Genomic DNA, 56,672 nt, shown 5'->3' with positions numbered 1-56,672 from the left:
TGTCCGCAATTCCCGGCCAAGGAAAAGCCTGAGATTGGCAGGAACTTTTCCGGCCTAAGTCCTATATTAGGACTATGGAAACGCACACGGATATCGATCAATTCCCGCCGGAAGTCAGAGAGATGATGGCGGACGACTATACAATCCCACAGGGTTGGGACCGTTACACCGACGAAGAGCACCGCACTTGGGACACGCTCTATGAGCGCCAGGTGAAGCTGCTGCCCGGCAAGGCCGAGCAGTCTTTTATCGATGGGCTCAAGGCGCTGGATCTCGGGCGCGGTGGCATCCCCAATTTCGAGACCATGTCGGATGAGCTGGAAAGCCTGACCGGCTGGCGTGTCGTTGCCGTGCCGGGGCTGGTGCCGGACGAAGTGTTTTTCGATCACCTCGCCAACCGCCGCTTCCCCGCCGGTAATTTTATCCGCCGCGCCGACCAGCTCGACTACCTTCAGGAACCGGATGTCTTTCATGACGTGTTCGGCCATGTGCCGATGCTGACCAATCCGGTCTTCGCCGACTATATGCAGGCTTATGGCAAGGGCGGTTTGCGCTCCCTCGATTCCGGCTGCCTGAAGAACCTTGCCGCGCTTTATTGGTATACGGTCGAATTCGGCCTGATCCAGACTGACGACGGCTTGCGCATCTATGGTGCAGGCATTGTTTCATCAGCCTCGGAAAGCGTCTTCTCCCTGAAGGACCCATCACCGCACCGGCTGCACTTCGACCTCGAACGGGTCATGCGCACAGACTATCGCATCGACGACTTCCAGCAGACCTATTTCGTCATCGACAGTTATGAGGACCTGTTCCACGCCACGGTCGATACGGATTTCGGCCCGATCTATGAGCGGCTGCAGGGCGTCGACGAAAAATACCCTGTCGATACGATCCTGAATGAGGAAGAAGTCATCCATCGCGGGACGCAGGACTATGCCAACAAGGGTGGCAGGCTGGCGCAAGCCGAAAGCCGCAATTGACACTCGTTAGCATCTGGAACTTTCAGTCCTTTCCTTCCTTAGCTTGTTGAAACGACACGGAGGAAAACCCGATGGATATTTATACCCGTCTGAAAAAAGACCACGACACCCAGCGAGATCTGGGCGAGCAAATCGCCAATACAGAAGGCGACAGCAATGAACGCCGCGTTCTCTGGCAGCGCTACAAGATCGAGCTAGAGGCCCATGCCTCTGCCGAGGAACAAACGTTCTATGCTGAGCTTATGAGCCATCCGGAAGCCTCAGACCAGACCCGGCACTCTGTTGCCGAGCACAAGGATGCCGCTGACCTCGTCGAGGAAATCGATGACATGGACATGTCCTCCCCCGGCTGGTTGACGAAATTCAAGCAGCTCAGGCACGACATCGAACATCACGTGGATGAAGAGGAAGAGGATGTCTTCCCACTCGCCAAAAAGAACATTGATGATGGCAGGGCAAAGGAGCTAGCCAGCGAGTTCAACGATCGCAAACCAGCAGAAGAAGAAAAGGAAGCAGCCGAATAGGCTGCTTTTTTCTTAGTCGGCAATCATTTCCACATCACAGCCACGGAAGATCAGCAATGGCCCTTCTTCCGCCTCCGGAACAGTCAGGGCGGCGATGCCTGCACAGCCTTCGATCGAAATAGACAGGTCCGCCGGATAAGACTGGATATCATGGCGCAACTGCCAACGCACGCCGGCAGGTTCCAGAGGACGCTGGCCACTATAGATCTCCCGACCATTAACCCGCATCACCAACATCTTGCCGGCATAATCCCCGACAATTTCGAACTCGTTTTTCTGCGGCGGCGGCTGCATGGGCGGCGGAATGATATCGCTGCTGGCGGCCCTGTTCTGTGGCACATCGCCACCGGCGGTAATCGTATCGGTTAAGTCAGCAGCGCTGCTGCACGCAGACAGCAAGCCTGCAGCAAGAAAACCTGATGCGCATTTCAGGAAAGTAGTCATGAAATCATTCCCCTTTTACTCACAAGACTGCCAATATCAGAATGATCCGGCAAGGCCTTGAGAGCATTGAATGCCTCCACGCGTTACAGGCCGGAAAGTCCTTTCAGCAGCTCATCGTGAAAACGTTCCGGCTCCTGAATATGAGGGCTATGACCCAAGTCCGGGAATGTCACCAACTTACTGTCAATAATAGCGCTCGCAGTTTCTTCCGCGAGAATATCGTACTTTCCAAGGCTCTCGCGCACCTCGCCAGACACGCGTCCTTTGCCTATGGCAGTGTTGTCCAGTTCGCCAATCAGGATCAGCGTCGGTGCCTTGATGCGTCCAAGCTCATGCACGACCGGCTGGTTGAATACCATGTCCGCCGTCAGTGCCTGATGCCAAGCGGTGATCTCACCGCCCTCGCCCTGATACATCGACCACAGCATATCGACCCATTTGTTATAGTCCGGGCGCCACTCCCCGGCATAATAAGTGTTCTGCTGATAAGCCTTGATGCCATCGCGCGTTGTCTGCAGCTGGCTTTCATACAGGGCATCGACAGTGACGACCGGAACGCCTTTTGCGCGCCAGTCTTCCAGGCCTATCGGATTGACGAGGACGAGACCGGATAATTCATCTTCGTACTGGACGGCATACCGCATCGCGAGCATGCCACCCATGGAATGTCCCATTATGATCGGGTCTTCCACGCCGATAGCGGTCAGAAGGTCGTGTGTATTCGCTGCAAGCGTATGCAGCCCATACTGATAGCTGTCAGGTTTGGATGATTTGCAAAAGCCGATCTGGTCAGGCGCGACAACCCGATACCCTTCATCGAGCAGTACCTGCATGGTCTCACCCCATGTCGCCCCACAGAAATTCTTGCCATGGAGAAGGACAACCGTTCTACCGTTTGGACTTTCGGGAGTCACATCCATATAGGCCATTTCCAAGGCCTTTTGCTGGGAGACAAGCGCGTGGCGTTTCACCACCCAAGGATAGTCGAAATTCTCCAGCATGGGCCCCGCCAAAGCAAGACCCGGCAGGACAAGGGCGGAAACGGCAGCGACGAGGCTTCTGACAAGTGTTCTCATCACACCGATATGGTCGCCATTACCCTGAAGTCGACAGATTAATCCTCAAAAAACCCCGCTGCGGGCAGCGCAGCGGGGTCAAGACGAACCCATGCAAGCACAGGTCCATAGGAAGCTCTTTCAAGATCAGGCATCCAGTTCGGCGGAAACGGTCTCGATCTTGTTCTTCTTGAATGTGCAGGTAACGACATATTTCTCGCCGCCCGCATTGGGGATCGCCTCCAGTGTCAGGATACGGTTGGAATTGCCCTTTTTCTTCTCGAAGCTGAGGCGGTATTCGTCCATGTTCAGCGTGCCTTGTTCTGCCAGCGCTGCACGGCAATCTTCGATATCATCCTGTGTGCTCGCATGCGCGGGAACAGCAAAGCCCATCAGGCTGAGTACACTCAGGGCACCTAAAACTTTCATATTCATGGGAAATCTCCAGTTCGACCTTTCGGTTTCCCTTGAGACCTAAGCCCTCACATTCTATGCTTCAAATACATAATACTCATTTAGGTTATACGTGAATCGTATGAATGATCGCCCCCTCGAATCGCTCGACCTGAACCTTCTGATGGCTCTGCACTGGCTGCTGACAGAGCGCAGCGTCACTGATGCTGCCCGGCGGCTCAACCTTTCACAACCGGCAACCAGCCGCGCCCTTGCCCGCCTGCGCGAGTTGTTCGGCGATCCGTTACTGGTCAAGTCCGGCCGGGCGATGTTGCCGACGCCTAAAGCGGAACGGCTACAGCCGGCTGTCGCCCGGATGATCGAGAGCCTGCGCGATGTCATGCGGGCCAATGAGGAGTTCGATCCGGCGACCCAGAAAGGCCGGGTCCGCATCGCCAGCTTCGACTATATCGGCGTGATCATTTCTCATGCCTGGATACAGGCGATCAAACCCCTGGCCCCGGCGCTGGAACTGGACATTGTCGATCTCAGCTATGCCTCGGCGCGCGAGCTAATCTCAGGCCAGATCGATCTGGTCATCATGCCGGATATGCGGCTAGCCCGGAACAAGCCACGCGTCGACTTCGACCAGTTCGTACAGAAACCGATCTTCAACGACCGTTTCATGTCCTGCGTCAGGAAAGAACATCCGCTCGCATCCCGGAAAGTCACGCTGGAGCTCTATCTCGACTACGAGCATGCCCTCATCAATCCGGAAGGCAAGGAAAGAGGCGTTGTCGACGAGGTTCTGGCGGAAAACGGGGATACGAGAAACATCGCCTATCGCACGGCCGGTTTTTTGATGGCGCTGGCGACCGTGATGCACACCGATGCCATTCTCACGGCGCCCGCCGCCCTGTTCAGCGTCCTGCCCGACAAGTTTCACTGTTTCGAGCCGCCTGTGCCCCTGCCCCCCATCGCGATGAACGGGGCCTGGCATCCGAACTGGACCCATGACCCGCGCCATAAATGGTTGCGCGAGCAGCTTTTCAGCGAGCTGGCCAAGCGCAACCGCTAGGCCGGCCCTGATCTATGCGAGCCTGGCTTCCAGCTTGCTGAAGAAAGTCTCGATGCGGTTGGCATTGGCGCCGACATCGGAGCCGCCAATACGCGACTTGGACCGCATGTCGATCGTCAGCGGTGTATCCTCGCGATTGAAGCGGATGACGACATCATCCTTGAAGCCCCACCAGCGGCTGGTATGGGTCGCCTCGATGCGCCCGGCGGCTTCATCAGCCTCCACGATCACCAGCCCCATCTCCTGCAAGACCTGCAGGGAGAGATCGAAGACCGTGCCATAATCGGCATCCACCGTAACCGTGTCGATGTCCGGATAGGCTTCCAGCTGCCGTGCGGTCTGCTCGCGGTCATATTCCGGCGGATTGGTCGCGCCGGTTTCCGCACGCAGCGGGACCACGGCGACGAATTGCGGCGGTGTTTGCGTATCCGTCGTTATGTCATGGATGGGCGGCACCCTGGAGGCATTGTGGCGAATGCCCAGCGGACCGGCAGCACAGCCAAGCAGGATCAGCGCAGACAGGATGGCAAACAGGCCAGAGCCCGCCTGCCTGGCGAAAAGGCCGATCAGGCCCAGCACAGCGGCAATTCCGGCGATAAACAACATCGGCATGAGCATCTGGAAGGAGAAGCTGAAAGCCGCTCCGAATTCTCGCATATCCATTCGATAAGCCAGCGTGTTGCCGACATAGACGAGCACGGTTGCCAGCGCGACGAAGGCGGACAGTCTGATAATCAGTCCCATGAGGATCTCCTACTCAGTCTCAGTATCTTGCAACAGGTCCAGAGCCGCAGCGGTCATCGCCTCGACACCTGTCAGAATGGTCGGGCGCGGCTGCGGTGCAAAGAAAGGTGAATGCAGCGACGGCAAGGGTTCACCGCCAGCCTGTGCCGCAGCAACCTTCTCAGCCGACACGGCACCGATCCAGAAGATCATTGTCGGTATCTTCGGCTCCAGCCGGCCATACCAGGCGAAATCCTCACCGCCCATCACGGGGTCAGCCTGAATCACATTGTCAGCCCCGAACCTGGCAACGAAACGGTTGGCCAAGCGATCGGCCAGTTCCGGATCATTATAGGTCGAGGGCGTATAATCCTGCTCGATCTCTATGCGCGGATAAAGCTCCTCCGGCAGTCCGACCGAGGCGGCCTGTGCCCGCGCGATACGCTGGATACCATCCAGCAGTTTGGCACGAACTTCATCCGTGTAGGACCGAACGGTCAGCTGCAGGTGTGCCTCATCGGAAATGATGTTGTGCTTGGCCCCGGCATTGAAGGCGCCGACAGTGACGACTGCAGGCTCCAGCGGCGAGACTTCACGCGACACCAGTGTCTGCAGGGCCGTGACGATGCTGGCACCGACAACGACCGGATCTTTCGTCGTCTGCGGATACGCCCCGTGACCGCCGACACCCTTCACATAGATATCGACAGAATCCACATTGGCGAGCGCCCAGCCCGGCGTGTAAGCAACCTTGCCCGCCGGCAGGCTGGCGGAGTCGTGCAGTGCGACCACATAATCAGGACGCGGAAAACGTTCATAGAGGCCATCATCCAGCATGGCGCGGGCCCCGAGGCCGATTTCCTCCGCCGGCTGCGCGATCAGGATCAGCGTACCTGACCATTCACCCTTGCGCTCGACAAGCTGGCGCGCCGCACCGATCAGCGATGTCATGTGGATATCGTGCCCGCAGGCATGCATGATCGGCTGGACCTCGCCGAAGCGGTTCTCGCCTGTCGCGGTCGAGGCATAGGCAAGGCCGGTCTGTTCTGTGACCGGCAAGCCATCCATATCGGCGCGCAAGGTTACCACCGGCCCCTCGCCATTCCGCATCACGCCGACGACGCCGGTCTTGCCGACCCCTTCGGTGACGTCGAAACCGAGCTTGCGGAATTCAGCCGCCATGCGCCTGGCAGTCTCTACCTCCATAAAGGACAGTTCCGGATTGGCATGAAGGGTCTTGTACAGCCCATCCAGATAGCCGTAATCCGCCGCGATATCGCTTTTCAGGTCGGCTGCGTGTGCCGCACCGGCAAAGAACCCGATTGCCGCGATGGCAGCGCTGGTCAGCATGTGTCGCATAAGATGTCCCTTAACCATATTTTCCGACGCCCATAAACTGCCCGATCCCCTGCCCCAGCGCAAGCAAGCGCTTACAGCCAGGCCGGGGTAGGCAATCCGCCAGCAACGGCGCGAAGGTCGCCGCCATGGCTTTCGGCACTAGGTAAATGACGGAGCAACAGACCGGGGAACGATGATTGGATTTCTGAACGATTTTCTGTGGGGCAGCGTGCTGATCTATGTGCTGATCCCGATTGGCCTTTGGTTCACCATCCAGTCGCGTTTCGTGCAGGTACGCCACTTCATCCACATGTTCTCCATCTTCAAGGAGGCCTTCGGCAAGGGCGAAGACGGCAAGCCGACTTCCTTTCAGGCTCTCGCCCTGTCCGTGGCGGGACGTGTGGGCGCCGGCAATATCGCCGGGGTAGCCGTGGCGATCTCCCTTGGCGGACCCGGTGCCATTTTCTGGATGTGGATTGTCGGCCTGGTCGGCATGGCGACCAGCTTTTTCGAATGTACGCTGGCGCAGGCCTACAAACGGCTGGAGCCTGACACCGGCACCTATCGCGGCGGGCCTGCCTATTACATAAAGCACGGGCTGTCGAAGCGTCTCGGCAAGGGAGCGATCTGGCTTGCGGGGTTCTATTCGATCCTGTTGCTGGTCACGTTCGGCTTCGCTTTCAGCGTGTTGCAGAGCTATGCGATTTCGACCTCCATGGCCGATGCCTTCAGCGTTCCGCCTGTCGCAACGGGGCTGGTGCTTGCTGCCGTCATCGCCCTTGTCATTTTTGGCGGCATCAACCGCATCACGGCGGTAACGGAATATGTCGTGCCGATCATGGCGATCATCTACATCGTCATGGTGGTCTTTGTGATTGCCATGAATGCCAGCGAATTACCGTCCGTATTCAGCCGTATCTTCTCCGGCGCCTTCGGGCTCGATGCCGCCATTGGCGGCGGTATCGGCGCCGCGGTAACCAACGGCGTGCGGCGCGGTCTTTTCTCCAACGAGGCAGGCCTCGGCTCAGCCCCGAATGTCGCCGCTGTCGCCCATGTGCGCCACCCGGCGCGTCAGGGTGTCGTTCAGGCCCTTTCTGTCTTCATCGACACGATGCTGATCTGCACCTGCACGGCATCGATCATCCTGCTGTCGGACATCCAGCCGATGACAACCGATCTCGACGGGGTCGTCCTGACACAGAATGCCCTTGCCGATCACATCGGTGGCTGGGCGCAGGGCTTCATTGCTTTCGCGCTGCTGCTCTTCGTCTTCTCGTCGATCATGTACAATTATTTTCTTGGCGAGAACGCCCTGAGCTTCTTCAGCCGGGACCACAAGCTGGCCTATCGACTGTTTCGCTTCGCGACGCTGGGCTTCATCATCATCGGGGCGACCATCGACTTCGGTCCGGCTTTCGCCTTTGCCGACCTGACCATGGGTGTGCTGGCGCTGACGAACCTTTTCGCGTTGATCCTTCTCTTCCCCATCGGGTTACGCCTGATGCGCGACTTCGATGGAAAGGCCAGCGGCGGGAAAGAGCCCGAGTTCGAGGCTAGTGAATTTGCCGATCTTGACCTGGATGCGACCGCCTGGCCCGCCCATCACTCCAGCAGGAATGAATAGCGAAGCTCGTCGCTTCCCGGAGCACGCGCCTCATAACCGCCGTCTTCCCGCTCGATTATCTGGACGCAGTCTTCCTTCAGGCCGAGAGGATTGAACGACCGGCAAAGCGTTGAGCCGGAGACGGTGTAATAGCCGGTTCTGACCAGTGAGTGAGATATGTAGTCGAACGTGCCATCCTGCCAGTACCGGATTTCATATAGCGTACCAAGGGGCGCAAGATTGGCCTCGTCCTCTGTCATAACGACACCTGTCTCGGTATGGGCAATCAGCAGATCGGAGAGATTTTCAGGACCGGGGTCACGGTTTAACAGAAACCATACCGCGCCCACAGCAAATAGCACGGCAACTGACCCCAGGGCGATGAACAACAGACGCATAACTCACTCGGCACTGTTCCTCCCCCGGATCGCTTTCTAGCGCCAGGAGGTGAACGTCACCGAAAAGAATTAAGTCAAATTGTACTGATCTTGAGCTTGTTACAGGAGATCGGAATATGCCTGCGGCATGAACGGAATATCCGTGTCGTCCGGCTTGGCGCCGGCCGCAGTCAACATACCATGAACCTGCCCGCGATGGTGGGTGCCATGGTTGAACATATGGGTGATCAGCACCCAGCGCGGCTTGGAGACTTCACGTTTGGCAGCACCGGAATACCAGCTGAGATCACCTTCGATATCTGCGTCGGTGACAGAGAGGGACCAGTCAATCATCTGCTGATCGAAATCTAAGCGGGCTGCCTTGAGTGCTTCCCAGGCGTCTATCTGGCTGGCAGACGCCGGAATGGTCGGGACTTTCGGGGCATCCGTTCCCGCAAGCCTGCTCATCCATATCTGGTCCGCCCACAGAATATGGTTCAGCGTTTCATGAATCGACCGGAAAAACGCACCACGGTCCAGCCGCCGGGCCTCATCGCTCAGGCTATCGGCTGCCCCGTAGAGAGAGTCATTCTGCCACCTGTTATAAACCGCCATCAAGCGAATATGGTCCGGGCTGATCATGGGTTCTCCTCCACGGATCTGTTATCGAGAAAGGTGAGCGCCTCAGCGAAGTCTTCCGCATCGGGATTACGATGGTCCATTCCCGAGATTTCCATAAACGTGCTGTTCTCCAGCCCTGCATCTAAATAGGCCTGATAGGCATCGCGCATACGGAAGCGGGCAAAATCCTGCGTACCGGTCAAGAAAACAAATCGGCGCTGTGCCATTTTCGCGAGAGCCGCCTCATCGCTCACTTCAAGCTTTTCCGCACCACAGACGAACAGTGCGCCATCGAACACGTCAGGGAAATATTCCACGAGCAGGCTGGTGATCTGCCCGCCCCGCGACAGGCCCGACGCATAGGAGCGGCCAGGCGCCGTTACGTAGTCCTTCCTGACAAGCGCCAGCGCGGCGATTGCCTCGCTCATGCGGCGCACGTCGGGCGTGCCATTGCCGGATTTCTCGGCGCTGATCCAGATCAGGTTTGCCTCGTCCAGCACGCCCTCCCAGCCATCGGGCACCGCGCCATGACGCATCGGGCTGGTATAGACGAAGACGCCTGGCGGGTTCGCAGGATCGTAGGTCGATGGCACGTAAAGCTGGAACTGTATCGGCTTGTCAGGCGGCAGGGCCCGGCCGACATCGGGCGCCTCAGCGGCCCCGAAAATTTGCTCGAGGCTGGCGCTTGCCTCAAAGCTACCGGTGCGCGGCGCTTCCTGTGCACTGGCACTGGTAACAAAAATAATCGCGGCAAATAGCAAGGGGATACATTTCATCGCTCCATCCCTCCCCGGACACCATGCCGCGCTGAAGAGACGAACGCAAATGAAAGGCGGGTTGATCAAGGCGCCTTGAAGCGCTCTTTCCATTCCTCGATCTGCGATTCCTCGACCTTGGTCACCAGAACCTCAGGCAGCTCGAACGCTGTGCCCGGTTTGACCATCGAGAGAATGTCCACCGCTTTGCCTTCGGGCCATGCTGGATAGGGCTCGTCCTCGCCGAAGATCGCCATGATCCTGGCAGACATGAACGGAATGACCGGCTGGGACAGCACGCCGAAAAGGCGGATCAGGTTCAGGCCCGTGCGCACGCCGACGGCGGCCTGTTCAGGGTCGGTCTTGAACGCCGTCCATGGCGCAGCGACCTGCAGATATTCATTGCCGGATACCCACATGGCACGCAGCTCGGCGAAGGCCTTGCGGAACTCCATCTGCGCCAGATACTCCGTATAGGCCGGAAGGCGCTTGTCGATCTCGGCATAGAGCGCCTGTTCCGCCGCGCCCGGCGTCCCGCCCTCAGGCACTTCAAGCCCGAACTTGGAATTGCAGAAGCGCGTGATGCGGTTGACGAAATTGCCTAGCACATCGGCGAGGTCCTTGTTCACCGATCCGGCGAAGCTTTCCAGCGTGAAAGAAGTATCGTCGCTCTCCGGCGCATTGGCCATCAGGTACCAGCGCCACGTATCGGCAGGCAACAATTCCAGCGCCTGGTCCATGAAGATGCCCCGGCCCTGCGAGGTCGAGAATTTGCCGCCATACCAGGTCAGCCAGTTGAGGCTCTTCAGCGTGTCGACCGTCTTCCACGGCTCTTCGGAGCCGAGCAACGTGCACGGGAAAGAGACGGTGTGGAAGGCGACATTGTCCTTGCCCATGAACTGGACATAGTTGACCTCGTCGGCACCCATGTCGGTGCGCCACCAGCTCTCCCAGTCCTTGCCGGTCTTCCTGGCCCATTCTTCGGTTGCGGCGATATACTCGATCGGCGCATCGAACCAGACATAGAAGACCTTGTTTTCGAAGCCCGGGCGCGGCGTGCCCTCATAAGCGACGGGTACACCCCATTTCAGGTCACGGGTGATCGACCGGTCGCGCAGGCCTTCGTCGAGCCACTTCTTGGCGATGGATTTCGTCAGGTAGGGCCAGCTTTTCTGGCCATCGACCCAGGTCTCAATCTTGTCCTGCAGCTTCGACTGCAACAGGTAGAGATGCTTCGTCTCGCGCACCTCGATGTCGCGCGAACCGGAGATCGCGGAATAGGGTTCGATCAGGTCGACCGGGTCCAGAAGGTTCCCGCAATTGTCGCACTGGTCGCCACGGGCCTTTTCGAACCCGCAATGGGGGCATGTGCCCTCGACATAGCGGTCCGGCAGGAAGCGTTCATCGGCAATGGAATAGACCTGCTCGTCGGCGCGCTCCTCGATCAGGCCGTTCTGTTCGAGGACATGGGCGAAATGCTGGGTCAGCTTGTGGTTGGATGCATCCGAGGAACGACCGAAATGGTCATAGGACAGCCCGAAGGCGTCCCCTGCCTTCTTCTGGATTTCGTGCTGCTCGGCGCAATAGTCTTCTACCGACTGGTCGGCGGCGCGGGCGGCAAGTTCTGCCGGCGTACCGTGCTCGTCGGTCGCGCAGATATACAGCACGTCATTGCCCCGCGCCCGCTCGAAACGTGCATAGACATCAGCCGGGAGCATCGAGCCGACGAGATTGCCGAGATGCTTGATGCCGTTGATATATGGCAGGGCGGAGGTGATCAGGATGCGCTTGGTCATGGAGTCTCACAGGCAGTTTTGGTCGCGGGATACAAACGCCCGCTGGAGTGCCCTGTGCTAGCGTTGTTTTAGCATCAGGACAATGCGCAGGGCCCCGGCGGCGAGGATTATACCCAGAAGAACCCAGTTCATCGATGTTGCCTCACCCGATCCGACGATGTGGATGATGTGCGCGCCTGAAAACAGCATCCAGATATACCAGGTAATATAGACCGGAACGGCGAGCCCGCGCCCCCGGCCCCAGCGGCTGATGACGGTGACGATCACCCAGGAATAGCTGACGAGCGCCCAGCCATAGACCGGCCACAGATACCATGGACCCGGCAGCCGCCATGCGACGATAAAATAGACGAACAGTAGTACGAGATGCAGGCCCTCTGCGATGATGAAGGGCCACCACGACCGGCGCTTGTTCGCGATGTTCAGCGGCAGCGCTTCTGTCACGAAGGCTGCGCAGAACAGGACCAGCGAGACGCGGGCCGCTCCCCTCGTCAGCTCGGCAATCGTGTCGAAATCAAATTCCATCGCAACGCTGTGCGCGAGATCAGCCGGTCAAGTCAAGTCCGGCATTGCGCGCCTGTGTCCGCTCCCAGTCTTTCGGCAGCCGCGTACCTGTCCAGATGAAGGCAATGATGCCGATAGCATAAGGCACGGCCAGCGATGTCATCGACAGGCGCAGGGCCTGCTCGGCGCCGTGGGCCTCCGTCAGCAGTGTCGATACCCATCCGACATAGGTCGGTCCACCGCCAAGCGCGACAAGGTTCAGGATGAAGAAGAACAGAGCTGTCGACATCGCCCGCACACGGATCGGTGCCAGCGTCTGCGCGATGGAGAAGGACGGCCCAAGATAGAAGCCAGACAGGAACAGGTAGATCGCAGTCAACGTCATCGCCATGGCAAAGCTCTGCACCCAGAACGCCAGGATCAGGGCCGGGGCGCCAATCAGCAAGGCAACCGCAGGTGCCCAGGCATAGCCCGCCTTGGTCTTGCGCCCCCACCAGTCCGCGACAATGCCGCCAATAAACGTGCCGCCGGCATAAGCGATGCCATTGAGAATGCCGAAGATGACAAGCACGCGGGGCAGCGGCACCTCGGGGAATGTCCGGCCCAGATAGATGATCACGAAGGCACCCAGCGCATAGGCCCCGAAGGACGAGAATGAGATGCCGAAGCACATCCCCCACCATGACGGCACGGAGAGAAGTTGGCCGATGGACTTGCCAAGTGATGCCTGCGGGACCGCCTTGTCAGTCACATCCATCGCCCCGCGCTTGGGCTCGCGCACTGTCAGGCGCAGGACCACCGCCAGCACGACACCGGGGATACCGACGGCGATGAAGACTGTCCGCCAGTCAAGATTGGGCTGGCCGAGCAGCGCGGCGGACGCGAAATAGGCCGCCATGATGCCGAGCGGAATACCGAGGGAATAGATGCCGAGCGCCGTGCCCCGTTCCTCCTTGCTGAACAGGTCGGAGATCATCGAGTGCGAGGGCGGCGAGCCACCGGCCTCGCCGATGCCGACACCGGCACGGGCAAGCGCCAGCTGCAGATAGTTGGTAGCCATGCCCGACACGGCGGTGAACCCGCTCCAGACAGCCAGGGAGACGGCGACGATGTTTACGCGGTTGAACCGGTCGGCCAGCAACGCGATGGGAATACCGACGATCGTATAGAAGAGCGCGAAGAAGAAACCGGCGAGCAGGCCGATCTGGCCGTCATCGAGGCCAAGGTCGGCCTGGATATAGGGCGCGAGGATACCGAGAATCTGCCGGTCGATGAAGTTGAAAGCATAGACCAGCGTCAGCAGCAACAGCACGTAATAGCGATAGCCCTTGCTGCGTCTTTTCAAGTTTTCTTCCACTGCCACCGAACTGCCTCCCACTGCATCGTATTGTTTTTATTCCGGCTGAGCCTGCTAACAATTGCCCCAAACCGCAAGGAGGAAACGCACATGAAAGCCCTGATCAGCGACAAACCCGGTGGCCCGGAAACCCTTGAACTGCGCGAGATGGAGACGCCTGCCCCCGGCAAGGGCGAGGTGCTGATCGCCGTCAAGGCGGCTAGCGCGAACTTTCCCGATACGCTGGTCATCCGCGATCTCTACCAGTTTAAGCCGCCGCGTCCCTTCGCACCCGGCAGCGAGGTTGCAGGCGTGGTCGAAGCCGTCGGAGACGGCGTGACCCGGTTCAAGGAAGGCGACCGCGTCTTCGCGCTGCTGACCCAGCAGGGTGGCTATGCGACCCATGCCGTTGCCCATGAGACCGGGCTCGTTCCCCTGCCGGGCGGCATGCCGTTCGAGGAGGCCGCCGCCTTCATGATGACCTATGGCACGTCCTATTACGCCCTGAAGGACCGCGCGAAGCTGCAGGCGGGCGAGAGCCTGTTCATCTCGGGCGCGTCCGGCGGTGTCGGGTCCGCCGCCATCGAGCTGGGCAAGGCGATGGGCGCACGCGTCATCGCCGGTGTGTCCTCCCATTCGAAAGCCGAGTTCTGCAAGGAGATCGGCGCGGACGAGACCATCGTCTACGACACCGAGCTGAATAAAGACAACTCCAAGGACCTGTCGCGCCAGATCAAGACCATGGCTGGCGGCGAAGGCGTCGATGTTGTCTATGACGCGGTCGGTGGCGCCTATGCCGAACCTGCCCTGCGGGCGCTTGCCTGGGAAGGCCGGTTTCTGGTCGTCGGCTTCCCGGCAGGCATTCCGTCGATACCGCTGAACCTGACGCTTCTGAAAAGCTGCCAAATCGTCGGCGTGTTCTGGGGCGCGGGCGTGATGCGCGATCCGAAATCCCATGCAAAGAATGTCGAGGAACTGTTCGCTCTGTACAAGGACGGCAAGATCAAGCCGCGCATTACCGAACGTTTTGCGCTGAAAGATGCGGCGAAGGCTCTGGAGATGCTGGAGAACCGTCAGGCGACCGGGAAGATCATTATCACCATGGATGAATAACCGGAAGGCCTAGTCCCGCGAAACACCATAGCGCCACTGGTCGAGGACGTCCTGCAGGGCATCCTTGTCGGCGCTGCGGTTCAGCGGCGCCAGCCCGTCGCTGCTCACACGGCGGCTGCGGCTTTCAGACGGCAGGCTTGCGTCAGGCAGCCGGCGGAAACGGAAACGCATCGGCACTGGCGCGCCCTGCCCGACAGCGGCGGCCTCGCCATTGCCAAGTACGCCGACCGAAGACAGCGTGTCCGTCGCGCTTTCGGGCGTCACCTCATGCAGGTAATCCTTGTCGCTGGCGCTCGCCATACGCATGGCAAAGACAGTATTGCAATACTCCCACGCCTTCATGCTCAGCGAACGCGGCTGGGACGTGATCATCCCGATGCTGACATTATTCTTGCCGCTCTTCTCGATGATCTTGCCCAGCGTCCGGCTCGACAGGCTGGCATCGCCGGGATCGGCCGGCAGGAAACGGTGCGCCTCTTCCAGCAGCAGGAGGAAGGGCGTTGACTGTTCCGTCGCGCTGGCAACAAGCTGCATGTAACGGGTAACGGCGGAAACGACGACTTCGGCCACATCCTGCGACTGGTCGGCGAGCTGGAGCACAGTCACTGGCTTGCCCTCGACCGGAATGCGGAACAGTTTCGACAGGAAAGCAGCAAGGGAATCCTGCGCCCCGGCGCTCGACAGGAAGGTCTTGAAATGCGGGTCCTTTGCGACCGTGACGAGCCGCGTGCGCAGGCGGCGGAACGTCTCGCCGTCATAGCGCTGGTCCGTATGCGCACTGCGGTCGAGATAACCGACGACATCGCTGAACCGGTATGGCAGCGGCATGTCGACATTTACGGTAGAAAGCTCCGTCCCCTCGCGCACATAGTTGCTCGGGTTCGCCTGCAGGTATCGGCGGCGGGCAGCGCAGACGGCCTCGCCCAACAGCTCCAGTTCGGCTTCGCTGAGACGACCGGCGCTGGCCATGATCATATGGACAAGCTCGCGGAAAGTCAGCATCCAGTGCGACAGCGAGCCTGAACCAAGCCGCATGACATTGGCGACCTTTCCGAAGCAGTTGGTATATTCATTGTTGAGGTCGATCACGACCGTCCGGCACGGGTGGCGGTTCTGGATCAGTGTACGCACGATGGACGCGGCAGCGCAGGTCTTGCCAGCCCCGCTCATGCCGATGATGGCAAAATTGCTGTCCAGCAACGCCTTGGCATCGATCACCGCCGGCAGGGCCGAGCCGTCGCTCATCTCCCCGACGCGATAGTAATTTTCGTTATTGGTGCCGTAGAGAACTGACTTGTCCTCCAGGGTCAGCGACGCACCAATATCGCCAAGGGAAGGATACGCCGTGATGCCGCGCCGGAATAGCCGCGTACCGTCTTCGCCAACACGGAATTCCCCGATAATGCCAAGTTCGGCGATCAGGATATTGCCTTCTTCTTCGCCGATACCGGCAGCGGGGGCGCTAAGGCCCGAAACGCTGGTGACGATGTCCGCCCTGCCCGTTTCGATACAGATGGCATCGCCGATTCGCGGCATATGCTCTGCCTCATGGTCCTCGGGCAGGTCGATCATCATAAGGACGCGCGAGCCGCTGACGGAGACGACCTTCCCGATGCGCATGCGCAGCTGCTCGTCCGCAATGCGGCGGAAACTGGTTACAGTCTCCTCCCGTGAACGCTCCGTGCCCGGTGCGGATCTTGCCTGCGCCTGTTCGCTCATCTAACCCGCCATCCTGGTCAGCATTTCGCTGTCGACAGGGTCAGTCATCGCTGACTGCTCCCCAGCCGGCAGTGCCATGCGCACCGTCGTGCCGGATCCCTTCATGCTCTTCACGCTGAAACGTCCCCCGTTCAGTTCGATGAATGATTTGGCGATCGGCAGGCCGATGCCGACGCCCTCATATTTGCGGTCAAGGCCCTGATGCACCTGTTCGAAGATGCGCAAGGCACGGTCCAGTTCCTGCGGCGTCATGCCGATGCCATTGTCCTGTACCGCCAGATAGACCCAGTTGCGGTTATCCTGTTTGCGGCCTATGCGGGCGATGACTTTTGTTTCGCCGCCGGCATCGCAATAGGTGATCGCATTCTCGACCAGGTGCGAGATAGCGGTGATAACTTTATCCGGGTCGATATAGATATCCGGCAGGTCCTCATCGACGCTCAGCGACAGGGTGACATCGGCCCCCTCCGCCATCGGGCGGGCACGACTTACAACTTCCTCGAGGATTTCCAGCACAGGCGTTGCGCGCTGGTTCAGCTTGGCCCCGCCGCTTTCGGCAGCGGCCAGTTCCAGTAGCGTGTTGATGTGACCGAGCAGCAGGTCGGCGGATTGCAGGATATAGTCGAGATATTCGCTCGTCTGTTCCTCACTGAGGCCGTATTGCTTGGCGTCCTTCATCATGGTCGCGAAGCCGACAATGGCGTTCAGCGGCGTGCGCAGCTCGTGGTTCATGTTGGCGAGGAAGTCACCGCGGGACCGGTAGGCGAGTTCAGCCTCGATCTTTGCCGCCCTGAGGGTAATGTTTGCCCGCCGCCGCGCCAGCGCATCGCTGTAGCGGTCGATATAGTCATCCAGCAGGGAGCCGCCGGACCGGGCAAGACGACTATTGGGCAGCATTGCGTTCACCTTCGTTCAAGGGCTATCACCGCAACACTTACCGCGAGGTTAATATTTTCTTAGCGTGCCAGATGGGGCGTGCCAGACAGGACCTGCCAGACAGGAAACTGCTGACCTTGCGTCAGGCTGACTCCGTGCCCCCCTCGGGATCTGGCAGGTGATCAAGCGCTTCTTCTTTCTTGCGCTCGATCTCTTCCTCGGCCTGCGATCGCCCCTCTTCCCCCTTTTTCGCTTCGGCACGCGCCTTGAGCGCTTCCGGCGGAACATAGGAAAGCATGGTGTCGCCCGTCTCCGGCTTGAGCGGCTTGTCACCGGACGCGATAAACATCTGCTCCTTGCGGATCATCATCAGCATCTCGCCCTCCCCGATATCCTTCAGATACCGTTCAGGCGGATACTCCTCCGACAGGCGTGTCACCTGGAAAACCCAGCCGGCATAATGACGGCGCAACAACTCATCGAGACCGGTGCGGTTCGCAAACAGGGTCCGGCCTTGCAAGGCATAGGACAGGGAGCGGCGTTCATTATCATCCCGCGCACGCGTCGAAACCTGGAAGATGGTTGCGCGGCCCATTTCCGGGGCAAGGTCGGTACAGACCAGCGAATTATGCGCCTCGTTGCCCCCGACAGCCAGAAGGAAGCCGAACTGGTTCAGGTCCAGATGATGCTCCGTCACCTCCGACAGGATCTCGCCGTAATAGGTCGGCACCCCAGCCTGTCTTGCCGGTCTCAGCGCGCGCCAGCTGTCGTCGGCAATCACGACCTGCTTCCCAAGATCCATCAGTTTCTTTGCCAGCGCCACGGACCACGGGCTGGAGCCGACAATCAGGAAACCCGGCTTGGCGGATGATGCCAGGCCAAGGATCCTCGCCAGGGGCGAGATGGTGAAGCCGTGAATGACGACAGTTGCGAAAACCATGGCAAAGGCAAGCGGGATCATTTGCTCCCCGTCGGGCATGCCCAGGTCAACGAGGACACCGGCGAAGAAGCCGGAGACAGCGACCGCCACGATCCCCCTCGGGGCGATCCATGCCACCAGCAGGCGCTCAGACCATTTCAGGTCTGTACCGAACAGCGATAGCAGAATGGTGACCGGCCGCACGACAAAGATCATCGCCGCCACAAAAGCCAGCGTCTGCCAGGTCAGCGCCGCGGAAATCGTTTCCCAGGTCAGGTTCGCCGTCAGGATGACGAAAACCCCGGAAACGAACAGGACAGCGATGTTCTCCTTGAAGTGCCGGATCTGGTTGATCGATGGCAGCTTGGAGTTGGCGATGGTCACGCCCATGGCGGTAACCGCGAGAAGGCCCGCCTCTTCCTGCAACAGGTTGGCGACCTCGAACCCGACCAGCACGGTGGTCAGCAGCACGGGTGGCTTGAGATATTCCGGTACCCACCCGCGCATGAAGCCTGCGACGATCATCCGGCCGAGAATGATGCCCCAGACCACGGCTAGGATAGTACCGAGGATGACGCTGCCGACAGCTTCTGCGCCCGAATAGCCATTCTGTTGCAGGCTGATATATTCATAGACGCCAACAGCAAGCACCGCGCCGATCGGGTCGTTAATGATCCCTTCCCATTTCAGCAGCGCTGCCGGTTTCTGCGCCAGACGCGCCTGCCTCAACAAAGGCATGATCACCGTCGGCCCCGTGACGACCATGATGCCGGCAAACAGGATCGAGACCGTCCAGGAAAGCCCGGCGAGATAGTGTGCCGCAAGCGAACCCAGCGCCCATGCGATGAACACGCCAGGCACGACAAGCCGCAATACGGCACTGCCGACCGAGCCCTTGATCTCCTCGAATTTCAGCGACAGGCCGCCCTCGAACAGGATCACCGCAACGGCAACCGCGATGATCGGGCTGTAGAACTCGCCGAAGTCATCCTCGGGGCTAATCAGGCCCAGAACCGGACCGACCAGAAGGCCGGCAAGCGACATCAGCACAATCGCCGGCAGGTTTAGCCGCCAGGCGAACCATTGCGCACCGATCCCGATCACGCCGATCAGGGCAAAGCTCATGATAAGGTTTTCCATTCAACCCCTTGATATAACTGGCAGTCCCGTCGGGACAATGACACGGACGCTGAGAGTGCCCGGTTACGCGTTCTTGAAGCCCGGCTTGCGCTTCTCGATGAAGGCCGCCATGCCCTCTTTCTGGTCTTCGGTGGCAAAAACCGAATGAAACGTCCGGCGCTCGAACAGCATGCCTTCGGCGAGGCTGGTCTCATACGCTCGATTGACCGCTTCCTTGCACATCATGACGGAAGGGGCGGAGAAGCCGGCGATCTTGCGCGCGGTTTCAAGGGCGTCCTCCATCAGGTCTGCAACCGGCACGATGCGCGAAACGAGGCCGCAACGTTCAGCCTCCTCAGCCCCCATCATGCGTCCGGTCAGGCACATTTCCATCGCCTTCGACTTGCCGATGAAGCGGGTCAGCCGCTGGGTGCCGCCGGCACCGGGGATGGCCCCGATGCTGATCTCCGGCTGCCCGAACTTGGCGTTGTCACCGGCGATGATGAAATCGCACATCATGGCCAGCTCGCAGCCGCCGCCGAGGGCATAGCCAGCCACAGCCGCGATGACCGGCTTGCGGCATTTGGCGGCCTGTTCCCAGTTCGCGCTGATGAAGTCGTTCTTGTAGGCGTCCATATAGGTCTTGTCCGCCATCTCCTTGATATCAGCACCCGCCGCAAACGCCTTTTCTGACCCGGTGATGATCATGGCACCGATCTGCGGGTCCTTGTCGCCCTTCTTCAGGGCGTCCGTCAGTTCGTCCATCAATTGCAGGTTCAAGGCGTTCAGTGCCTTGGGCCGGTTCAGCGTGATGATGAGAACGCGATCATCGGTCCGGGTTTCGATGCATGTATAAGCCATGTGTGCCCCCTCGGGTCAGCCTTGTAATTGGTTGCGCTTATCCTACCCCGCCCCATCTACGCAAGTATGGGAGCTGTTGGCAGGATGCGCACTTATTTGTGGTGCTGGAAGTGTATATGGTGCGATGCAATAGGAAAACCGCCCCAATTTATGGGTGACGCAGCAAACGGGGCAGCCTATATACGGCGCTTACATTCCGATCTTCTGGAGATAACACATGGCTCTCATTGTCGTTCTCATCGCCCTGACAATCGCGTTCTTCGTGCTCAACATCGCCCCGCTGGTGGTTATCAGCCTTTTCATCCTGTCCTTTGCCGTGCTGAACAAGCTGGAAAAGAACGCCGTCGACTGATCGTCGACCGGTTATTTACCGGAGAAAACGGCAGACTGAACATCACGCGGGAGATTTAGCCAGGCATGCTCATCCAGATCGGTTTTATCGTCGTCGGCCTACTATTCCTGCTTGTCGCAGGCGACCTTCTGGTGCGCGGCGCCGTCAATCTGGCGACCCAGCTGAAAATCCCGACACTGCTGATCTCGCTGACTATTGTCGCATTCGGCACCTCGGCGCCCGAATTCGTCGTCTCCCTGCAGGATGTCCTCAATGGTGACGATAACGGCATCGCCATGGGCAACATCATCGGATCGAACATTGCCAATATCCTGCTGGTGCTAGGCATACCGGCGGTCATCACGCCGATGGCCCTGCACCTGAAAGGGCTGAGACGGCACGCCACGGTGATGGTCATCGCCACCGCTGCATTCATTTTCATGGCCTTCTATTCCGGTATTCTGGGCCTCGTCTGGGGTCTGGTGCTGATGGGCATGATCCTCGCCTACATCACCTATGTCGGCGTCCATGCCATGAAGGGCGGCGGCGAGGAAGAGGCCCTGCTCGACGATATCGAGGAATACAGCGAAACCAGCGGCAGCGCATGGAAAACGCCCCTGTTCCTGATCCTCGGGCTCCTCGGCTTGCCGCTCGGCGCCCATATCCTTATCGAGAATGGCTCCGGTCTCGCGAGCACCCTGGGCGTGCGGGACGAGCTGATCGGCCTGACCATCGTCGCCTTTGGCACTTCGCTGCCGGAACTGGCGACCGTGCTGGCCGCCGCGGTGAAGAAACATGCCGATGTCGCCGTTGGCAACATCGTCGGCTCGAACATCTTCAACATCCTGTTTGTCGGCGGGGCCGCTGGCATTGCATCTATCGCTCCGGGGGCGACGCCATCCTTCTTCCCATTCGAGATGCGGTTTATCGACATGCCGGTCATGGCCGTCGCGACACTGGTACTGGCGATCCTGATCTATGCCCGCGGTACGATTACCCGGCTTCTGGGCGCGGTGATGGGTGCGGCCTATGTCGGGTATATCGTCTTTCTCGGTCTCAATGCCGGCATCATCTGATCTTGCGGGGCGCCAATGAGCGACGCCACTACAAACCAAAGCACTCAACACGGTTCATCTGAAAGAGGCGTCGCCCTGGTAACGGGTGGCGGTGTGCGTGTCGGCCGGGCGCTGTGCGTGGCGCTGGCCAAGGCGGGTTTTGACGTCGCCGTCCATTATAACTCATCCGAAGGTCCGGCTGCCGAGACAGCATCTCTCATCGAACAGGCTGGCGGCAAGGCACAAACCTTTCAGGCGGACCTGACCGATACTGACGAAACGTCTGCCCTGGTGCCGGCCGTGCGCGAGGCGATGGGCCCGATCACCCTGCTGGTGAACAACGCTTCCCTGTTCGAAAACGACGCCCTTGCCGACTTCACCGTCGATGGGTGGCACGCGCACATGAACGCCAATTTGCTGGCACCGATGCTGCTTGCCAAGTCCTTTGCGGCGCAGGCGGAGCTTGGCCGCAATACCATGATCGCCAACATTATCGACCAGAGGGTCTGGGCCCTGACGCCACGCTTTTTCTCTTATACACTGTCGAAATCCGCCCTGTGGACAGCGACGCAGACACTGGCACAGGACCTCGGTCCGAAGGGCATCCGCGTCAACGGCATCGGTCCCGGGCCGACGCTGAAGAATGCACGCCAGTCGGATGAAGACTGGCAGGCCCAGAACGATGCACTGATCCTGCGCAAGGGGCCGGACCCGGACGATATCGCCGCCGCCCTTCTTTATCTGGTCGACGCCCGCCCGGTTACCGGCCAGATGATCGCCGTTGATGGAGGCCAGCACCTGGCGTGGGAAACGCCGGACGTAACCGTAAACGAATAGGAACAGCCGCTTGAAACAGACAACACAGACCGACACGCTGCGCACCCTCCGCCCCCACCAGGGTGAAGGTACCCCGCATCGCACGATCTTCGTTCGCGGGCTGAAACTGGACGCCAATATCGGCGCCTATGAAAGCGAGATGGGCCGCACCCAGCCGGTTGTCATCAGCCTTGAGGTCGAAGTGCAGGAACCGGCCGATCCTGTCTCTGACAGCCTCGAAGACGTGGTTTGCTATAACCGGCTGGTCCAGACCATCCGGGAAATCCTGACCGAAGGCCATATCAAGCTGGTCGAGACGCTGGCTGAACGGATTGCAGCGGAATGCCTTGCCCACCCCATGAGCCTGTCTGTTAAAGTGCGAGTAGAAAAACCCGAGGCGATCGAGGAAGCCGACGCCGCCGGGGTCGAGATTACCAGAACCAAGCGACTTGATCAGGGAGCCTGAGACATGACCATGAGATTCTTTTCCAAGACAGGTGCGATAGCCGCCATTTCCGCGCTGGCACTTGCCGCCTGTAGCGACGACACACCGCCTGCGGACAATAGTGATGTCCCGGCTGAGACCGAGCAGGAAGCGCCTGTCTCTGACGCAGACATGCCGGTGACCGAGGACGAAGGGAGTGGATCGCAAACGACAGCATCCTTTGACATTCCGGAAATCCCGTCCCTGCCCGGCATCGATACAGAGGCGCTGAGAAGCGGCATCGAGACTCTGGCCTCTGACGAATTCGAAGGCCGCGCCCCGGCAACGCCGGGCGGTGAAAAGACGGTCGCCTGGCTGGAGCAGCAGTTCAGCGACATCGGGCTGGAGCCAGCGCTCGGCGACAGCTATCGCCAGCAAGTGCCGCTGGTCGAAATCACCGCCGATCCGCGCGACTCCTATCTCACGATCAACGACGCTGATGGCGGCTCACGCACACTCGCCTATGGCGGCGAGACTGTCTTCTGGACCAAGAACGTCGTTGAAGATGTCACTTTTGACGACAGCGACATGGTGTTCGTCGGCTTCGGTATCGTGGCACCGGAATATGGCTGGAACGACTATGAAGGCATCGACGCCAAGGGCAAGACCGTGGTCATGCTGATCAATGATCCTGGCTATTACCTCGAAGATGAAGAGATGTTCAACGGCAAGGCGATGACCTATTACGGCCGCTGGACCTACAAGTTCGAGGAAGCAGCCCGCCAGGGCGCCGACGCGGCAATCATCGTGCACCAGACGGCACCTGCTTCCTATGGCTGGGGCGTGGTCGAGGGCTCGTGGAGCGGTCCGCAGATCGACCTGCAACGCCCCGAAACCGGTGGGCGCGCCGACCTGGAAGCCTGGATCACGGAAGAAGTTGCCACCGAGCTGTTCGCCAGCGCCGGGCTGGATTTCGCCGAACAGTCCGCCGCTGCCCTGACGGCGGACTTTGCGCCTGTGCCGATGCAGGGCCTGTCCGCCAGCGGCAAGATCGCCAACAGCATTTCGCGGAGCAATTCAGCCAATGTCGCTGCCATCCTGCCGGGCAGTGCAGCACCGGCAGAATACATCCTCTACATGGCGCATTGGGACCATATCGGCGTCAATGCCGATGCCGAGCCCGGCCAAGATGCGATCTATAATGGTGCCGTCGACAATGCCACCGGCACAGTGGGGATCGTCGAGATTGCCCGCAGCTTTGCCGCCGCCGAAACCGCGCCTGACCGCTCTCTGCTCTTCGTCGCCGTGACGGCCGAAGAGTCCGGCCTGCTCGGCTCCGCCTATATGGCTGAAGACCCGATCGTTCCCCTCGCCTCCATCGTCGGCGGCATCAACATCGATGCACTGCTGCCGACACCGCCAGCGAAAGACCTTGTCGTGATCGGCTATGGCGCGTCGGAACTGGAAGCGCTGCTGGAGGCTGCCGCCGGACCGCGCGACATGTATCTGCGCCCCGATGCCAATCCGCAGGCCGGATATTTCTATCGCTCGGATCACATCTCGCTGGCCAAGAAAGGCGTGCCGATGCTCTATGCAGACAGCGGCATTGATCTGGTCGACGGCGGCGAGGAAGCTGGCAGCGTCTATGGCGATGCCTATACCGAGAACGACTATCACGCGCCGTCTGACGAATATTCCCCCGACTGGGACTTGAGCGGCATCACCGGCACGCTGGAAATACTGCGCGATACCGGTGCCTATATGGCGTATTCGGACATTCGGCCGAACTGGTATGAGGGCAATGAATTCCGCGCCCTGCGTGACGAGATGATGGCCGACTGATCTGGTAGCAGGCGGTTAGCCACCGTAGTGATGCAGCGCTGCGGCAGCCTCTGCCTGTTGCAGCTCTTCGCTGCCAAGACCGTGCATCAGGAAAGCGACGAGGATATCGCGGTAGCTGCCATCATCCACCATGGCCGGAAATGTGTGCCCATCATCGGCGATGAAAATTGCCGATGATGGATAGCTGGCTGCCAGCGCGATCGATCCGCGGTAATCGACGACATGATCATGCGCACCGGCAAGAATATAGACCTGCGTCTCTTTCAGCTCATGAAGCGGTGTTAGAGAGAATTCCGCTACCGGAACATCTCCTAAAAAGGCGTCATGGACCGGCGCGGAAGAGAGAAGTATATTTTCGATATCCGGATTAAGCTTGTCATCTTCCACCCGCCATTTTTCCACATGCGGCAATCGGAACTCCATCAGCCGCACACGGGAAGGGATCGATATCGGCGCGGCATCGAACGCCGCCATCTGGGGAACCTGATAGGCAGTCAGCATTTCCGCCAGCATTTCCGCATCGCGTTTTTCATACGTCGTCAGCAGGCGAAGCCTCTCTGCATCGCGCTCATCCGGCGTGACAAAGAAATTCTGGCGCTGAAACGCCACGGCCAGTTCGTGCCGATCGATATCAGGATCATTCATCAGGGTGCGGAACCGTTCATGCGCATCCGGGGCGATATCTTCAACTTCCGCCCAGAAACGATCAAAGGGTAACCTCGTGTAATTCGCCATGGATGAGAGGGCCGGTGCCGCCGTGAAGGCGCGGGAAACATATTCGCCATATTTAGCGGCATATTCATGGACCAGTGCACCGCCACCGGAGCGGCCAAACAAAATGACCTTGCCTTGCGCCCCCATAAGGCTGCGCCGCACGGTCTCGATATCCTCGATCCATTGCGCCGACCTGTACAGGGTCCAGGCCATTTCCCAGTCAGCAGTTGCAATATCGTCCCCGACCATGGCCGCAAGATCGGGATAGGCATCAGGCACGCCTCGCCCGACGATGCCGACCACATTCATGTCGTCGGAAAACAGGCGATCGCGATGCCGCGCCATGCTACCCTGACGAATGAAGAATTGCTGACCGTCTGCAAGAAAGAAAACTGTCGGCTTGTTTGGATCGAAGGGTTCGGCAAACTCCACATACAGATCGAACGTGCCGGACTGGTCGTCGAAATGATCTACAGGTACCTCGATCAGACGGTGCGGCAGCTCAGTGTCATCAGCCCATGCGGCAAGCCCTGCCAGCAGGCAGAAACTCATGGCCATAATTGTGCACAATAGTCTCATCATCGATATCACCCTCTCGAGCTGGCCTATCACCGACACGGCCAAGCATCTACTAAATAAATAGTCAGGAATGACGACTCCGCCGCTTGCAGTGCACTGCGGGCGCATTATGTTCAAGGACCCATGACCGACACATCCCCGACACAGCTAAAAGGCGCCGCCCTTATCGCCGACCAGGTCAAGCGCCTGCCGGAGAAGCCGGGCGTTTATCGCATGATGGGCGATGGCGGGGATATCCTCTATGTCGGCAAGGCGCGGAACCTGAAGCGGCGCGTGTCGAACTATGCCAAGGGCACAGGACACTCCAACCGCATCATGCGAATGATCGCCGAGACGCGCTCAATGGAATTCGTCGTCACCGAGACGGAGACCGAAAGCCTCCTGCTTGAGGCGAATCTGATCAAGCAGCTGAAGCCGAAATTCAACGTACTGCTGCGCGACGACAAGTCGTTCCCCTACATCCTGATCGCAACCGACCATCAGGCCCCGCAGATCGTCAAGCATCGCGGGGCGCAAAAGCGCAAGGGCCACTACTTTGGCCCGTTTGCCTCCGCCGGCGCTGTGAACCGTACGATCAACACCCTGCAGAAGGCGTTCCTCCTGCGCACCTGTACCGACAGCGTCTATGAAGGCCGCACCCGCCCCTGCCTGTTGCACCAGATCAAGCGCTGCGCCGCACCCTGCGTCGATCTTGTCGACAGGGAGGGGTATGATGCGCTGGTTAGCGATGCAGTCGATTTCCTCAACGGCAGGAACCGGCAGATCCAGGGTGAGCTTTCTGCCGAGATGGAACGCGCATCCGAGGACCTCGACTTCGAACGGGCCGCCGCCCTGCGCGACCGCATCCGGGCGCTGACCTATGTGCAGGAGAGCCAGGACATCAATCCGGGCACAGTGACCAATGCCGATGTCTTCGCCCTGCATCACGAGGGCGGGCAGGCCTGCATCCAGACCTTCTTCTTCCGCGCCGGGCAGAACTGGGGCAATCACTCCTTCTTTCCGCGCCATGACAAGGAAGATACGAGTGCGGAGATTCTGCAGTCCTTCCTCGCCCAGTTCTATGACGGGCGCGAGGCACCGCGGCAGATCCTGATCAGCGAGGAGATCGAGGAAGCGCCCCTGCTGATGGAGGCGCTCGCGATCAAGGCTGGGCACAAGGTAGAAATTCTCTGTCCCCAGCGCGGGGAAAAGCGCGACCTCGTCAACCACGCTGTGATGAATGCCCGCGAGGCGCTGGGCCGGCGCCTGTCGGAAAGCGCCAGCCAGAAGAAACTGATGGCGCAGCTGTGCGAGACGCTGGGCATGGACCAGCCCCCTGCCCGTATCGAGGTCTATGACAACTCCCACATCTCCGGCACCAATGCGCTGGGCGGGATGATCGTCGCGGGCGAAGAAGGCTTTCGCAAGAACGCCTATCGCAAGTTCAACATCAAGTCAGACGAGATCACGCCAGGCGACGATTTCGGCATGATGCGCGAGGTTCTGGCGCGGCGGTTCTCCCGCCTCGTCAAGGAAGAGACGCCGGGGTCGGATAACTGGCCGGGATTGGTCGTTATCGACGGTGGCGCAGGCCAGCTCTCCGCCGCGCGGGCCGTGATGGAGGATGCCGGCCTGACCATCGGTCCGCAGACGGAGCAAGGCGAGATCATGCTCGTCTCCATCGCCAAGGGTCGGCGAGAGGACGAGCGTGGGCGCAAGCGCACCGACCGAACGGCCTCGGCGACCGGCGAGCAGTTCTTCATACCCGGCAAGCCGCCCTTCACGCTGGAGGCGCGCAGCCCGGTTTTGTATTACCTGCAGCGCCTGCGCGACGAGGCGCACCGCTTTGCCATCGGCTCGCACCGCGCGCGGCGCAAGAAGCAGATGACGTCAAACCCGCTCGATGCGATCGAGGGGATCGGCGGCAAGCGCAAGAAGGCGCTCTTGCATCATTTCGGCTCGGCCAAGGCGGTTGCGCGCGCCAAGGCAGAAGACCTTGCCGCCGTCGAGGGTATCTCCGAGGCAATCGCGACGCGGATCTACGACCATTTCCACGGCGAGAAATAAACAGGAAGCGGCCCGGCATCGCTGCCGGACCGCAGGCAGATGGAAAGGCGGGTAGCAGCCCTTCCGGGGGAGATCAGTCAGCGCTGCCTGTTTCAGCCTCTCTCTTCGCCCTGCGTTCCTGCCAGTGCTCTTTCATTTTCTCACGCATGGCGTCCTTCGCTGCTTCGGACTCGGCACGGGTAATGTTTCCATCGCCATCGGTGTCGACCTTGTCCATATGGCGCGGCTCACCGTCTAGGAATTCGGCCTGGGAGATGGCACCATCACCATCCGTATCGAGACGGTCTATCGCATTACCGCGTTCGCCATCACGCTTGCTGCCATCACGTTTGCCGCCCCAGCGGCGCTTGCGGGCCTCGTCACCGGACTCGGCGCGGCGTTCGGCCATCTTTTCGGCCATGCGCTCCTTCATCTCGGCGCGGCGGGCTTCATGGGCTGCCTTCATTTCTTCCTCGGTCACGAAGCCATTGCCGTCAGCGTCCAGAGTGGTGAACATTTCCAGCTTGGCAGCATCGCGCTCGGCGGGGGTAAGAACGCCGTCGCCATTGGTGTCGACGCGATCGAACATATCGTCACGCTCGCCCCCTCTGTCACCTTGCGCCATGGCAGCACCGGCGCAGAGCGAGAGGGCAGCAAGGCTGCCGGCGGTTATCAACACGAGTTTCCTGGTCATGAATGTTTCCTTTCGGGGTTTTGTTTCTCCCTGACCCCCCTTTAACGAGCCATTATGGCGTACCCGTCGGTGCTGACGGGATGGTAATAATTCGCCTTAAACTGGCGTAGACTGGGTGGTGCAGGGATTTCCCGGATGGAAACCGACAAAAATCCGCAGCCCGGTTGAACCATTCACCCCTCCCCGGCGACTACACTAGCGAACAAGGATTGGATGCAGGCGGTGACGCAGACGCAAACAGACAGGGTCTATGACGAGCTGCTCGTCACGCTGGTGCAGACGGGCGATGCCCGCGCGGCGGAACGGCTGGCCGCACGCTGGCAGCCACGGCTCGTCCGGGTCGCACGGCGCCTGCTGCGCGACGAGGACCAGGCCCGCGAGGCGGTGCAGGAAGCGTGGACCGGCATCTGCCGCGGCTGGCACGGCCTTTCCGACCCGGCGAAGTTTCCCGGCTGGGCGTTCGGCATCCTCCACCGCAAATGCGCCGACCGTATCCGCCATCAACAGAAAGTCCGTGCCCGGCACGATGGTGGCACGGACGCGGCTGAGCTGCCCCAAATGGCGGGGGCGGAAGACCATGCGGCGATTAACCAGGCGCTCGAGCACCTGAGCCCGGAGCACCGGACCGCCGCCATCCTCTATTTCGGCGAAGGGCTGACCCTTACCGAGATTGCGACCGCGACCGGCGTGCCTACCGGCACCGCCAAGTCGCGCATATTCCACGCGCGTCAACGACTGAAAGCGCTTCTGAAAGGAGAATGAGATGTCGGATTTTGACGATAAACTGCGAGAAGGCCTGAGCGGTCCGCTGAGTGCCGATGACAGGGCATTCCTTGAAAAGCTCGACAGCGAGAAAGGCATGTTCGAAAGCATCGGCTTTTCTTTCCAGGGCAAGCTGAAGGTGTGGGCGATGCTGGCAACGGCACTGACCTTCGTGATGTCCGCCCTCGGCCTTTGGGCCGTGTGGCAGATGTTCCAGGCCGACACGACGCGCGGACTGATCCTGTGGGCCGCCGCCGGCTGGGCCGCCTGGACCATGCAGATCGGCTTGAAGCAATGGCTTTGGGACCGCATCCGCATGCTGAACATATTGCGTGAGCTGAAGAAGATCGAACTGCGCCTCGCCCGGCTGGAAGAACGGGGATAACCCTGCCCTCCCCCGTTCTTTGACCGGCAGCGGCCTCTCCCATGGGAGGGGCCGCGCGGGTTTGGGGCCTCGACAGTATGCGCGATGGGTGTTTCACAGCCGAGAGTTAGTCAAGGCCGCGGCTTTGCCGCGCCGCGAAGCGGTTACAGCCTTGACAAACTCACGGCTGTAAAACGATTGGCAGCCATGCCTTTTAAGGCAGACTCTGCCTTACAGGCATTGGCGAGACTAAACTGCACAAACATCGCCGTCAGCCTGAAAGCTGCGAGCGCATACATACTGAGGGGGCCCGTGCATGGCGGCCATCGCCTCAAAATAATAAAATTGACTGGCATAGCTCTCGCCATGCACGGCGGCGATCGATGCGGGGCCAAATTGCATAGCTCTCCCGCCCGGGGGCTACCCCGGGTCGCCGTTCCTCCGGACGATGCAAAGCTGTACACACCCTCAACTGCCGACGGAAACCTGATGGGATGGCGTAAGGCGCAGGTCACGCCCTCTGCCATCCCCTCGGCCACGGTCCTCACCATGGCCTGCGGGGAGAATAGCCGTGTGGGGATGGAGGGGGATAAGTTTGGGGGAGTCTTTAGTTGGGAGTTTGTAGTGCCCCCTCCGCCCCTTCGGGGCACCTCCCCCGTTTTGACGGGGGAGGAATGGCATCGCAATTAATACAGGGTGCTGCCTTTCTTCCCCCGCTCGCGGGGGAAGTGTCAGCGCAGCTGACGATGGGGGCTACTCCGGCAACTGGAACAGCGCCTCGACACTCGTGCCCAGTGCTGCGGCCAGTTTCAGTGACAGGATGGTGGACGGCACGAAAACGCCGTTCTCCACCGTGTTGATGGTCTTGCGGCTGACGGAGACCATGTCGGCGAGCTGGGCTTGCGTCAGCCCGGCCTCGCTGCGGATTTCCTTCAGCCTGCTGATCAGCCTTTCGCTCACCTCAGCCGCGCTCCAGTAAGGCGAAGGCATAGAGCGGAATGGCGACGCCGAGAACGAGGATGATATGGGCCGCGTCCATGCCGCCTACCCCTTCGAAGTGTGAGAGCGCGAACAGCCCGGCGGCGGCGACCAGCATCACCACATAGCCGGCGATGAAGGCCTTGGCCCGATTGGCGCGGGTCAGTTCGTCATTCAGCGCCGCTTCGACTTTCGCGTCGCGCTTGAACGGCCGCCATGGCCCGACCAGCATCAGCAGCGTGACGATCCACACCGCGAACCCGGCCAGCGAAATGATCGTCTTCATCATGTCATCGTCCGCCGCCAGTTCCTCACTGAAATCCATCATCGGCACCTGCCAGACCAGAAAGGCCGAGGCGCACAGCATCAGCCCGAACCGCCGTCGCATCGCAATCCGCTCGATATTGGCCATGGGAAATCTCCTTCTTTCGTGTAACCCTGAGGTTACAGATAGGAGATTGTGGGAGTAACGTCAAGGTTACATCCTGATTTTCAATGAAACACAGTCTGACACGAACGATTTGATCTGTGCCTGTAGATAATCAATTTCCTGAAGACCAGACTTAGAACCTATTCTATTGGACCAAATTTGTCCATTAACTCTTGAGTCCATTTGTCATCTAACCATTCCTGTAGAGCGGACTCCCTAATCCTCAAGATACCAGCGTCATCAATCGTAGCAGCCTCATAATAAGGGCTGGCAGAGCGTTCAGTATCTTTGATAAAAGCTTTGACGACGCGCGCACACCAGTCTTCATACTGCGTCTTTGTTGCCTCGTACCTAGGATCGTGAACGTTTTTGCCGTGTACCGCTTCCAAAAACATCTCTGATTGAGAAATCGGACGCTTGTTCCGATCTCTTCGATAGATTGCCCATTTGCAGTTCATTGTTACTGAAACTGCAGTCTCAAAATCGATTAAATGAGGTGACCCAGTCGCTTTTTCCATTGTCTTAATCCATGATCTCCGCGCTATTCTTCTTATCAATTTTGCGAGCATTTCGGCCCAGATTATTATACGCGCGAGCCAAAATGGAACTTTGCGAATAATCGGCCATAGTGCAGAAGAGATACCCACCATCAGTACCCCTCGCAAAATCCAACTCCAAGGAGGATCAACCAAACCTGAAGGACAGGTTTCCTTGCCACTTATCTCTATATAACCACGACATAGGTTGAAAGCAGCTTCATCGAGATCATTCTCAATCAGAAACCAAGTCAGGCTAGCAAAAATCGCTATCGCTATTCGAAAGTAGATCATTCCCATGCCCAATGATTCGGAAAATAGCATAGCACAGAGAAATTAGTTTGAATGTACGGCGGCGAAATCGCTTATCCCTTTCAAGGGTGTAGGTTGTCCTCAAGGTTATGTTTAGTTTTGCCTATCGCACGAGTGTGCCTGTATTCCCCTTCCCCATCACACCGGATCACCGTACACATTCCGCCCATGGCCAATGCCCTGACACTGCTGCGCATCTTCCTGATCGTGCCGTTCACCGCGGCGATGTTCGCGCCGGGCGATCCGGCGCAGTGGACGGCGCTGCTGCTGTTTCTCGCCGCCGGAGCGACCGACTTTCTCGACGGGCGTATCGCCCGGGCGCGCAACGAGACGTCGCGGCTCGGCGCCATGCTCGACCCCATTGCCGACAAGCTGCTGACGACGGCGGCGCTGTTCCTGCTGGTCATGACCGGGGAGCTGTATGGCATCCACATCCTTGCCGGGCTGGCGATCCTGTTGCGCGAGATCTGGGTTGCGGGCCTGCGCGAGGCGCTGGCGGGGCGCAGCGTGCTCGCCGTCTCGCAACTGGCAAAGGTGAAGACCACCGCCCAGTTCGTGGCCATCGCCGTCTTGCTGATCCCCTGGGGCGGGACGGTGTTCGCACTGGGGCTGATCCTGCTGTGGATCGCTACCGTGCTGACGCTCGTCACCGGCTGGCAGTACACCCGCGCCGCACTGCCGGTGCTGCAGGAAAAGTCTTGAGTAAGGCCCGGTTCTTGCTGGATAAAATGCGTGCTAGAATGTCGGCACCAAGTTCGAAGTCGAAACAGAGGAACAGCCTGCCCCGTGAGCAAGAGTGCCATCGCCCCGGATGAGGATGCCCCGCATATCCTGATCGTCGATGACGATTCGCGCATCTGCGAGCTGTTGAAGCGCTTCCTGAAGGATAATGGCTATCACGCGACGACGGCGAGCGATGCGGCCCATGCGCGCAAGCTGATGGCGGGGCTGGCCTTCGACCTGCTCATACTCGATGTGATGATGCCGGGAGAAACAGGCTTCGAGCTGACCCAGTCGCTGCGCGAGACATCCGCCGTGCCCATCATCCTGTTGACCGCGCGGGGCCAGTCCGACGACCGGATCGAGGGGCTGGAGCGCGGCGCGGATGATTATATGGCGAAGCCCTTCGAGCCGCGCGAGTTGCTCCTGCGAATCCGCAATTTGTTGAAGCGGCGCGAGGGCGATGGCACGCGCAAGGCGGAATATTCCTTCGGCGATTGCGTGTTCCACCCGGCCCGCGGCGAACTGAAACGCGCCGGCGAAGTGGTGAAACTGACGAGCGGCGAGCTGGATCTGCTGCGCACGCTGGTGCAGAAGCCGGGCGCGCCGATCTCCCGCGCGGCGCTGGCCGAGAAGACCTCCGCCGCCATGGACCGGTCGATCGACGTGCAGGTCACCCGCCTGCGCAAGAAGATCGAGGACGACCCGCGCAACCCGATGATACTGCAGACCGTACGCGGCGTCGGCTATGCGCTGATGGTGGACTGACGTGAGCCTGTTACGCCGCATCGCCCCCAAGAGCCTGTTCGCAAGGACGCTGCTGATCGTTGCCCTGCCCCTGTTCGTGACCCAGTCTGTCGTCACTTATATTTTCTTCAATCGCCACTGGGAGGAAGTGACCGGGAACCTGTCAGCCAATGTGGCGGGCAATATCGCGCTGGTCACCGAACTTTATCTGCAGGCGGAGGATGACGCCGCCCGCGAGGAAGTACTGCGCCTGTCGCGAGAGGATCTCGACATGGCGGTGCGTTTCCAGGAGCTGGGCGTGATACCCGAAAGCGACAAGGTCTCGCTGTTCTCCGTCCTCGACTCGACGCTGGAACGACAGCTGGAGGGGTCGCTGCGCCATCCGTTCTGGTACAACACCGCCGGCTACTGGGCCTATGTGGAAGTCCGTGTACAGCTCGATGACGGCTATCTGGTCTTCCTGCCCCTGCGCGAGCGGGTGTTCGTGACCAACGGCCAGTTCTTCATCCTGTGGCTCATCGCGACGACGATGCTGCTCGGCTATGTCACCATCGTGTTCATGCGCAACCAGGTGCGTTCCATCACCCGGCTGGCAGCGGCGGCGGAGGCGTTCGGCCTGGGTCGCGATATGCCGGAATTCAAGCCGTCCGGTGCGCGCGAGGTGCGGGCCGCGGGCAACGCCTTCATAGCCATGCGCCAGCGGATCAAGCGGCACCTGAACCAGCGCACGACGATGCTCGCCGGGGTCAGCCACGATTTGCGCACACCGCTCACCCGGCTGAAGCTGGCGCTCGCCATGCAGCCGGAAACGGATGATGTGCGCGACATGAAGAACGATGTCGACGAGATGGAGACGATGCTGGAGGGCTATCTCTCTTTCGCGCGCAACCAGAACGCCGAGGAGCCAGTGCTGTTCGACCTGACCGAGCTGGTCAACGAGGTGGTCGACGACAATGCCCGCACCGGCAAGCGGCTGCAGACCGACCTGCAGAAAGGCCTGCAGATCGATGCGCGCCGCAACTCCATGAAGCGGGCGATCTCCAACCTCGTCAGCAATGCGTTCAAGCATGGTCGCACCGTGTGCCTGACGACGCGGCGCGAGGGCGCGAATATCGAGATTATCATCGATGATGACGGGCCCGGCATCGACCCGGCTGAATATGCCGAGGCGTTCAAACCCTTCTCCCGCCTCGACAATGCGAGGAACCAGAACACGCCCGGCATCGGCCTGGGGCTAACAGTGGTGCGCGATGTCGCGCGCGGCCATGGCGGGGATATCGTGCTCGACAAATCGCCGCAGGGCGGCTTGCGGGCGATGTTGCGCATACCCGGTTAAAGGCTGTTTCACTCGCGCCGCATCGGCCCTATGTTGTCCCCATGAGCGATCAGACCGAGTCCCCCATCGAAGCGTTCAAGCGCGCCCTCATCCACACCACCCGCGCCCTCTCCTCCCAGGAAGAGGTCGACGTGTCGTTTGGCGGGGATGCGTCGAGCGTTGTCGGCAAGAAGGCGCGCATTCCGCTGCCGCCGCGCAAGCTGTCGCGCGAGGCTGCCGCCATCGCCCGCGGCCAGGCCGATATCGCCGCGCTGCGCCTCGCCCATCACGACACGATGACCCACATGCAGCTGGAGCCGCCGACGGGCGAGAGCCGCGCCATCTTCAAGGCGCTGGAAGATGCGCGGGTCGAAGCTGTCGGCTCCAACGCGCTGACGGGTGTCGGCGACAATATCGATGCCGTCCTCGAGAAGACCTGCCACGACAAGGGCTATACCCGGATGGAAGACCGGCAGGACGTGCCGCTGTCCGACATTGCCGGGCTGATCGCGCGAGAGCGCATGACCGGGCGGCCTGTGCCGAAATCCGCTGCGGCGCTCGTCGACATGTGGCGCGAGGAGATCGAGGCCAAGGCCGGTAAATCGCTAGACCTGCTGAAGGACCCGTCTGTGCTCGACAGCCAGGAGAGTTTTGCCCACCTCGCCCGCTCGATCATCCGCGACCTGGAACTGGGCGAAGATCTCGGCGACGAGGAACACAATGACGACGAACAGGACGCGCCTGACGAGGACGAGCAGGACGAGCCCGATGACGACGATGATCAGGATGAGGATGATGACGACACCGGCTCCGACACGCCGGACGAGTCCGTGCCTGATTTCGGCGAAGGGATGGACGGGGAAAGCGACGAGGAGAACCCCGAGGAGCAGGAAAGCCAGCTCGACCAGATGTCCGCCGACGAGATGCAGGGCGCGGCGGCGCGGCCCGTCTTCGAGGGCGACACCAGCGCCAATTACAAGGTCTATACCCGCGAGTTCGACGAGATCGCCGAGGCGGCGGACCTTTGCGACCCGGAGGAGCTGACACGCCTGCGCCGCCTGCTCGACCAGCAGCTTGAAAATCTGCACACGGTCGTCTCGAAGCTCGCCAATCGCCTGCAACGCAAGCTGATGGCGCAGCAGAACCGCGCATGGCAGTTCGACCTCGATGAAGGCATACTCGATGCCGCGCGGCTTGCCCGGGTGGTCGTCGATCCATCCCAGCCCCTCTCCTACAAGCAGGAGAAGGACCTTGAGTTCCGCGACACGACGGTGACACTGCTGATCGACAATTCAGGCTCGATGCGCGGGCGGCCGATTTCCATCGCCGCGACGTGTGCTGACATTCTCGCCCGGACGCTGGAGCGCTGCTCGGTCAAGACCGAGATCCTCGGCTTTACCACGCGGGCGTGGAAAGGCGGGCAGTCGCGCGAGAAATGGGCTGCCGATGGCCGGCCGGAACAGCCGGGCCGGCTCAACGATTTGCGCCACATCGTCTACAAGGCCGCCGATGCACCATGGCGCCGGGCGCGGCAGAATCTCGGCCTGATGATGAAGGAAGGCCTGCTGAAAGAGAACATCGATGGCGAGGCCCTGCTTTGGGCGCATGACCGGCTGGTGCGACGGCCAGAGGCGCGGCGCATCCTGATGGTCATCTCTGACGGTGCGCCTGTTGATGACACGACGTCTTCGACCAATGGCGGTGCCTATCTGGAGAAGCATCTGCGCGAAGTGATCAAGGTGATCGAGACACGCTCGCCGGTGCAGCTGATCGCCATTGGCATCGGCCATGACGTGACCCGCTTCTATTCACGCGCGCTGACCATTGCCGACGCCGAACAGCTGGGCGGGGCCATGGTCGACAAGCTGGCGGAATTGTTCGACGAGAACGCCTTCCGCCTGCCTTACGATGCCCGTGGCCATATGCTCGGCACGCCCCCTAAAGCAGGTGGCAGCAAGACTGCCTCTAAAATCAGCACACGCAGCAAACAGTAGATCCGGGGTTCCCATGCGCTTGTCCTTTCTTGGCCTGAGACTGACGGCGGCAGCGCTGGCAATAGGTATCGCCGCCCCGGCCATGGCTTCAGCCTGGATCGGGCATTCCGCCGACGCGCCGAAGTCCGTTGCGGCCCAGCGCGAGATCGGCGCGGCTTGGCAGGAAATCGAGATTACCGCCCGGCCCTTCGGCGAGAACAGCGCGACCGGTGAGCCAGCCCCCTTGACCATGGGCAAGCTGCGCCTCGCCGGGGCGCTGGTGCTGACTTCTCCGGATGAGGCGTTCGGCGGGTTTTCCGGCCTGCGCTTTGCCGCCGATGAAGGCCGGCTCTATGCGATCTCCGACCGGGCGAAATGGCTGCGTGCCGATGTAGACTTTGCCGAAAATGGCGCGGTCGAGAGCCTGTCCGGCGGGGTGCTGGCCAATTTCACCTTCTATGGCGGCGAGATCATCACCGGCGCACGGGCCGATGCCGAATCGCTGGCCCTGACGCCCGATGGCGGTGCCATTGTCGGCTTCGAGCGCGAGCACCGCATTGAATACTATACCCGCGAGGGAGACGAGTTCGTTATCGCCGCACGGCTGATGCCGAAGGACCTGCTGGAAAAACTGCCCGGCAACGAATCGCTGGAATCGGTCGTTATGCTGGCCGATGGCCGCACGGTGACGATTGCCGAAGGCACCGGTGACGGCCGGGCCGAGCGGCCTGGCTGGATCGCGCCGCCGGATATCCTTGCCGAGGGCACTGGCGACTGGTCGCCGTTTCAGTACGTTCCGGCGGAGGAGTTCTCGCCCACCGATATGGCTCAGGACCCGGAGACGGGAGACATCTATGTCGTCGAGCGGGCTTTCTCCCGTACCCTCGGCGTACGCGCCCGCCTGACCCGCTTCCCGCTCTCAGCCCTGCAACCAGGCGCGCTGATCGAGCCGGAGGAACTGGCCTACCTCAACGCCCTGCACGGGGTCGACAATATGGAAGGGCTGGATTTGCGCCGCCGGGAAGACGGGCAGCTGATGCTCTACATCCTGTCGGACGACAACTTCAACATCGCCCAGCGCACGGTGCTGATGAGCTGGATTGTGACAGATCGGCCCTTATAGCCGCCCCTAATACCCGCCGAGCCCGAGATGCGGCCGCAGGGAGCGGCGCAGCGAGCGATAGAATGGCAGGAAGGCCAGCGCCAGTACGGCCTTGATGCAGAAATCGACGATCAGCCAGCTGAGCCACGGCACGTTCTGCACCCCGCCGCCGGTGGAATAGACCACCGGAAAATAGATCAGAGCCTGTACCCCCAGGCCGAAGACCATGCCGTAGAATGGTGCGCGCCACCAGCGCCCGCCACGGGTCACGTCATAGACATGCACGGCGATGAGCTGGCCGACATACCAGCTGACGAAAAACCCGACCATGAAGCGCACGCCCGGCATGTCGCCCGGCTGCAATTGCGGGGCGAGATAGAACAGCATGGCGACAATGGCGATGGCCGCCAGCATCCAGGCGACACCCATGACACGGCCTGCATATACAGCGCCGTGCGAGCGAGTAATGCAGATCAGGACCGGCATGGAGAGGACCAGCAGCCCCTCGCCCCAGCTGAGCCAGTTGCTGGGCGATATGTTGTCCTGCCCGCCGGTCAGCCCGTCATAGAGACGCAGCGGCAGGTCGAGCAGCAAGATAGAGGTGATGAAGATAGGCGCCACGAACAGCGCATATTTCAGAATCTGCCAGGATCTGTAGAGCGCCCGCTGAAGCTGGCGGCGGACCTTGTCGGCCGCCGTTTCTTCCCGTTTGCGGAAATACTCGCCTATATTGACTGTTTCTGACTCGATACTCTGCGACATGATGGCGATTTTACCTCAAAACCACGCCGCTGAGCAGAAAAAAGTTACAGGCTCTTAAGCCGTAGCAGAGCGCAGGACTTCTTTTTTCACTTTCAGCGCAGCGGAAGACAGCTGCTCGTCCTTGGCTTTCATCAGGAAAGCGTCAAGGCCGCCGACATGGTCGACAGAACGCAAGGCGTGTGCCGAAATACGGAATTTGAACGAACGGCCAAGGCCTTCGCTCTGCAGCGTTACCTTGCACAGATTCGGCAGGTAGCGGCGCTTCGTCTTGTTGTGGGCGTGTGAGACGTTGTTACCCGTGATCGGGCCTTTGCCAGTCAGTTCACATACGCGGGACATGGGTCTGTATCCTTGCTATTCCGGGGCCGCCGCTGTCATGGGCGGAAAATCTGTCAAATCGAGCGACTGCACATACTTGAGAGCCTCTTTCCCGTCAAGCTTCCCCAACCAAATTTCAGCCTGTAATATGTGTCGGGTCGGTGCCGTTTCGGTGCGGCAGGCAAATCGGGGGATGGCCACATCAACAGAGTTTAACGGGTCCGGCTCGTGGAATTGTGATCAGATACCACAATTCTGCCCGCAATCAGGGCATTTTTGCCCCGATTGAGGCGTTAGAACGTGACCAAATCGATTGTGTCATAAAGGGATCAAGATGAAACACACACTGCGAAAGATTTCACGCAAATCACTGATCGGCGCAACGGCGCTGGCTGGGCTGAGCCTTGGTGCGGCAGCCTTCGCCCAGGTTTCGCTGAGTACCGACGTCAACCTGCCGGTCAATTCGCCGGAATGGAAAGAGCATTTCGCCGTCGATTTCATTTTCGAGCGTCCTGCCGTGCCCGCCGTGCCGCTGAGCGATGCGGTGCGCTATGAGGCGACCTATAAAGGTACAGCCGCCGGTCTGAGTGTCGGCAATATCAGGATGGTGGCCGATATCGGCAGCGAGGCCTACAAGATCGATTACCGGATCGAGCAAAAAGGTGTAGCGCGCTGGTTCTCCCAGACGGAAACCGACAGCCTGTCGGTCGGGACGCTGAAAGACGGCAAGCTGACCTCCCTCTTCTACCAGAAGCTGGAGGAGGAAGGCGACGACCACCAATATGTCGATCTCGTGCGCAACTCGGCCGACAACCGCTTCAGCCTGTGGTCGGACCCGCAATATGATCTCTATTGGCCGGTACCGGTGGAATATGCTGCAGGGACGGTCGATCCGATCGGTGCGCAGATCATGATGGGCTTTACCGACACGCCGGAAGGCAAGGACCCGTGTGACCGTGTGCTGAAGATCTATGACGGCAAGCGCCGCTGGGACATGACAATCTCGCGCGATGGCAGCAACGACCTGCGCTCACGCGATGGCTATACCGGCCCGGCGATCCGCTGCAAGATCAGGCAGAAGCGTGTCGCCGGGTTCAAGCCGGAGAAGATTGCAGAATCCATGCCGGATGGCGAGGTCTACCTCGCGCCGGTGCCGGAAGAGCTGCGCACGACCAACTTTACCTATGTGCCTGTACGGATGGAAGGCGATTACGGCATCATCAATGCCCGCCTGGAAGCGCAGGACATCAGGATCACCGGGCCTGACGGCAAGTCTTACAAGCTCGGTAAATAAGCCAGATCAGCGGGCGGTGTGACGATGCATCGCCCGCACCGTCTCGCAGATTGCATCGCAACTCGTGCCGGTAAGGATGGTAACGTGATCGTCCTTCGGAAATTCCACATACTTGCCGAAGCCTGACGCGATGCTGGCCCGATCGGCCATGGCCCTGATCATGCCATTGAGCATGGTCGAGGCATAGATTGCCGTCGGCAGTTTCTCGAACCCGCTACCCTCGAAATAATTCGCATCGTGATCGATCGCGGCAACTTCGTTGCGCGTCGCGCCGAGGTGTCGGTCGGAGCCATAGGACCAGATCTTGTCGGCTCGCGACTGGCCCTGCAGCTTGAAATTATTCGGGAAGTATTGCGCGATGGGCGATGCGAGCCCCTTTTGAGCGCCAAACACTGCGGTGCCGAGCAACAGACCGTAATTGGACCACAGGAAGCGTCCCTGCTTCTTTGCCAGCTGTTGCGGCGACAAGGCATCGATGAAGACAAGGCCGCGCAATTCCTCCGGATAAAGATTGGCATAGGTCTGCAGGCGCAGCCCGGCCATGGAATGCCCGAGAAGGATGAACGGCGACGACTGGCCGAGGGCAGCGCGCAGGCGGCGCATGTCCTCGACATGGAATTTTGGGCTGGGCGAGACGCCCTCCGGCATCGCATCGCTCGCGCCCATGCCGGCGCGGTCATAGAGGCAGATCCGGAAATCCTGTTTCAGGTTTTCCTTGATCCACCAACCATCGGCATAGATGCCGAACGCGCCAGCGTCGTACAGGATGAAGGGCGCATCTTCCGGACCGTCGATGAGATAATGCAGCCGCCGACCGGGTGCGACATCGATCATGTCGAAGCTCGGTTCAGGCTGTCCTTTGTCCGGCTGGCCCTTATCCATCAGCCTGCGTTCCGGTGGTCGTCGGCACCGGATAATCCGATGAGGAATGGCTGAGGATGGTCAGCGTGATGTTGCGGCCCTTGGTATAGTTATAGCCCTCCACCTGGCCGAGGATCTTCAGCGGCAAGCCCGCTTGCTCTGCCGCTTCGAGGAAGCTGACATACTCCCCTTGGCCGATGGCAGCGACGCCGCAGGCCTGGTTCCCGGCGAGATGGGCGATCACGCTGGCCTCATCGCCGAGCAGCGTATTGGTGCCAAAATTGAAGACAAGGCTTGGCTCGCGATAGTCGATGGTCGCCAGGTGCGGTGTCTCACAGCCGCCGATGGACGCGATCTCGGCCTTCAGTTCGCGGGACAGCCAGAACCGGTCCATGTTCGGCAGCACGGCACCGAAGGTGAAGATGTAGACACCGAGCGCCGAGAGAACGAGCGGCGGCAGGCGGTTGAAGGTGGGCTTCAGCGCAAGATAGATGCCTGTGCCTGCTGCGGCGATCCCGGCAAGGGCACCGAGCCATGCCGTAGCCGGCGCGGTCGTTTCCATCTCTCCAGCCAGCAGGAATGGCAGGAAGCCGATCAGCACGCTGACGAGGACGAACAACGCGGCGATGATCCAGTGGGCGATGCGAACGCCCTTCCCCTTCACCAGCTCCACACCATCGCGCAGGCCGAAGGCGGCGATCAGCGCCAGCGCCGGGAAGACCGGCAGGGTGTAATGCGGCAGCTTGGTCGCAACCAGCTCGTAGATAATCCAGAACGGCAGGAACCAGGCGACGATGAACTGCACGGTCGGCTCTGCCCGGCGGCGCCACGCGGCGACAGCGCCCAGCGCGATCAACAGGATGCCGGGCCAGAAGGTGATGAAGGACAGGAGCGTGTGATAGCCCGGCGGCGCGCCATGGGAATCGTCCCCCTTGGCAACCTTGCCCATCAGCGCGTGGCCAATGGAGTCGTTCCAGAACTCGCCCTGCGTTCTGATCATGATCGCCACAAACCAGGGCAGGAAGATCGCCAGCATGACGGCGATGCCCGGCAGGATGTGCAGGCGCTTGATGAAGGACAGGTCGCGCCGCCAAAGGGCGAGCACGATCAGCGCCGGGACGGAGACGAACAGGATGATTGGCCCTTTGACCAGGAGCCCGACACCCGTCGCTGCCCAGAAGGCGAGCGGCGCCCCGCGGAAGGCGAGCCTCTCCGCCTTTTCCCTGACGACGATGAAATAGAGCGCCACCATGGAGACGGCCGTCGCTGCCATCAGCACGGCATCGGTCTTGGCCATGCGGGCGTCGACGCTGGCCGACATGGAGATGGCGAGCAGGATGCCGGCGGCAAGCCCCACCCCTGCCCCGCCGAGCCGCGCGCCGAACCAGGCTGTCAGCCCGACGACGAAAAGGGTCGCGAAAAGCGATGGCAGGCGGTGCGCCCAGATCGGCGCGTCTTCCCCGCCGAGCGGCGTCGCCGTGATAACCTGCAGCCAGTATATGCCGACGGGTTTGACGTAGCGGTTCTGGTCCTGGAACTGGATGTCGATATAGTCGCCGGTTTCCATCATCTGGCGGGAGGCCTGCGAGTAGCGCGACTCGTCCCGGTCGATCGGCGGCAGGGTGGTAAACCCCGGCAGGGTCGAGATCAGCGCGATGATGATCAGCGCTGCCCATGCCCGTGGCGAGAGGGCTTTTGCATCGAGGTCGAGGTGGAGGATGTCCTGTACGCTTTTCATAGAGGTCAGCCTGCTTTTTTGTTCATGGCCATCTCGGCGACGAAGGCCCTGCCCGGCGTCTTGGTCCGGCGCATCAGCCAGACGACGCCTGTCAGGTCGAAAATGCCAGCGACCGCACGCCCGAAATTGGAGTATTTTGAAACGCCCGCCTGCCGCGGCCGGTTGTCGACCTTCACATAGCGGGTCTCAAACCCGAAATGCCGGGTAAAGGCGGGCAGGTATCTATGCAGCGCGTCGAAGAACGGAAACTGCAGGAACAGGTCGCGCGGAAGCAATTTCAGGCCGCAGGCGGTGTCAGGGCAATCGTCTTTCAACAGGCTCTGACGCAGGCCATTGGCAAAACGGGAGGCGAATTTGCGCGACGAGCCGTCGGTACGTTCGCGGCGCACGCCGCCAACGAGGCCAACCTCGCCGATGCGCGACAGATCCACCTCGCCCACCATGGCGAACAGGTCCGCCGGATCGTCCTGCCCGTCGCCGTCGAGCGTGCCCATCCATAGGCCCTTGCCCACCAGCGCGCCAGTGCGCAGGGCAGCGCTCTTGCCAGAGCGCTGCGGGTGCGTGATGAGGCGGACTTCGGGGTGGCTCGCGGCAAACGCCTCCACCGCCCCAGCAGTGCCATCCTCGCTGCCGTCATTGATGACGATGATCTCGGCGCCCAGACCTGCCGGCTGCTTGTCGAGAATTTCCTGCAACAGCGCGCTGATCGAGGCTTCCTCATTGAAGACCGGTATGAGGATTGAGAGGGCGGGGTCTGTCACTGAGTATTCCTGACTGGTAATCGCGCGGGTTGTGACCGCTTCTATAGCGTTGCGACGCTAGCCTGTCACGCAAGCGCGGATCAACTTGATAAGTGATGATCCGCGATTTCCACAGCAAGATCATATACGAAAAACAGTGCCATAGCATTAGTTGCACACTATGCTGCGACGAAAATCCTGGGCAGAGGAGCGCCTCTATGGAAGGCATGTTACACAATTCATATGTCGCACATGGCTATTGCCTGATGTGGAAGCCATGGCTGGTCGGCCTTCATGGCCTGTCGGACATCCTGACAGCACTGGCCTATTTCGCCATTCCGGTCGCGATCTTCATCTTCGTCAAACGACGTGGCGACCTGGAGATGAAGAACCTCGCATGGATGTTCGTCGCCTTCATTACCATGTGCGGGCTGACACATGTCGTCGGGCTGATCACGTTATGGGCGCCGATCTATGAGACAGAAGGATGGGTGAAGGGCGCGACGGCGGTCGTCTCGGTCATCACGGCGATTGCCATCTTCCCGCTGATCCCCAAGGCGCTGGCGATCCCCTCGCCCAGCCAGTTGCAACTGGTCAATGAGCAGCTGAGCGCCGAGATCGACGCTCACAAGAAAACACTGGCCGAGCTTGAAGCGGCACGGGCAGAGCTGGAGTTGCGCGTCGAGCAGCGCACGCAGGCCCTGAATGAGAGCCAAACTTTCCTGAAGCGCATCACCGATATCGCCCCGACGATGCTGTACGTCTATGACATCGAAAACCAGCGCAATGAATGGATCAACCGCAACGTCGTCTCTGCGCTCGGTTACGAGCCCGACGAGATACAGGCGATGGGCTCCGCATTGTTTCCGACAATCATGCATCCAGATGATTTCGCGCGCTTTAAGGATCATATAGAGAACCAGAAAAAGCTGGGTACTGAAGATAGCGTGGAATTCGAATACCGCCTGCGCGCAAGCGATGGCGAGTGGGTCTGGCTGCTGAGCCAGGAAATGGCCTACACCCGAAATAACGAGGGCGAGGTCACCCACATCATCGGTGCCGCCCACGACATCACCCTGCGCAAGGAACAGGAGGAACGCATCCACCTGTTGATGGCGGAGGTGAACCACCGTGCCAAGAACCTGCTGACTGTCGTGCAGTCTGTCGCGCGACAGACCTCGCGCCTGTCCGACCCTGCCACCTTTGCAGAAGATCTCTCGAACCGGCTTGCCGGTCTCGCCGCGTCGCAGGATCTGATCGTTCAGGGCGACTGGCAGGGCGTGCGCATGCGCGAGCTCGTTACCTCGCAACTGGGCCATCTGGGCGACAGCCAGCTTTCCCGGCTGGTCGTGGAAGGCGATCCGATCACCGTTTCACCCGCCGCCGCGCAAGGCATCGGCATGGCGCTGCACGAATTATCGACCAATGCGTTGAAATATGGTGCGCTCAGCAATGAGGCAGGCACGGTTCTTATTGCGTGGACGACAAAGATAGGCGATGAGGGCGAGAAATTCATCATCTCGTGGCAGGAGCGAGACGGGCCCATGGTCAGCCCACCGGAAAAGACAGGCTTCGGCAGGACCGTGATCGAACGCATGGCAGCTCATGCGGTCAGCGGCGATGTCGATCTCAGCTATGCCCCGGATGGACTGAAATGGACCCTGTCCGCACCGCTGGACAGGGTTCTGAACAGGACCGAACAGACAGGAAGGACCTGATGGGCCACCGCATTCTAGTCGTCGATGACGAACCGTTGATCGCCATGGAAATCGAGACCACGCTGTCACAGGCGGGCTTCGAGGTCGTGCATATGGCGCAAAGCGTTGAAACCGCCCTCACCTTTCTGAAGGACGGCGTGCAACTGGACGGGGCAGTGCTCGATGCCAATCTGCATGATGAAAGCGCAAGGCCAGTGGTCGAGCGCCTGCAGGAGCTGGGCGTACCGCTGCTAATGGTTTCAGGGTATTCAGCCGACCAGATCGGTCCCTGGGCAGAAGAAGTGAAACTGCTCCGCAAGCCGATCGTCTATGCCGAACTGATCAAGACCCTGAACGATATCCTTGCCTGAGCAGGACAGCGAGGACACTGCCGGTGACCGCCTTATGAAACGAATCCCATGCCGTCGTCGCTTGATGTGACCTGCCCGCGATGCGGCGGGCACGCCCGCTACGAGCATGCCGAGATCGCGCTCATCAACCGGAAAAAGAATATCGATTTCTTCCGGCATTCCCGCGATTTCAGCACGGCACGGGTGGAAACGCACGGCGGCAAGGCGAATGCCGCCATTCTCTGGCACGGCCTGCACCGCAAGGATCCGCTCACCGTACCGCCGCTACCGCGGGAAGAAAGGCTGGACGACTGGATCCGCAACCGGAACATCGGCCCGAAACTGGATGCGGGCGTGATCGCTTGCCCCGCATGTGGGCTACGGCGCAAGCACCTGCTGGATTGGCCGCATGACGCCCTGTTTCAGATCGAGCATCGCGGCAAGCTGTTGTGGGCCTTCACCCGCGACCATGCGCTGGAATTGCTGGACTATGTGCGATCCGAGAGCCGGTCCCGGGGCCAATACCGCCACAAGGTCTTCCTCATGAAGGTGCCGACCCATTTCCTGACTGCCAAGGCCCGTGACGATGTCTCGAAAAAGCTGGAAGCCTTGCTCAAGTCACAATAGCTTGGCCCAAAAGGGAAACGGGCATGACGCAGCAAAAGGGACCGCAATTCTTCGAGCGAATGGACATTGTCGACGCGCTGCGCGGCTTTGCCCTGATGGGTCTGTTCCTGATCCACGCGATCGAGTTCTTCGAGCTGTACTGGCTGAATACCGTGCCGAGCCCTGTCCATGACTGGGTCTTCGATCTGTTCGCCGGCAAGGCGTTTGCGCTGTTCGCCCTGTGCTTCGGCCTTTCCTTCCACATCATCATGGACCGGGCAGCGACCCGGGGAATCGACTTCACCAGGCGCTTCGCCTGGCGGCTGACCATCCTGTTCGCGCTCGGTTACCTCCACGGGCTGATCTATCGCGGCGATATTCTGACGATCCTCGCCCCGCTCGGCCTCCTGCTCCTCATCTTCAACCGCATCCGGTCAAACAGGGCGTTGCTGGGCATTGCCGCTTTCTGTTTCCTGCAGCCGCAAATGATCCTGCTCACCATCGCCGCCATTCAGGGCGCGCCATGGGCGAACCAGCCGCCGGCCTACTGGTCGGACCCGACGATCCAGGTCTTTGCCAATGGCGGCTTCATGGATGTGCTCGCCATCAATCTGGTCGATGGCAATGCCCAGAAAGTCGGCTTCTACTGGGCGACGGGCCGGATCATCCAGATCATCGGGCTGTTTCTGGTCGGGCTCGTCCTGGGCCGGATCGGTTTCTTCCGCGATCTTGGCCGGTTCGTGACCCAGCGGCGGATCGCGCTAGTCGTGTTCGCGGTTCTGGCGGTCGGCATGAACCAGCTGCAGCCAGCGCTGACTGAGATGATCTCCGAAGCGAACGGACCGATGGCCCGGGCGTGGTTCGGCATGGGCTGGTCGAACATCGTCGATGTCGCCTTCATGGCTGTACAGGTGCTCGTCTTTATCGAACTGTGGCGCGGGATTGGCGAAAAAGTCCTCGGCACCCTCGCCCCGGCGGGCAGGATGACCCTGACCCTCTATATCGGCCAGTCGCTGGTTTTCGTGCCGCTTTATTATGGCTATGGCTTTGGCTTGTGGGATGACCTGACACAGGCACAGGCCTTCATGCTCGGCGTGGTCACCTTCGCAATCCAGCTCGTCGCTGCACGACTTTGGTTCAAGGCGTTCCGCTACGGTCCGCTGGAATGGCTGTGGCGGGCGCTGACCTATACGACGACGAATGTGCCGTTCCGTCGCAAACCTGCCTCAGAATCAGCCTGAAATTTTTTACCGAATTCCGAATCCGTTTTGCTACCGAACCGACTCGGGGCTTACTGAAGATTCAAAAGAAAAGAACAAAATCGGAACTGAGTGATGTCAGTGATTCGTGCGCGGTTCGTTCGCGCAGCGTTCCGATTCTGATGTCTTTTCCGGCTGTAATCCGCCTCGAAACGCATAATTTTTTGCCCATTGCCGCGCATTCACTGGCAATGTCCCGCGGGCACCGCTATTTCGGGCATGATTGCAATGTTCGTGAACCCTCAACAAACCCTGCCGCGCTCAATGGTGATCAACCGCCCGGTCACCGCCGTACTCGGCCCCACCAATACCGGCAAGACGCATTATGCGCTGGAGCGCATGGCGGCGCATGAGAGCGGCATGATCGGCCTGCCCCTGCGCCTGCTGGCACGGGAAGTGTTCGAGAAGATGGTGGCGCGCAAATCCCCGCGCGAGGTGGCGCTCGTCACCGGCGAGGAAAAGATCGTCCCGCCCAACGCGAAATATTTCGTCTGCACGGTCGAGGCGATGCCACTGGAGCGCGAGGTCGCCTTCATGGCGATCGACGAGATCCAGCTCGCCGCCGACCGGGAGCGCGGACGCATCTTCACGCACCGCCTGCTCCATGCCCGCGGCCTGTCGGAAACGCTGCTGCTGGGCTCGGACACGATGAAGCCGATCCTGAAGCGACTGATCCCCGACATCGGCTTTGTCTCGCGCGAGCGCTTCTCCAACCTCGAGTTCATCGGCCACAAGAAAGCGACCCGCCTGCCCCGGCGCTCGGCCATCGTCGCGTTTTCCGCCGACAGCGTCTATTCCATCGCCGAGCTGATCCGGCGCCAGCGCGGTGGCGCGGCGATCATCATGGGCGCACTCAGCCCGCGCACCCGTAACGCGCAGGCAGAACTCTACCAGTCCGGCGAAGTCGATTACCTGGTCGCAACAGACGCCATCGGCATGGGGCTGAACATGGATATCGACCATGTCGCCTTCGCGGCGCTTCGCAAGTTCGACGGCGTCAACAACCGGATGCTGATGCCGGCAGAGATGGCGCAGATCGCCGGGCGCGCCGGGCGGCATGTGAAGGACGGCACGTTCGGCACCACCGCCGACTGTCTGGAGATCGACGAGGAAACAGCAGAGCTGATCGAGAACCATGAGTTCGAGACGGTGACCGCGCTGCAATGGCGCTCCAACGCGCTGGAGTTCGGCTCCCTGCCCGCGCTAATGAACTCGCTGGAGAAGAAACCGCCAAGGCGCGAGCTCGTCCGCAGCCGTGTCGACGAAGACGAGGACGCGCTGAAGCGGCTTTCCAGGTTCGAGGATATCCGCGCCATGGCGACCGGCGGTGCGGCGCTGCGCCTGCTTTGGGATGTCTGCCAGACGCCTGACTTCCGCAATGTCTCGCCCGACCAGCACGCCCAGATGCTGGCGGAGATCTATCGCCAGCTTATGGACCGGGGGCGCATCGGCGAAGGCTGGCTGCGACCGAAGCTGGAACGGCTGGAGCGTACCGATGGCGATGTGGATGCCCTGTCGGCCCGCATCGCCCATGTACGCACCTGGACTTATCTGACCCATAAATCGGGCTGGCTGGAGAATTCCGCCTATTGGCAGGAAAAGGCCCGGGCGATAGAAGATGCCCTGTCCGACGCGCTGCATGAGAAACTGACCCAAAGATTCATTGACCGGCGCACCTCGGTCCTGTTGAAGAAGCTGAAAGATGATGCCCCGCTGCTGGCGGGCGTGACGCCGGAAGGAGAAGTCATAGTGGAAGGCGAATTTGTAGGCCGCCTGATCGGGTTCCAGTTCATGCTCGACCCGCGCGCCAAGGGCCCCCACGCCAAGGCCGTGCGCCATGCCGCGCTGAAGGCGCTGAAGCCGGAGCTTGCCGCCCGTGCCTCCGCGCTGGCCAATGCCAAGGACAAGGACTTCTCCCTGCGCGACGGCACCACGATCTGGTGGCGCAACTCCGCCGTGGCGAAACTGGAAAAAGGCCCGCTGCCGCTGCGCCCGGAAATCAGGCTCGTTGCGATGGAGCACCTGCCGGTGCAGTCCCTGCCGCGCATCGAAGCCCGCATCCGCGACTGGTTCGCCGACAAGGTCGAAGGGCTGTTGTTACCTCTAATGTCGCTGCAAAAGGCGGTGAACCAGGTTTCCTCCGGAGAGGGTGACAAGGAAGCGCTCGCAGGCACATCCCGCGGTCTCGGCTATCGCCTGATCGAGAATTTCGGTGCCACCTCGCGCGCGCAGGTCGCTGACGAGGTCAAGGCGCTGGACCAGACCGAGCGCGGCAAGCTGCGGAAACTGGGCGTGCGCTTCGGCGAATATACGATCTTCCTGCCTGCCCTGCTGAAGCCCGCCCCGGCGGAAATGCTGACTGCCCTGTGGGCGCTATGGTCGGAAAAAGACATCACCCAGATGGACAAGCCGAAGGCGGGCCTGACTTCCTTCCCGCTGAACCCGGATGTTCCGCATGCCTATTATTATGCGCTCGGCTATCGCCCGTCGGGCCTGCGGGCCGTGCGCATCGACATGCTGGAGCGGCTGTCGCAGGAAATTCGTGGTGCCCGCGAGAAGGCGGACATGCGCGAAGGCTTCGAGCCGAATTCGAAAATGATGTCTCTCGTCGGCTGTTCCGGCGAGGAGTTCGAGTCGATCCTGAAATCCCTCGGCCTGCGCAAGAACACCGTGAAAAAGATGGTGCCGAAGGCGCAGCCTGCTGCTGAATCCACAGCGGGTGCGGCGCAGCCTGAGAAGGCCGAAGACGCATCGGAAGTCGAAGCAACCAAGGACGAGACCATCGAGGCTGCTATCGATCCGGCAACGGAGAGAACCGCCGAGACGGAGGCCAATCCGGAAACTGTCGAGACGACCGCTAAGCAGGCAGAAGCCCAGGCCAAGATCGCTGAAAAGGTCGAGGGCGATACTCCGGCGACCGAGGCGACCGCCCCGGAAGCGCAGACCGTTGAAACCACTGAGGCCAAGCCAGCCGAGGAGCCTGCCCAAGAGGCCGCACCGCAGGAACCGGTCGAGATGGAAGAGGTCGAAGTCGTGCTCTGGAAGCTTGCCCCGCGCCATGGCAACAAGCCGCGCCGCAAGGGTGGCGAACGCCAAAGTCAGGGTCAAGGTCAACGGGATGGCAAGCCGGGCGAAGCCCGTGGCAAGCGTGATGGCCGCAAAGGCGGGCCCAAGGGTAAAGGCAAGCCGCCGTTCAAGGACAAGGGACCACGCACCTTCACCGCCGGACCGACCCGCAAGAAGAAAGAAGCCGATCCGGATTCTCCCTTCGCCATCCTTGCTGCCCTGAAAGACAAGTCCTGATGACGCCAGCGCAAGGCGCAGAACAGGATAATACTCAGCGTATTGACAAATGGCTGTGGTGCGCGCGCTTTTTCAAGACGCGCACCCTCGCCGGCAAGGCGGTTAGTGCAGGCGACATCCGCGTGACCCGGGCGGGCAACACCCAGCGCGTCGCGAAGGCGAGCTTCTGCATCCAGCCCGGCGACACCCTGTCCTTCACCCGCGGCGAGCGGCTGTTCATCATCGAGATCGCCTCAACCGCCACACGGCGCGGACCAGCGCCGGAAGCACGGGCGCTTTATGATGACCAGTCACCCCCGCCACCGCCGCGCAAGGAAAAGCCCGCCGTGCCCTTTGCCCGCGAACAGGGTGCTGGCCGCCCGACAAAGAAGGACCGTCGGGCGCTGGATCAGCTGAGGGAAGACGACGAATGACAGAAGAACAAAAGACCGGCCCCGACCCGGCTAATCCGCACCCCCTGCCCGGCCACGAGCGTGTCTGCTATCTGAAGAATTTCATCGACACGCCGCTGATCGAGGTCGGCGATTATACCTATTACGACGACCCGGAAGGCGCGAAGAACTTCGCTACGGAAAATGTTCTGTACCATTACGATTTCACCGGCGACAAACTCATCATCGGGAAGTTCTGTGCGCTGGCGACCAATGTCACCTTCATCATGAATGGCGCGAACCACGCCATGGGCGGTTTTTCGACCTATCCGTTCAACATCTTCGGCGGCGGCTGGGAGGAAGGCTTCGACCCGGCGAGCTGGGCGGCGAGCTATCGCGGCGACACGGTGATCGGCCATGATGTGTGGATCGGCCGCGACGTGCGCATCATGCCCGGCGTGACAATCGGCAATGGCGCCATCATCGCGACTTCGTCTGTGGTGACGAAAGACATCCCTGCCTTTGCCATTGCCGGCGGCAACCCGGCAGAGATCATCAAGATGCGCTTCGATGAGGCCACTATCGAGGCGCTGGAAGAGATCGCCTGGTGGGACTGGGACGCGTCAAAGATCAGCCGCAACCTCAATGCCATCCGCGGCGCCGACCTCGACGCGCTGCGCCAGGCGACCTAGATCAGGGAAAAATCAGGAGACCGATATGTTCGACAAGCTGTTTTCGAAACTTAAAGGCGACAAGGCCGAGCCGGAAGATAATACCAGCGCTGAGGAAAAGAACCGCGTGGCCTTCACCGCCCTGCTGGTCGAAGCCGCTCGCGCCGATGAAATCTATACCGACAAGGAAAAGGGCCTGATTGCCAAGCTGGTCAAACAACAATTCGCCATCGACGACGCCGATGCCCTCGCCCTGCGCGAAAAGGCGGAAGCGGCCCAGGCCGAGGCAAACGACCTCTATCGTTTCTCCTCCACGGTAAAGAACGGCCTGACGCCGGAAGAAAAGATCCAGCTGATCGAGGGGATGTGGCAGATCATCCTGTCGGATGATGCCCGTGACCCGTATGAGGACATGATCGTGCGCCGCCTGTGCGGGCTGATCTACATGTCCGACCATGAAGCCCATGAGGCCCGCCGCCGGGTCGAGCAACGCCAGGAATAGCTCTTCAGAGCGACTTGATCGCGCCCTCGTCGCACCCATCTTGCCATGTGGACAAGTTCACGCCATAAGCGCGTGCTTGAATGGATTTGAGGCTGGCGTCGCGCTAGCTAACTTATCGGACAGGAGTTACGCCCGCCCATGACCTACGTCGTCACCGATGCCTGCATCATGTGCAAATATACCGACTGCGTGGAAGTGTGCCCGGTCGACTGCTTCTACGAGGGTGAGAACTTCCTCGCCATCAAGCCGGATGAATGCATCGATTGCGGCGTGTGCGAGCCGGAATGCCCGGTCGAGGCGATCAAGCCCGACACCGAAGACCCGGACGGCAAGTGGACCGAGCTGAACGCCCAATATGCCGAGGCGTGGCCGAATATCACCCGCCAGAAAGACCCACTGCCCGAGGCGGACAAATATGCCGAGATGAAGGACAAGCTGGCAACGCTGTTCAGTCCGAAACCCGGTGAAGGAGACTGATTTCCTGCATTTTCCTGCATATTGAGGGGCCTTAATCCGCTTCATCCTTTCGCCATTGCAAAAAATTGAAGTGGAAAACTGGCTAAATTTGTGCTATATATTTGGATCAATTGGTTTTTTCCGGTCTCCGCGCGCGGTGACCGGGCCAAAACCGGCTTTTGGTGAAGGATCGTCAGATCCCTATGTAAGCAGTAAGCGGGGTCTGCTGTCCGGGTTCGATAGATATATCGAGCGGCACTGACCTCACTTTATCGGCGCACCGGAGACGGACTGAGACGTCTGGCCTGCCCTCTACAAGTATGTGTAGCGGGCATGGCGAACGAAGGGAAGATGAATTATGGCTACCGCAGCCAAGAAAACGACCGCCAAGACGACCAAGAAATCAACCAAGTCCGAAGCCCCTGCCACGAAAAAAACCGCCACCACGCGCAAGAGTGCCGCGACGAAGACCGCGACCAAGTCCACTACGCGCAAGGCACCGGTGAAAAAAGCGGCAACCGCCAAACCCGCCGCGGAGAAAGCCGCCGTCACCAAAAAGCCTGCCGCTAAGAAGGCCGCAGCCAAACTGGCCGCAAAGAAGGTAGCCGCCTCGAAAGCGGCCCCGAAAAAAACCGCGACGAAGAAAGTTTCTCCCGCGCCCAAACCAGCGTCAAAACCAGCTGTGAAAAAGGCCGCGAAGCCGACCTCGAAACCGAAAACAGAATCCATCAAGAAGACCGGCACGACCAAAACGGCGAAACCAGCCGCAACGGCCAAAACCGGCAGCACACCCACGAAAAAACAATCACTTAAAACCGAGAGTAAAGAGAAAAACGTGAGTACAGCATCCGCTAAAAAAACAGATCAGAAGACAGAGACCAAGCCGGCCGCCGCGACCGCGAAGAAGTCATCGCGCAAGGCAGCCGCAAGCAAGACCTCTTCAGCCAAGTCCGCGAAAGCTGCCCCTGCAAAGGCTGCAAAAAAAGCTCAGGACGAGGCTCCGAAATACAAGGTCAACGACCAGATCGTTTACCCGGCGCACGGTGTCGGCAAGATCACCGATATCGAGACGCAAGAGATCGCCAACATGAAGATCGAGCTCTACGTCATTGATTTCGAACAAGAGAAAATGAAACTGCGCGTACCTACCGACCGTGCCGCCGAGAGCGGTATGCGCCCGCTCTCCTCGTCGGAGATCATCGACAAGGCGATCAACATGCTGCAGGGCCGTGCCCGCATCAAGCGCACCATGTGGTCGCGCCGCGCGCAGGAATATGAAGCGAAGATCAATTCTGGCGACCTGAAATCCGTCGCTGAGGTCGTCCGCGACCTGTACCGTTCCGATGACCAGCCGGAGCAGAGCTATTCCGAACGCCAGCTCTATGAACAGGCTTTGGACCGCATGGGTCGCGAAGTTGCCGCCGTTCGCAAGGTCGGCCAGAAAGACGCGATCAAGGAGATGGAAGCTTCCCTCTCCAAGAAGAAGGTCGCTGCTTAATAAGCGCTTCTAATCCGGAATTATCCTGATATTGGCCCCGCTCGTCAGCTCGACGGCGGGGCCATTTTCTTGATGGATCAGGCCATAGACCTCGATGCGCTTGCCCTCGAAAGAGGAAGGAGGCTGGCCCGCCTCGCTCATCTGCCGTGCGAGGCGCGGCTTTATAATGATGGTGAAGTCGGTTTTGTAGTCACGCCCGAAGTTGAGATAGGTCCAGTTGCGACCCTCATAGGCATAGCGCACCCGCCCGCGCACGAAGCGCAGCTGCCCCTCGCCGTCACCTGCACTGTCAGCATACAGAACGCGCAGGGAATCACTCGCCCACAGGCCGCGATCGGTGACCTGCGCCGTCAGCTGAGCGGCGCGGAAGCGATCGTTGAAGGCGGCGGGCAACTGGTCTGGCAGGATCGAGAGATGACCCTGTTCGATCAGCGCCACCTGCAATGGCTCGCTGGCATTCGGGGCAAAAGCAAGAACCGGCTGTCGGCCCCAGCGATCCGGCTCACCGATTGGTTCGATGAAGAGATTTCCCAACGCAATAGCTGATTGGAGAGCGGCAGCGGCGTCATCCGCGATTGAGCTTTCGTCCGGGGTGAGATCGAGCAACGTAGGCGCAGCAACACCGGCAAGGCAATAAGCCTTGTCTTTATAATGGAAACAGCGGCCATCGATGATCTCGCCGACATCAGCCGTCTGGCTCATGCCGAGGACGAGAATGAGCGCGGCGGCGATCACCCGGCGCCCGTGACGCTGATGGAGGATGTCGAGGAGCTCCCGGCGGCATCGACTACGGTGACCTGGTAAAAGCCCGGTCCGGATGGTTTCCAGACGGGCCTGTTGCCGATGGCGTCGGGCGCGACCGGCGCGCCATCGACATACCAGCGATAACCGCCCTGCCCGCCACGCGCGGCGAGCGTATAGCCCTTGGCGCTATCGCGACTGGAGAGATAAAGCGCGACGCCGTTTTCAGGAAAAACGATCTCCGGGTCGCCGCGACCTTCATCCCTGTCGAGACGCGCAAGCGCAGTCCCGGCTTTCAGGTCGTCAAAGACCGGCGCGGGCCCTTGAGGCCGGGAGAGGGTTTCCAGCCGGTCGAAGACCGCGAACATGACCGGCAGGGCGGCATCCCGGCCCGTATGGCCCGGGCGCGGCTGGCCACTGGCGTGGCCGGTCCAGACGATAACGGTGTAATCATCCGTATACCCGGCGGCCCAGGCATCGCGATAACCATAGGAGGTACCGGTCTTGAACGCGATCTGCGGCGCGCGGGCAGTCAAGGCCGTTGGCGTTCGCCCGGCGGGGGTCGGCGCGGCTTTCAGGATCGCAGTAATCTCGGCGGCATTGTTCGCGCTCATGAAGCGGTAGGGTTCTGGCTTTTCGCCCTCCTCCGCCAGCCAGTCGAGCGGCAGGACCTCGCCGCCTTCGGCAAGCCCTGCATAGAGCATGGCGAGGTCGCGGGCGCTGAGGCCGAGGCCGCCAAGGGCGATGGCGAGGCTGGCGCGGCGGTCGGAACTGTCCGGCATCTGCGCAGCGACGCCCGAGGCCTTCAGGGACGCAGCAAAGCGGTCCGGCCCGATCTTGTCGAGCGTCAGCACGGCAGGCACGTTCAGCGAGTGCTGGAGCGCTTCGGCGAGGGTAACATCACCATTGAATTCGCGGTTGAAATTTTCCGGCTTGTAGCCGTCGAAGGAATAAGGCGCATCATCGATCAGGGTACGCCCTGTCGCGAGGCCATCTTCGAAGGCGAGTCCATAGATAAAGGGCTTCAGCGTTGAGCCCGGCGAGCGGCGGGCGGCCGTCATGTCGATCCAGCCGCCAGGCAGGTCAAGCCCGGCAGAGCCGGCCAGTGCCCGCACTTTTCGGCCACCATTCTCCACGATCAGGATCGCGGCATTTGCCCTGTCGCCGGACGCCTTGCTGTAGTCGGCGGCCATGCGCTCGGCCATGGCTTGAAGCCGCCCGTCGAGGCTGAGGCGCGCCTCGCCCCCCTGTGGCATGGCAGACGCAGCAGCATAAGCGGCGTGCCAGGCATGGCGTGGAAAGGACTGGCGGCCAGAGGGTAGCACGGCCTCATCGGCTTCCGCCGCCAGCCGTGGGCTGATCTTTCCTGCCTCTTCCAACTTGGCGAGGATGATGCGGCGGCCCGCGGCGGCGGCCTCAGGCCTGCGGTCAGGGCGTCGTGCCTCCGGTGCCTGCGGCAGGGAGATGAGCAGCGCCTGCTGGGCGTCGGTCAGCTGCGACGGCTCCTTGCCGAACCACGTCAGGCTCGCGGCGCGCACGCCCTCGACATTGCCGCCATAGGGCGCGAGCGTGAGATACAGCTCCAGGATCTCTTCCTTGGACAGGCGCGCTTCCAGCTGCAGGGCACGGACCATTTCGATCAGCTTGGACGG

General features: G+C 60.5%; 57 protein-coding genes (1 of these 57 only partly in view). 29 read left to right on the top strand and 28 right to left on the bottom strand.

The window, feature by feature from the left end; genetic code table 11:
* Positions 1-74: 74 nt before the first annotated feature.
* Positions 75-980 (top strand): phenylalanine 4-monooxygenase, encoded by a 906-nt coding sequence (phhA, locus tag FF098_RS04175; RefSeq protein ID WP_205967373.1) that lies wholly within the window; start codon positions 75-77, stop codon positions 978-980.
* Between the two features lie 71 nt (positions 981-1,051).
* Positions 1,052-1,504, top strand: a complete 453-nt coding sequence (locus tag FF098_RS04170) for a hemerythrin domain-containing protein (RefSeq protein ID WP_155137796.1) — start codon at positions 1,052-1,054, stop codon at positions 1,502-1,504.
* A gap of 12 nt (positions 1,505-1,516) precedes the next feature.
* Here FF098_RS04170 and FF098_RS04165 read toward each other — a convergent pair whose 3' ends face one another.
* The 3 genes from FF098_RS04165 to FF098_RS04155 form a co-directional block, all read right to left on the bottom strand.
* Positions 1,517-1,948 (bottom strand): hypothetical protein, encoded by a 432-nt coding sequence (locus tag FF098_RS04165; RefSeq protein WP_155137793.1) that lies wholly within the window; start codon positions 1,946-1,948, stop codon positions 1,517-1,519.
* Positions 1,949-2,031: 83 nt separating this feature from the next.
* The gene (locus FF098_RS04160; RefSeq protein WP_155139389.1) at positions 2,032-3,024 is read right to left on the bottom strand and encodes an alpha/beta fold hydrolase; all 993 of its coding nucleotides are present in this window, start codon (positions 3,022-3,024) and stop codon (positions 2,032-2,034) included.
* Positions 3,025-3,150: 126 nt separating this feature from the next.
* Positions 3,151-3,438, bottom strand: coding sequence for a hypothetical protein (locus FF098_RS04155; RefSeq protein WP_155137790.1), 288 nt, complete (start codon positions 3,436-3,438; stop codon positions 3,151-3,153).
* Positions 3,439-3,538: 100 nt separating this feature from the next.
* Here FF098_RS04155 and FF098_RS04150 point away from each other — a divergent pair, with 100 nt between their 5' ends.
* Entirely contained in the window at positions 3,539-4,474 is a 936-nt protein-coding gene (locus FF098_RS04150) for a LysR family transcriptional regulator (RefSeq protein ID WP_155137787.1), read from the top strand.
* A 12-nt stretch (positions 4,475-4,486) separates the two neighbouring features.
* On the opposite strand, the gene FF098_RS04145 is transcribed toward FF098_RS04150, so the two are convergent.
* Positions 4,487-5,218, bottom strand: coding sequence for a DUF1499 domain-containing protein (locus FF098_RS04145; protein ID WP_155137784.1), 732 nt, complete (start codon positions 5,216-5,218; stop codon positions 4,487-4,489).
* Positions 5,219-5,227: 9 nt separating this feature from the next.
* Entirely contained in the window at positions 5,228-6,556 is a 1,329-nt protein-coding gene (locus tag FF098_RS04140) for an amidohydrolase (protein ID WP_155137781.1), read from the bottom strand.
* Between the two features lie 172 nt (positions 6,557-6,728).
* On the opposite strand from FF098_RS04140, the gene FF098_RS04135 reads away from it, so the two are divergent.
* Complete coding sequence (locus FF098_RS04135; RefSeq protein ID WP_155137778.1) at positions 6,729-8,159, top strand: alanine/glycine:cation symporter family protein; 1,431 nt, start codon at positions 6,729-6,731, stop codon at positions 8,157-8,159.
* On the opposite strand, the gene FF098_RS04130 is transcribed toward FF098_RS04135, so the two are convergent.
* From FF098_RS04130 to FF098_RS04105, 6 genes are all read right to left on the bottom strand, one after another.
* Positions 8,138-8,398: a hypothetical protein gene (locus FF098_RS04130; RefSeq protein ID WP_155137775.1), complete on the bottom strand. Its 261-nt coding sequence runs from the start codon at positions 8,396-8,398 to the stop codon at positions 8,138-8,140. The genes FF098_RS04135 and FF098_RS04130 overlap by 22 nt on opposite strands.
* A gap of 237 nt (positions 8,399-8,635) precedes the next feature.
* Positions 8,636-9,157: a DinB family protein gene (locus FF098_RS04125; protein WP_155137772.1), complete on the bottom strand. Its 522-nt coding sequence runs from the start codon at positions 9,155-9,157 to the stop codon at positions 8,636-8,638.
* A complete protein-coding gene (locus FF098_RS04120; RefSeq protein WP_166426318.1) occupies positions 9,154-9,912 on the bottom strand; it encodes an alpha/beta hydrolase family protein in 759 nt (252 codons plus the stop codon). The genes FF098_RS04125 and FF098_RS04120 overlap by 4 nt, the downstream gene beginning before the upstream one ends.
* Before the next feature lie 65 nt (positions 9,913-9,977).
* A complete protein-coding gene (gene metG / locus FF098_RS04115; RefSeq protein WP_155137766.1) occupies positions 9,978-11,687 on the bottom strand; it encodes a methionine--tRNA ligase in 1,710 nt (569 codons plus the stop codon).
* Between the two features lie 57 nt (positions 11,688-11,744).
* Positions 11,745-12,212, bottom strand: coding sequence for a hypothetical protein (locus tag FF098_RS04110; protein ID WP_155137763.1), 468 nt, complete (start codon positions 12,210-12,212; stop codon positions 11,745-11,747).
* A gap of 19 nt (positions 12,213-12,231) precedes the next feature.
* Entirely contained in the window at positions 12,232-13,536 is a 1,305-nt protein-coding gene (locus FF098_RS04105; RefSeq protein ID WP_155137760.1) for a spinster family MFS transporter, read from the bottom strand.
* A gap of 102 nt (positions 13,537-13,638) precedes the next feature.
* Between FF098_RS04105 and FF098_RS04100 the strand changes: the two genes are divergently transcribed.
* Positions 13,639-14,640 carry an NADPH:quinone oxidoreductase family protein gene (locus tag FF098_RS04100; RefSeq protein WP_155137757.1) on the top strand — a complete coding sequence of 334 codons (1,002 nt, stop codon included), beginning with the start codon at positions 13,639-13,641 and terminating at the stop codon, positions 14,638-14,640.
* Positions 14,641-14,649: 9 nt separating this feature from the next.
* Here FF098_RS04100 and FF098_RS04095 read toward each other — a convergent pair whose 3' ends face one another.
* The 4 genes from FF098_RS04095 to FF098_RS04080 form a co-directional block, all read right to left on the bottom strand.
* Positions 14,650-16,359 (bottom strand): ATP-binding protein, encoded by a 1,710-nt coding sequence (locus FF098_RS04095; protein ID WP_155137754.1) that lies wholly within the window; start codon positions 16,357-16,359, stop codon positions 14,650-14,652.
* Entirely contained in the window at positions 16,360-17,256 is an 897-nt protein-coding gene (locus FF098_RS04090) for a sensor histidine kinase (RefSeq protein WP_155137751.1), read from the bottom strand.
* A gap of 121 nt (positions 17,257-17,377) precedes the next feature.
* Positions 17,378-19,294, bottom strand: coding sequence for a cation:proton antiporter (locus FF098_RS04085; protein ID WP_155137748.1), 1,917 nt, complete (start codon positions 19,292-19,294; stop codon positions 17,378-17,380).
* Between the two features lie 63 nt (positions 19,295-19,357).
* Positions 19,358-20,134 carry an enoyl-CoA hydratase gene (locus tag FF098_RS04080; protein WP_155137745.1) on the bottom strand — a complete coding sequence of 259 codons (777 nt, stop codon included), beginning with the start codon at positions 20,132-20,134 and terminating at the stop codon, positions 19,358-19,360.
* Between the two features lie 217 nt (positions 20,135-20,351).
* Here FF098_RS04080 and FF098_RS17830 point away from each other — a divergent pair, with 217 nt between their 5' ends.
* The 5 genes from FF098_RS17830 (at position 20,352) to FF098_RS04060 (ending at position 24,602) form a co-directional block, all read left to right on the top strand.
* Positions 20,352-20,486, top strand: a complete 135-nt coding sequence (locus FF098_RS17830; RefSeq protein WP_268235249.1) for a hypothetical protein — start codon at positions 20,352-20,354, stop codon at positions 20,484-20,486.
* A gap of 65 nt (positions 20,487-20,551) precedes the next feature.
* Complete coding sequence (locus FF098_RS04075) at positions 20,552-21,541, top strand: calcium/sodium antiporter (protein WP_155137742.1); 990 nt, start codon at positions 20,552-20,554, stop codon at positions 21,539-21,541.
* Positions 21,542-21,556: 15 nt separating this feature from the next.
* Positions 21,557-22,357: an SDR family oxidoreductase gene (locus FF098_RS04070; protein WP_155137736.1), complete on the top strand. Its 801-nt coding sequence runs from the start codon at positions 21,557-21,559 to the stop codon at positions 22,355-22,357.
* A 10-nt stretch (positions 22,358-22,367) separates the two neighbouring features.
* A complete protein-coding gene (gene folB, locus FF098_RS04065) occupies positions 22,368-22,802 on the top strand; it encodes a dihydroneopterin aldolase (protein ID WP_205967371.1) in 435 nt (144 codons plus the stop codon).
* A gap of 3 nt (positions 22,803-22,805) precedes the next feature.
* On the top strand, positions 22,806-24,602 hold the full coding sequence (locus tag FF098_RS04060; RefSeq protein WP_205967370.1) for a M28 family metallopeptidase: 1,797 nt from the start codon (positions 22,806-22,808) through the stop codon (positions 24,600-24,602).
* A 15-nt stretch (positions 24,603-24,617) separates the two neighbouring features.
* Here the strand turns inward: FF098_RS04060 and FF098_RS04055 are convergent, their stop codons facing one another.
* Positions 24,618-25,898, bottom strand: a complete 1,281-nt coding sequence (locus tag FF098_RS04055) for an alpha/beta fold hydrolase (RefSeq protein WP_166426316.1) — start codon at positions 25,896-25,898, stop codon at positions 24,618-24,620.
* A gap of 120 nt (positions 25,899-26,018) precedes the next feature.
* On the opposite strand from FF098_RS04055, the gene uvrC reads away from it, so the two are divergent.
* A complete protein-coding gene (gene uvrC, locus FF098_RS04050) occupies positions 26,019-27,941 on the top strand; it encodes an excinuclease ABC subunit UvrC (RefSeq protein WP_155137730.1) in 1,923 nt (640 codons plus the stop codon).
* A gap of 73 nt (positions 27,942-28,014) precedes the next feature.
* Here the strand turns inward: uvrC and FF098_RS04045 are convergent, their stop codons facing one another.
* Positions 28,015-28,614 (bottom strand): EF-hand domain-containing protein, encoded by a 600-nt coding sequence (locus FF098_RS04045; protein WP_155137727.1) that lies wholly within the window; start codon positions 28,612-28,614, stop codon positions 28,015-28,017.
* Between the two features lie 222 nt (positions 28,615-28,836).
* Between FF098_RS04045 and FF098_RS04040 the strand changes: the two genes are divergently transcribed.
* Positions 28,837-29,376 (top strand): RNA polymerase sigma factor, encoded by a 540-nt coding sequence (locus FF098_RS04040; protein WP_166426315.1) that lies wholly within the window; start codon positions 28,837-28,839, stop codon positions 29,374-29,376.
* 1 nt (position 29,377) lies between these two features.
* Positions 29,378-29,761 carry a DUF6768 family protein gene (locus FF098_RS04035; RefSeq protein WP_155137721.1) on the top strand — a complete coding sequence of 128 codons (384 nt, stop codon included), beginning with the start codon at positions 29,378-29,380 and terminating at the stop codon, positions 29,759-29,761.
* A 732-nt stretch (positions 29,762-30,493) separates the two neighbouring features.
* Here the strand turns inward: FF098_RS04035 and FF098_RS17825 are convergent.
* From FF098_RS17825 to FF098_RS04020, 3 genes are all read right to left on the bottom strand, one after another.
* The gene (locus FF098_RS17825; protein ID WP_155137718.1) at positions 30,494-30,730 is read right to left on the bottom strand and encodes a helix-turn-helix transcriptional regulator; all 237 of its coding nucleotides are present in this window, start codon (positions 30,728-30,730) and stop codon (positions 30,494-30,496) included.
* Positions 30,702-31,130 (bottom strand): hypothetical protein, encoded by a 429-nt coding sequence (locus FF098_RS04025; protein WP_155137715.1) that lies wholly within the window; start codon positions 31,128-31,130, stop codon positions 30,702-30,704. The genes FF098_RS17825 and FF098_RS04025 overlap by 29 nt, the downstream gene beginning before the upstream one ends.
* A gap of 158 nt (positions 31,131-31,288) precedes the next feature.
* Positions 31,289-31,978 (bottom strand): hypothetical protein, encoded by a 690-nt coding sequence (locus tag FF098_RS04020; protein WP_155137713.1) that lies wholly within the window; start codon positions 31,976-31,978, stop codon positions 31,289-31,291.
* 186 nt (positions 31,979-32,164) lie between these two features.
* On the opposite strand from FF098_RS04020, the gene pgsA reads away from it, so the two are divergent.
* The 5 genes from pgsA to FF098_RS03995 all read left to right on the top strand — a co-directional run bounded on the left by pgsA (position 32,165) and on the right by FF098_RS03995 (position 37,874).
* Positions 32,165-32,698: a CDP-diacylglycerol--glycerol-3-phosphate 3-phosphatidyltransferase gene (gene pgsA, locus FF098_RS04015; RefSeq protein WP_155139383.1), complete on the top strand. Its 534-nt coding sequence runs from the start codon at positions 32,165-32,167 to the stop codon at positions 32,696-32,698.
* An 84-nt stretch (positions 32,699-32,782) separates the two neighbouring features.
* Positions 32,783-33,484, top strand: coding sequence for a response regulator (locus FF098_RS04010; protein ID WP_166426314.1), 702 nt, complete (start codon positions 32,783-32,785; stop codon positions 33,482-33,484).
* Between the two features lies 1 nt (position 33,485).
* Positions 33,486-34,799, top strand: a complete 1,314-nt coding sequence (locus FF098_RS04005; RefSeq protein ID WP_155137711.1) for an ATP-binding protein — start codon at positions 33,486-33,488, stop codon at positions 34,797-34,799.
* A gap of 41 nt (positions 34,800-34,840) precedes the next feature.
* Complete coding sequence (gene cobT, locus FF098_RS04000; protein WP_155137708.1) at positions 34,841-36,772, top strand: cobaltochelatase subunit CobT; 1,932 nt, start codon at positions 34,841-34,843, stop codon at positions 36,770-36,772.
* 13 nt (positions 36,773-36,785) lie between these two features.
* A complete protein-coding gene (locus FF098_RS03995; RefSeq protein WP_166426313.1) occupies positions 36,786-37,874 on the top strand; it encodes an esterase-like activity of phytase family protein in 1,089 nt (362 codons plus the stop codon).
* 6 nt (positions 37,875-37,880) lie between these two features.
* On the opposite strand, the gene FF098_RS03990 is transcribed toward FF098_RS03995, so the two are convergent.
* Together FF098_RS03990 and rpmB are read right to left on the bottom strand one after the other, a co-directional pair.
* A complete protein-coding gene (locus tag FF098_RS03990; protein WP_155137701.1) occupies positions 37,881-38,615 on the bottom strand; it encodes a VUT family protein in 735 nt (244 codons plus the stop codon).
* Positions 38,616-38,669: 54 nt separating this feature from the next.
* Positions 38,670-38,954, bottom strand: a complete 285-nt coding sequence (rpmB, locus tag FF098_RS03985) for a 50S ribosomal protein L28 (RefSeq protein ID WP_155137698.1) — start codon at positions 38,952-38,954, stop codon at positions 38,670-38,672.
* A gap of 313 nt (positions 38,955-39,267) precedes the next feature.
* Between rpmB and FF098_RS03980 the strand changes: the two genes are divergently transcribed.
* Positions 39,268-40,227 carry a DUF3108 domain-containing protein gene (locus FF098_RS03980; RefSeq protein ID WP_155137695.1) on the top strand — a complete coding sequence of 320 codons (960 nt, stop codon included), beginning with the start codon at positions 39,268-39,270 and terminating at the stop codon, positions 40,225-40,227.
* Between the two features lie 6 nt (positions 40,228-40,233).
* Here FF098_RS03980 and FF098_RS03975 read toward each other — a convergent pair whose 3' ends face one another.
* Genes FF098_RS03975 through FF098_RS03965 form a run of 3 tightly spaced genes read right to left on the bottom strand, consistent with a single transcriptional unit; the run spans position 40,234 to position 43,587 of the window.
* Entirely contained in the window at positions 40,234-41,109 is an 876-nt protein-coding gene (locus tag FF098_RS03975) for an alpha/beta hydrolase (RefSeq protein ID WP_155137692.1), read from the bottom strand.
* A complete protein-coding gene (locus tag FF098_RS03970; RefSeq protein WP_155137689.1) occupies positions 41,102-42,826 on the bottom strand; it encodes an ArnT family glycosyltransferase in 1,725 nt (574 codons plus the stop codon). The genes FF098_RS03975 and FF098_RS03970 overlap by 8 nt, the downstream gene beginning before the upstream one ends.
* A gap of 5 nt (positions 42,827-42,831) precedes the next feature.
* Entirely contained in the window at positions 42,832-43,587 is a 756-nt protein-coding gene (locus FF098_RS03965) for a glycosyltransferase family 2 protein (protein WP_166426312.1), read from the bottom strand.
* Positions 43,588-43,793: 206 nt separating this feature from the next.
* Between FF098_RS03965 and FF098_RS03960 the strand changes: the two genes are divergently transcribed.
* The 9 genes from FF098_RS03960 to fdxA all read left to right on the top strand — a co-directional run bounded on the left by FF098_RS03960 (position 43,794) and on the right by fdxA (position 52,802).
* Positions 43,794-45,284 carry a sensor histidine kinase gene (locus tag FF098_RS03960; RefSeq protein WP_166426311.1) on the top strand — a complete coding sequence of 497 codons (1,491 nt, stop codon included), beginning with the start codon at positions 43,794-43,796 and terminating at the stop codon, positions 45,282-45,284.
* Complete coding sequence (locus FF098_RS03955) at positions 45,284-45,634, top strand: response regulator (protein ID WP_166426310.1); 351 nt, start codon at positions 45,284-45,286, stop codon at positions 45,632-45,634. The genes FF098_RS03960 and FF098_RS03955 overlap by 1 nt, the downstream gene beginning before the upstream one ends.
* Before the next feature lie 48 nt (positions 45,635-45,682).
* Positions 45,683-46,240 (top strand): hypothetical protein, encoded by a 558-nt coding sequence (locus FF098_RS03950; protein WP_155137681.1) that lies wholly within the window; start codon positions 45,683-45,685, stop codon positions 46,238-46,240.
* 23 nt (positions 46,241-46,263) lie between these two features.
* On the top strand, positions 46,264-47,460 hold the full coding sequence (locus FF098_RS03945; protein WP_155137678.1) for a DUF418 domain-containing protein: 1,197 nt from the start codon (positions 46,264-46,266) through the stop codon (positions 47,458-47,460).
* A gap of 252 nt (positions 47,461-47,712) precedes the next feature.
* Positions 47,713-50,781 carry a helicase-related protein gene (locus FF098_RS03940; RefSeq protein WP_205967367.1) on the top strand — a complete coding sequence of 1,023 codons (3,069 nt, stop codon included), beginning with the start codon at positions 47,713-47,715 and terminating at the stop codon, positions 50,779-50,781.
* On the top strand, positions 50,781-51,194 hold the full coding sequence (locus FF098_RS03935; protein WP_155137675.1) for an RNA-binding S4 domain-containing protein: 414 nt from the start codon (positions 50,781-50,783) through the stop codon (positions 51,192-51,194). The genes FF098_RS03940 and FF098_RS03935 overlap by 1 nt, the downstream gene beginning before the upstream one ends.
* Positions 51,191-51,844, top strand: a complete 654-nt coding sequence (locus tag FF098_RS03930) for a CatB-related O-acetyltransferase (RefSeq protein ID WP_155137672.1) — start codon at positions 51,191-51,193, stop codon at positions 51,842-51,844. Before FF098_RS03935 ends, FF098_RS03930 begins: the two co-directional genes overlap by 4 nt.
* A gap of 25 nt (positions 51,845-51,869) precedes the next feature.
* A complete protein-coding gene (locus tag FF098_RS03925; protein ID WP_166426308.1) occupies positions 51,870-52,325 on the top strand; it encodes a tellurite resistance TerB family protein in 456 nt (151 codons plus the stop codon).
* A gap of 138 nt (positions 52,326-52,463) precedes the next feature.
* Positions 52,464-52,802 carry a ferredoxin FdxA gene (gene fdxA, locus FF098_RS03920; protein ID WP_155137666.1) on the top strand — a complete coding sequence of 113 codons (339 nt, stop codon included), beginning with the start codon at positions 52,464-52,466 and terminating at the stop codon, positions 52,800-52,802.
* A gap of 291 nt (positions 52,803-53,093) precedes the next feature.
* On the opposite strand, the gene FF098_RS17500 is transcribed toward fdxA, so the two are convergent.
* Complete coding sequence (locus tag FF098_RS17500) at positions 53,094-53,576, bottom strand: hypothetical protein (protein ID WP_205967366.1); 483 nt, start codon at positions 53,574-53,576, stop codon at positions 53,094-53,096.
* A 40-nt stretch (positions 53,577-53,616) separates the two neighbouring features.
* Between FF098_RS17500 and FF098_RS17495 the strand changes: the two genes are divergently transcribed.
* Positions 53,617-54,279: a CarD family transcriptional regulator gene (locus tag FF098_RS17495; protein WP_205967365.1), complete on the top strand. Its 663-nt coding sequence runs from the start codon at positions 53,617-53,619 to the stop codon at positions 54,277-54,279.
* A 9-nt stretch (positions 54,280-54,288) separates the two neighbouring features.
* Here FF098_RS17495 and FF098_RS03910 read toward each other — a convergent pair whose 3' ends face one another.
* On the bottom strand, positions 54,289-55,014 hold the full coding sequence (locus tag FF098_RS03910) for a hypothetical protein (protein WP_155137660.1): 726 nt from the start codon (positions 55,012-55,014) through the stop codon (positions 54,289-54,291).
* Positions 55,011-56,672 carry the 3' portion of a penicillin-binding protein 1C gene (pbpC, locus tag FF098_RS03905; RefSeq protein WP_155137657.1) on the bottom strand. 417 nt of this gene lie beyond the right edge of the window, so only the last 1,662 of its 2,079 coding nucleotides appear in the window; its start codon lies beyond the right edge, outside the window; it ends in the stop codon at positions 55,011-55,013. Before pbpC ends, FF098_RS03910 begins: the two co-directional genes overlap by 4 nt.

Source organism: Aquisalinus luteolus (assembly GCF_009712425.2).
In the GTDB taxonomy this organism is placed as follows: Bacteria; Pseudomonadota; Alphaproteobacteria; order Caulobacterales; family Parvularculaceae; genus Aquisalinus; species Aquisalinus luteolus.
Note: the sequence above shows the minus strand (reverse complement) of the source record. Positions and strands in the feature narration are given on the sequence as shown.

What these genes read in the sequence shown, in the direction of transcription:
- FF098_RS03945 (WP_155137678.1), top strand. Translation starts at nt 46,264, where the DNA reads ATGACGCAGCAAAAGGGACCGCAATTCTTCGAGCGAATGGACATTGTC.
- FF098_RS04035 (WP_155137721.1), top strand. Translation starts at nt 29,378, where the DNA reads ATGTCGGATTTTGACGATAAACTGCGAGAAGGCCTGAGCGGTCCGCTG.
- pgsA (WP_155139383.1), top strand. Translation starts at nt 32,165, where the DNA reads ATGGCCAATGCCCTGACACTGCTGCGCATCTTCCTGATCGTGCCGTTC.
- FF098_RS04155 (WP_155137790.1), bottom strand. Translation starts at nt 3,438, where the DNA reads ATGAATATGAAAGTTTTAGGTGCCCTGAGTGTACTCAGCCTGATGGGC.
- FF098_RS04140 (WP_155137781.1), bottom strand. Translation starts at nt 6,556, where the DNA reads ATGCGACACATGCTGACCAGCGCTGCCATCGCGGCAATCGGGTTCTTT.
- FF098_RS04130 (WP_155137775.1), bottom strand. Translation starts at nt 8,398, where the DNA reads ATGACAGAGGACGAGGCCAATCTTGCGCCCCTTGGTACGCTATATGAA.
- FF098_RS04100 (WP_155137757.1), top strand. Translation starts at nt 13,639, where the DNA reads ATGAAAGCCCTGATCAGCGACAAACCCGGTGGCCCGGAAACCCTTGAA.
- FF098_RS04075 (WP_155137742.1), top strand. Translation starts at nt 20,552, where the DNA reads ATGCTCATCCAGATCGGTTTTATCGTCGTCGGCCTACTATTCCTGCTT.
- FF098_RS03995 (WP_166426313.1), top strand. Translation starts at nt 36,786, where the DNA reads ATGCGCTTGTCCTTTCTTGGCCTGAGACTGACGGCGGCAGCGCTGGCA.
- FF098_RS04055 (WP_166426316.1), bottom strand. Translation starts at nt 25,898, where the DNA reads ATGATGAGACTATTGTGCACAATTATGGCCATGAGTTTCTGCCTGCTG.
- metG (WP_155137766.1), bottom strand. Translation starts at nt 11,687, where the DNA reads ATGACCAAGCGCATCCTGATCACCTCCGCCCTGCCATATATCAACGGC.
- FF098_RS03970 (WP_155137689.1), bottom strand. Translation starts at nt 42,826, where the DNA reads ATGAAAAGCGTACAGGACATCCTCCACCTCGACCTCGATGCAAAAGCC.
- FF098_RS04025 (WP_155137715.1), bottom strand. Translation starts at nt 31,130, where the DNA reads ATGGCCAATATCGAGCGGATTGCGATGCGACGGCGGTTCGGGCTGATG.
- FF098_RS04135 (WP_155137778.1), top strand. Translation starts at nt 6,729, where the DNA reads ATGATTGGATTTCTGAACGATTTTCTGTGGGGCAGCGTGCTGATCTAT.
- FF098_RS03930 (WP_155137672.1), top strand. Translation starts at nt 51,191, where the DNA reads ATGACAGAAGAACAAAAGACCGGCCCCGACCCGGCTAATCCGCACCCC.
- FF098_RS04125 (WP_155137772.1), bottom strand. Translation starts at nt 9,157, where the DNA reads ATGATCAGCCCGGACCATATTCGCTTGATGGCGGTTTATAACAGGTGG.
- FF098_RS04070 (WP_155137736.1), top strand. Translation starts at nt 21,557, where the DNA reads ATGAGCGACGCCACTACAAACCAAAGCACTCAACACGGTTCATCTGAA.
- FF098_RS04150 (WP_155137787.1), top strand. Translation starts at nt 3,539, where the DNA reads ATGAATGATCGCCCCCTCGAATCGCTCGACCTGAACCTTCTGATGGCT.
- phhA (WP_205967373.1), top strand. Translation starts at nt 75, where the DNA reads ATGGAAACGCACACGGATATCGATCAATTCCCGCCGGAAGTCAGAGAG.
- cobT (WP_155137708.1), top strand. Translation starts at nt 34,841, where the DNA reads ATGAGCGATCAGACCGAGTCCCCCATCGAAGCGTTCAAGCGCGCCCTC.
- FF098_RS04145 (WP_155137784.1), bottom strand. Translation starts at nt 5,218, where the DNA reads ATGGGACTGATTATCAGACTGTCCGCCTTCGTCGCGCTGGCAACCGTG.
- FF098_RS03950 (WP_155137681.1), top strand. Translation starts at nt 45,683, where the DNA reads ATGCCGTCGTCGCTTGATGTGACCTGCCCGCGATGCGGCGGGCACGCC.
- FF098_RS03955 (WP_166426310.1), top strand. Translation starts at nt 45,284, where the DNA reads ATGGGCCACCGCATTCTAGTCGTCGATGACGAACCGTTGATCGCCATG.
- rpmB (WP_155137698.1), bottom strand. Translation starts at nt 38,954, where the DNA reads ATGTCCCGCGTATGTGAACTGACTGGCAAAGGCCCGATCACGGGTAAC.
- FF098_RS17825 (WP_155137718.1), bottom strand. Translation starts at nt 30,730, where the DNA reads ATGCCTTCGCCTTACTGGAGCGCGGCTGAGGTGAGCGAAAGGCTGATC.
- FF098_RS04160 (WP_155139389.1), bottom strand. Translation starts at nt 3,024, where the DNA reads ATGAGAACACTTGTCAGAAGCCTCGTCGCTGCCGTTTCCGCCCTTGTC.
- FF098_RS04090 (WP_155137751.1), bottom strand. Translation starts at nt 17,256, where the DNA reads ATGCTGCCCAATAGTCGTCTTGCCCGGTCCGGCGGCTCCCTGCTGGAT.
- FF098_RS04120 (WP_166426318.1), bottom strand. Translation starts at nt 9,912, where the DNA reads ATGAAATGTATCCCCTTGCTATTTGCCGCGATTATTTTTGTTACCAGT.
- FF098_RS04165 (WP_155137793.1), bottom strand. Translation starts at nt 1,948, where the DNA reads ATGACTACTTTCCTGAAATGCGCATCAGGTTTTCTTGCTGCAGGCTTG.
- FF098_RS03925 (WP_166426308.1), top strand. Translation starts at nt 51,870, where the DNA reads ATGTTCGACAAGCTGTTTTCGAAACTTAAAGGCGACAAGGCCGAGCCG.
- FF098_RS04045 (WP_155137727.1), bottom strand. Translation starts at nt 28,614, where the DNA reads ATGACCAGGAAACTCGTGTTGATAACCGCCGGCAGCCTTGCTGCCCTC.
- FF098_RS04080 (WP_155137745.1), bottom strand. Translation starts at nt 20,134, where the DNA reads ATGGCTTATACATGCATCGAAACCCGGACCGATGATCGCGTTCTCATC.
- FF098_RS03975 (WP_155137692.1), bottom strand. Translation starts at nt 41,109, where the DNA reads ATGGATAAGGGCCAGCCGGACAAAGGACAGCCTGAACCGAGCTTCGAC.
- uvrC (WP_155137730.1), top strand. Translation starts at nt 26,019, where the DNA reads ATGACCGACACATCCCCGACACAGCTAAAAGGCGCCGCCCTTATCGCC.
- FF098_RS17830 (WP_268235249.1), top strand. Translation starts at nt 20,352, where the DNA reads ATGGCTCTCATTGTCGTTCTCATCGCCCTGACAATCGCGTTCTTCGTG.
- FF098_RS04095 (WP_155137754.1), bottom strand. Translation starts at nt 16,359, where the DNA reads ATGAGCGAACAGGCGCAGGCAAGATCCGCACCGGGCACGGAGCGTTCA.
- FF098_RS04110 (WP_155137763.1), bottom strand. Translation starts at nt 12,212, where the DNA reads ATGGAATTTGATTTCGACACGATTGCCGAGCTGACGAGGGGAGCGGCC.
- FF098_RS04085 (WP_155137748.1), bottom strand. Translation starts at nt 19,294, where the DNA reads ATGGAAAACCTTATCATGAGCTTTGCCCTGATCGGCGTGATCGGGATC.
- fdxA (WP_155137666.1), top strand. Translation starts at nt 52,464, where the DNA reads ATGACCTACGTCGTCACCGATGCCTGCATCATGTGCAAATATACCGAC.
- FF098_RS03935 (WP_155137675.1), top strand. Translation starts at nt 50,781, where the DNA reads ATGACGCCAGCGCAAGGCGCAGAACAGGATAATACTCAGCGTATTGAC.
- FF098_RS03980 (WP_155137695.1), top strand. Translation starts at nt 39,268, where the DNA reads ATGAAACACACACTGCGAAAGATTTCACGCAAATCACTGATCGGCGCA.
- FF098_RS03960 (WP_166426311.1), top strand. Translation starts at nt 43,794, where the DNA reads ATGTTACACAATTCATATGTCGCACATGGCTATTGCCTGATGTGGAAG.
- FF098_RS04020 (WP_155137713.1), bottom strand. Translation starts at nt 31,978, where the DNA reads ATGATCTACTTTCGAATAGCGATAGCGATTTTTGCTAGCCTGACTTGG.
- FF098_RS04170 (WP_155137796.1), top strand. Translation starts at nt 1,052, where the DNA reads ATGGATATTTATACCCGTCTGAAAAAAGACCACGACACCCAGCGAGAT.
- FF098_RS03990 (WP_155137701.1), bottom strand. Translation starts at nt 38,615, where the DNA reads ATGTCGCAGAGTATCGAGTCAGAAACAGTCAATATAGGCGAGTATTTC.
- FF098_RS04060 (WP_205967370.1), top strand. Translation starts at nt 22,806, where the DNA reads ATGACCATGAGATTCTTTTCCAAGACAGGTGCGATAGCCGCCATTTCC.